This is a genomic window from Methylobacterium sp. P3_A11 (genome assembly GCF_056403155.1).
In genome coordinates this window covers 1-48,673 of record NZ_JBFUGA010000034.1, presented here as the reverse complement: position 1 = coordinate 48,673, position 48,673 = coordinate 1, and the positions used below count along the sequence as shown (strand labels likewise).

General features: G+C 70.8%; 40 protein-coding genes and 1 pseudogene. 18 read left to right on the top strand and 23 right to left on the bottom strand.

Annotated features, from left to right (window positions below; genetic code table 11):
- Nucleotides 1-200 (bottom strand): annotated as a pseudogene (locus AC1DXK_RS13030) (glycosyl transferase family 1); the annotation flags it as partial.
- A gap of 124 nt (nucleotides 201-324) precedes the next feature.
- Between AC1DXK_RS13030 and AC1DXK_RS13025 the strand changes: the two are divergent.
- Complete coding sequence (locus tag AC1DXK_RS13025) at nucleotides 325-1,593, top strand: glycosyltransferase family 4 protein (RefSeq protein WP_457107391.1); 1,269 nt, start codon at nucleotides 325-327, stop codon at nucleotides 1,591-1,593.
- Between the two features lie 272 nt (nucleotides 1,594-1,865).
- Nucleotides 1,866-2,057 carry a hypothetical protein gene (locus AC1DXK_RS13020; protein WP_457107390.1) on the top strand — a complete coding sequence of 64 codons (192 nt, stop codon included), beginning with the start codon at nucleotides 1,866-1,868 and terminating at the stop codon, nucleotides 2,055-2,057.
- Between the two features lie 78 nt (nucleotides 2,058-2,135).
- Here the strand turns inward: AC1DXK_RS13020 and AC1DXK_RS13015 are convergent, their stop codons facing one another.
- The 4 genes from AC1DXK_RS13015 to AC1DXK_RS13000 form a co-directional block, all read right to left on the bottom strand.
- The gene (locus AC1DXK_RS13015; protein ID WP_457107389.1) at nucleotides 2,136-3,818 is read right to left on the bottom strand and encodes an acyl-CoA dehydrogenase family protein; all 1,683 of its coding nucleotides are present in this window, start codon (nucleotides 3,816-3,818) and stop codon (nucleotides 2,136-2,138) included.
- Between the two features lie 219 nt (nucleotides 3,819-4,037).
- Nucleotides 4,038-4,244, bottom strand: coding sequence for a hypothetical protein (locus AC1DXK_RS13010; RefSeq protein WP_457107388.1), 207 nt, complete (start codon nucleotides 4,242-4,244; stop codon nucleotides 4,038-4,040).
- Nucleotides 4,245-4,372: 128 nt separating this feature from the next.
- Nucleotides 4,373-5,938: an FAD-dependent oxidoreductase gene (locus AC1DXK_RS13005; RefSeq protein WP_477297966.1), complete on the bottom strand. Its 1,566-nt coding sequence runs from the start codon at nucleotides 5,936-5,938 to the stop codon at nucleotides 4,373-4,375.
- Between the two features lie 100 nt (nucleotides 5,939-6,038).
- Entirely contained in the window at nucleotides 6,039-6,929 is an 891-nt protein-coding gene (locus AC1DXK_RS13000) for a DMT family transporter (RefSeq protein WP_457107386.1), read from the bottom strand.
- A 181-nt stretch (nucleotides 6,930-7,110) separates the two neighbouring features.
- Here AC1DXK_RS13000 and AC1DXK_RS12995 point away from each other — a divergent pair, with 181 nt between their 5' ends.
- Nucleotides 7,111-8,013 (top strand): YihY/virulence factor BrkB family protein, encoded by a 903-nt coding sequence (locus AC1DXK_RS12995; protein WP_457107385.1) that lies wholly within the window; start codon nucleotides 7,111-7,113, stop codon nucleotides 8,011-8,013.
- Nucleotides 7,992-8,876, top strand: a complete 885-nt coding sequence (locus tag AC1DXK_RS12990) for an alpha/beta fold hydrolase (RefSeq protein WP_457107384.1) — start codon at nucleotides 7,992-7,994, stop codon at nucleotides 8,874-8,876. Before AC1DXK_RS12995 ends, AC1DXK_RS12990 begins: the two co-directional genes overlap by 22 nt.
- A 27-nt stretch (nucleotides 8,877-8,903) precedes the next feature.
- On the opposite strand, the gene AC1DXK_RS12985 is transcribed toward AC1DXK_RS12990, so the two are convergent.
- Entirely contained in the window at nucleotides 8,904-10,679 is a 1,776-nt protein-coding gene (locus AC1DXK_RS12985) for a glucan ABC transporter ATP-binding protein/ permease (RefSeq protein WP_457107383.1), read from the bottom strand.
- 282 nt (nucleotides 10,680-10,961) lie between these two features.
- On the opposite strand from AC1DXK_RS12985, the gene AC1DXK_RS12980 reads away from it, so the two are divergent.
- Together AC1DXK_RS12980 and AC1DXK_RS12975 are read left to right on the top strand one after the other, a co-directional pair.
- Complete coding sequence (locus tag AC1DXK_RS12980; RefSeq protein WP_457107382.1) at nucleotides 10,962-11,735, top strand: motility protein A; 774 nt, start codon at nucleotides 10,962-10,964, stop codon at nucleotides 11,733-11,735.
- 1 nt (nucleotide 11,736) lies between these two features.
- On the top strand, nucleotides 11,737-12,570 hold the full coding sequence (locus AC1DXK_RS12975) for an OmpA/MotB family protein (protein WP_457107381.1): 834 nt from the start codon (nucleotides 11,737-11,739) through the stop codon (nucleotides 12,568-12,570).
- A 148-nt stretch (nucleotides 12,571-12,718) separates the two neighbouring features.
- Here AC1DXK_RS12975 and AC1DXK_RS12970 read toward each other — a convergent pair whose 3' ends face one another.
- Nucleotides 12,719-13,213, bottom strand: a complete 495-nt coding sequence (locus tag AC1DXK_RS12970) for a CAP domain-containing protein (RefSeq protein WP_477297969.1) — start codon at nucleotides 13,211-13,213, stop codon at nucleotides 12,719-12,721.
- Between the two features lie 167 nt (nucleotides 13,214-13,380).
- Between AC1DXK_RS12970 and AC1DXK_RS12965 the strand changes: the two genes are divergently transcribed.
- Complete coding sequence (locus AC1DXK_RS12965; protein WP_477297963.1) at nucleotides 13,381-14,502, top strand: diguanylate cyclase domain-containing protein; 1,122 nt, start codon at nucleotides 13,381-13,383, stop codon at nucleotides 14,500-14,502.
- Here AC1DXK_RS12965 and AC1DXK_RS12960 read toward each other — a convergent pair.
- Complete coding sequence (locus AC1DXK_RS12960; RefSeq protein ID WP_457107379.1) at nucleotides 14,455-17,172, bottom strand: DUF3772 domain-containing protein; 2,718 nt, start codon at nucleotides 17,170-17,172, stop codon at nucleotides 14,455-14,457. The two genes, AC1DXK_RS12965 and AC1DXK_RS12960, sit on opposite strands and share 48 nt — an antisense overlap.
- 509 nt (nucleotides 17,173-17,681) lie before the next feature.
- On the opposite strand from AC1DXK_RS12960, the gene AC1DXK_RS12955 reads away from it, so the two are divergent.
- A complete protein-coding gene (locus AC1DXK_RS12955; protein ID WP_091716345.1) occupies nucleotides 17,682-18,230 on the top strand; it encodes an HNH endonuclease in 549 nt (182 codons plus the stop codon).
- A gap of 16 nt (nucleotides 18,231-18,246) precedes the next feature.
- On the opposite strand, the gene AC1DXK_RS12950 is transcribed toward AC1DXK_RS12955, so the two are convergent.
- The 3 genes from AC1DXK_RS12950 to AC1DXK_RS12940 form a co-directional block, all read right to left on the bottom strand.
- On the bottom strand, nucleotides 18,247-18,498 hold the full coding sequence (locus tag AC1DXK_RS12950) for a hypothetical protein (RefSeq protein WP_457107378.1): 252 nt from the start codon (nucleotides 18,496-18,498) through the stop codon (nucleotides 18,247-18,249).
- A 31-nt stretch (nucleotides 18,499-18,529) separates the two neighbouring features.
- On the bottom strand, nucleotides 18,530-19,474 hold the full coding sequence (locus AC1DXK_RS12945; protein ID WP_457107377.1) for an outer membrane protein: 945 nt from the start codon (nucleotides 19,472-19,474) through the stop codon (nucleotides 18,530-18,532).
- A 266-nt stretch (nucleotides 19,475-19,740) separates the two neighbouring features.
- On the bottom strand, nucleotides 19,741-20,733 hold the full coding sequence (locus tag AC1DXK_RS12940; protein ID WP_457107376.1) for an outer membrane protein: 993 nt from the start codon (nucleotides 20,731-20,733) through the stop codon (nucleotides 19,741-19,743).
- A gap of 290 nt (nucleotides 20,734-21,023) precedes the next feature.
- Here AC1DXK_RS12940 and AC1DXK_RS12935 point away from each other — a divergent pair, with 290 nt between their 5' ends.
- Nucleotides 21,024-21,362: an MmcQ/YjbR family DNA-binding protein gene (locus AC1DXK_RS12935; RefSeq protein WP_457107375.1), complete on the top strand. Its 339-nt coding sequence runs from the start codon at nucleotides 21,024-21,026 to the stop codon at nucleotides 21,360-21,362.
- Nucleotides 21,363-21,366: 4 nt separating this feature from the next.
- Here AC1DXK_RS12935 and glmM read toward each other — a convergent pair whose 3' ends face one another.
- The 6 genes from glmM to pal all read right to left on the bottom strand — a co-directional run bounded on the left by glmM (nucleotide 21,367) and on the right by pal (nucleotide 28,756).
- A complete protein-coding gene (glmM, locus tag AC1DXK_RS12930) occupies nucleotides 21,367-22,707 on the bottom strand; it encodes a phosphoglucosamine mutase (protein WP_457107392.1) in 1,341 nt (446 codons plus the stop codon).
- Between the two features lie 69 nt (nucleotides 22,708-22,776).
- Entirely contained in the window at nucleotides 22,777-23,589 is an 813-nt protein-coding gene (locus AC1DXK_RS12925; RefSeq protein WP_457107374.1) for a sulfite exporter TauE/SafE family protein, read from the bottom strand.
- 482 nt (nucleotides 23,590-24,071) lie between these two features.
- Complete coding sequence (gene ftsH, locus AC1DXK_RS12920) at nucleotides 24,072-25,994, bottom strand: ATP-dependent zinc metalloprotease FtsH (RefSeq protein ID WP_457107373.1); 1,923 nt, start codon at nucleotides 25,992-25,994, stop codon at nucleotides 24,072-24,074.
- Nucleotides 25,995-25,997: 3 nt separating this feature from the next.
- Nucleotides 25,998-27,077, bottom strand: coding sequence for a tRNA lysidine(34) synthetase TilS (gene tilS / locus AC1DXK_RS12915; protein ID WP_457107372.1), 1,080 nt, complete (start codon nucleotides 27,075-27,077; stop codon nucleotides 25,998-26,000).
- A gap of 71 nt (nucleotides 27,078-27,148) precedes the next feature.
- Nucleotides 27,149-28,141: a tol-pal system protein YbgF gene (gene ybgF / locus AC1DXK_RS12910; RefSeq protein ID WP_457107371.1), complete on the bottom strand. Its 993-nt coding sequence runs from the start codon at nucleotides 28,139-28,141 to the stop codon at nucleotides 27,149-27,151.
- Nucleotides 28,142-28,261: 120 nt separating this feature from the next.
- A complete protein-coding gene (pal, locus tag AC1DXK_RS12905; RefSeq protein WP_457107370.1) occupies nucleotides 28,262-28,756 on the bottom strand; it encodes a peptidoglycan-associated lipoprotein Pal in 495 nt (164 codons plus the stop codon).
- A 348-nt stretch (nucleotides 28,757-29,104) separates the two neighbouring features.
- Here pal and AC1DXK_RS12900 point away from each other — a divergent pair, with 348 nt between their 5' ends.
- Entirely contained in the window at nucleotides 29,105-29,494 is a 390-nt protein-coding gene (locus AC1DXK_RS12900) for a response regulator (RefSeq protein ID WP_457107369.1), read from the top strand.
- Between the two features lie 59 nt (nucleotides 29,495-29,553).
- On the opposite strand, the gene AC1DXK_RS12895 is transcribed toward AC1DXK_RS12900, so the two are convergent.
- On the bottom strand, nucleotides 29,554-30,621 hold the full coding sequence (locus tag AC1DXK_RS12895) for a WcbI family polysaccharide biosynthesis putative acetyltransferase (RefSeq protein ID WP_457107368.1): 1,068 nt from the start codon (nucleotides 30,619-30,621) through the stop codon (nucleotides 29,554-29,556).
- Nucleotides 30,622-30,662: 41 nt separating this feature from the next.
- On the opposite strand from AC1DXK_RS12895, the gene AC1DXK_RS12890 reads away from it, so the two are divergent.
- From AC1DXK_RS12890 to AC1DXK_RS12880, 3 genes are all read left to right on the top strand, one after another.
- Nucleotides 30,663-31,730 carry a GSCFA domain-containing protein gene (locus tag AC1DXK_RS12890; protein WP_457107367.1) on the top strand — a complete coding sequence of 356 codons (1,068 nt, stop codon included), beginning with the start codon at nucleotides 30,663-30,665 and terminating at the stop codon, nucleotides 31,728-31,730.
- Between the two features lie 81 nt (nucleotides 31,731-31,811).
- Nucleotides 31,812-32,411 carry a nitroreductase family protein gene (locus AC1DXK_RS12885; RefSeq protein ID WP_457107366.1) on the top strand — a complete coding sequence of 200 codons (600 nt, stop codon included), beginning with the start codon at nucleotides 31,812-31,814 and terminating at the stop codon, nucleotides 32,409-32,411.
- Between the two features lie 156 nt (nucleotides 32,412-32,567).
- On the top strand, nucleotides 32,568-33,359 hold the full coding sequence (locus AC1DXK_RS12880; protein WP_477297956.1) for an SHOCT domain-containing protein: 792 nt from the start codon (nucleotides 32,568-32,570) through the stop codon (nucleotides 33,357-33,359).
- A 171-nt stretch (nucleotides 33,360-33,530) separates the two neighbouring features.
- Here AC1DXK_RS12880 and AC1DXK_RS12875 read toward each other — a convergent pair whose 3' ends face one another.
- Nucleotides 33,531-34,568, bottom strand: a complete 1,038-nt coding sequence (locus AC1DXK_RS12875) for a KpsF/GutQ family sugar-phosphate isomerase (protein ID WP_457107364.1) — start codon at nucleotides 34,566-34,568, stop codon at nucleotides 33,531-33,533.
- A 207-nt stretch (nucleotides 34,569-34,775) separates the two neighbouring features.
- On the opposite strand from AC1DXK_RS12875, the gene AC1DXK_RS12870 reads away from it, so the two are divergent.
- Nucleotides 34,776-36,209, top strand: a complete 1,434-nt coding sequence (locus tag AC1DXK_RS12870) for an FAD-linked oxidase C-terminal domain-containing protein (protein ID WP_457107363.1) — start codon at nucleotides 34,776-34,778, stop codon at nucleotides 36,207-36,209.
- 56 nt (nucleotides 36,210-36,265) lie between these two features.
- Here AC1DXK_RS12870 and AC1DXK_RS12865 read toward each other — a convergent pair whose 3' ends face one another.
- The 4 genes from AC1DXK_RS12865 to AC1DXK_RS12850 form a co-directional block, all read right to left on the bottom strand.
- Nucleotides 36,266-36,808, bottom strand: a complete 543-nt coding sequence (locus AC1DXK_RS12865; protein ID WP_457107362.1) for a Ros/MucR family transcriptional regulator — start codon at nucleotides 36,806-36,808, stop codon at nucleotides 36,266-36,268.
- Nucleotides 36,809-37,200: 392 nt separating this feature from the next.
- Nucleotides 37,201-38,421, bottom strand: a complete 1,221-nt coding sequence (locus AC1DXK_RS12860) for an ABC transporter permease (protein ID WP_457107361.1) — start codon at nucleotides 38,419-38,421, stop codon at nucleotides 37,201-37,203.
- A 97-nt stretch (nucleotides 38,422-38,518) separates the two neighbouring features.
- Nucleotides 38,519-39,013 (bottom strand): DUF4112 domain-containing protein, encoded by a 495-nt coding sequence (locus AC1DXK_RS12855; RefSeq protein ID WP_457107360.1) that lies wholly within the window; start codon nucleotides 39,011-39,013, stop codon nucleotides 38,519-38,521.
- Nucleotides 39,014-39,094: 81 nt separating this feature from the next.
- On the bottom strand, nucleotides 39,095-40,249 hold the full coding sequence (locus AC1DXK_RS12850) for an aminotransferase (RefSeq protein ID WP_457107359.1): 1,155 nt from the start codon (nucleotides 40,247-40,249) through the stop codon (nucleotides 39,095-39,097).
- A 385-nt stretch (nucleotides 40,250-40,634) separates the two neighbouring features.
- Here AC1DXK_RS12850 and AC1DXK_RS12845 point away from each other — a divergent pair, with 385 nt between their 5' ends.
- The 4 genes from AC1DXK_RS12845 to AC1DXK_RS12830 all read left to right on the top strand — a co-directional run.
- Entirely contained in the window at nucleotides 40,635-40,811 is a 177-nt protein-coding gene (locus tag AC1DXK_RS12845; RefSeq protein ID WP_457107358.1) for a hypothetical protein, read from the top strand.
- A gap of 293 nt (nucleotides 40,812-41,104) precedes the next feature.
- Nucleotides 41,105-42,511 carry an MdtA/MuxA family multidrug efflux RND transporter periplasmic adaptor subunit gene (locus AC1DXK_RS12840; protein ID WP_457107357.1) on the top strand — a complete coding sequence of 469 codons (1,407 nt, stop codon included), beginning with the start codon at nucleotides 41,105-41,107 and terminating at the stop codon, nucleotides 42,509-42,511.
- A 274-nt stretch (nucleotides 42,512-42,785) separates the two neighbouring features.
- Nucleotides 42,786-45,908 carry an MdtB/MuxB family multidrug efflux RND transporter permease subunit gene (locus AC1DXK_RS12835; protein ID WP_457107356.1) on the top strand — a complete coding sequence of 1,041 codons (3,123 nt, stop codon included), beginning with the start codon at nucleotides 42,786-42,788 and terminating at the stop codon, nucleotides 45,906-45,908.
- Between the two features lie 370 nt (nucleotides 45,909-46,278).
- Nucleotides 46,279-48,673 (top strand): efflux RND transporter permease subunit (locus AC1DXK_RS12830; protein WP_477297951.1); only part of this gene is annotated, 2,395 nt, incomplete at its 3' end.

The window sequence follows — 48,673 nt, the reverse complement described above, 5'->3', positions numbered from 1 at the left end:
CCGAGGGACCAGATGTCGGGCAGGCCGAGATCGATCCGGCGGATGCCGGCGTGGTCGAGGAGCGGATCGACGGGTCCCGGGATCGCCTGGATGTAGGTCACCGCGAGCCCGGCCTCGGCGAGCCCGCGGGCCGATTCCAGGGCCACCTTCTCGGCCCCGCCGCTGGCGGCCGCGAACTCGGCCAGGATCACGACATGCATGGTGACCCTCTCGGGGCGCGTCTCGGTCTCGGAGGCCGGCAGGATGGCAAAGACCGGTTTACGGGGGATCAACCGCGGCCGTTTACAGATCCCGGTCCCGGATCAGAGCGGCGGAATTCCTGACGTGCACGTCGTCCTCGTCGCAGACCATGCCGCGATCAACGGCGGCCAGGCCAAGGTCGCGATCGAATCCGCCCTGGGCCTCGCCGCCCGCGGGATCCGCGTCAGCCTGTTCGCCGCGGTCGGCCCGGTGGACCCCCGGCTGGAGGCCGCGGGCATCCGCGTGGTCTGCCTGGAGCAGGACGACGTCACCACGGCGCGCAGCAAGCTGGCCTTCGCCGCGCAGGCGATCTGGAACGGGCCGGCGCGCCGCGCCCTCGCGGCGGAACTCGCCGCCTGCGATCCCCGCGACACCGTGGTCCACGTCCACGCGTTCGCCAAGGCGCTCTCGCCGTCGATCGGCCCGGCGCTCCGGGCGTCGGGTCTGCCCTGCCTCTACACGATGCACGAGTTCTTCCTGGTCTGCCCGACGGGTGGATTCTACGCCTATCCGGAACAGCGGATCTGCCACCGCACGCCGATGTCGACCGCCTGCATCGGCGCGAACTGCGACGCGCGAAGCTACCCCCGCAAGGTCGCCCGCCTGATCCGCCACGTCGGCCTCGCCCAGGTGGCCCGCCTGCCGGAGCTATTCGGCCACGTCGTGACGATCAGCGACCTCCAGGAGAGCGTCGTCCGGCCGCTGATGCCGCGCAGGACCGTGTTCCACCGGGTCGACAACCCGATCGCGGTGGCGCAGGCGCCGGTGCACGACGGCCCGCCGGGCGACTTCCTCTTCGTCGGGCGGATCTCCACCGAGAAGGGCGCGCCGATCTTCGCCGAGGCCGCCCGGCGGGCGGGGGTGCGGGCGGTCTTCGTCGGCGACGGCCCCCAGCGGGCCGAACTCGCCGCGCGCTATCCCGAGGCCGCGATGCTCGGCTGGCGCGACGCCGCCGGCGTGCAGGCGCTGATGCGGCAGGCCCGGGCGCTGGTCTTCCCGAGCGTCTGGTACGAGGGCCAGCCGCTCACCGTGTACGAGGCCCTGGCCTGCGGCACGCCGGTGATCGTCAGCGATGCCTGCGCGGGTCGGGAGGCGGTGGTCGACGGCGAGACCGGCTTCTGGTTCCGTTCCGGCGATCCGGAGGCGCTGGCCGCCCCTCTGAGGCGGCTCGCCGATGACGGGCTCGCGGCCCGGATGGGCCGCGCCGCCCATGGCCGCTACTGGACGGCGCCCCTGAGCCTCGACGCGCATCTCGACCGGCTGGCACGGGTCTACGAGACCGTGATGCGCGGCGCCGATGCCCGCGGGCCGGTCGGGGTCCGGGCGGCCGGGCTGCCGCCCGCGACGGCCTGATGCCGCTTTCGGTTGGCGGTCGGGCGCCGCCGTCTTTGCGAGCGCAGCGAAGCAACCCAGGGCAGCGCCACGATGGCCGAGGTCGCGCTGCCCTGGGTCCCTTCGCTACGCTCGTGATGACGGTGTGGCCGCTTCGACGGAGACTCTGACCGGACGCCATCTCGCCTTCCGGCCGATCGATGCTCACACTGGAAAAATCGGAAACACCGGCCGCTGCCCGCGTTGATGCGCACCGGCACCTTGCGTGCCCCCGTCACGGACGAGTGAGCGCCATGGCCGAGGATCAGAAGCAGAACGAGACCAAGCCGGGCTTCCAGCAGGGCAGTGCCAAGCCGGGCAGTGCCAAATCGGGCGACGCCAAGAATCCCGAGAACAGGCAGGAGAAGCTGGACGAGCGCCTCGACGAAGCCCTGGAGGAGACGTTTCCGTCGAGCGATCCCGTCTCGGTGAAGATCACCAAGTAGGTCCCGGCCCGGGCGGCGCGAACCCGCCCGGTCGAAGACGGGTCCGGCGTCGGGGACGAGGCCGGACCCGAGACGCCCCTACGCGGCTTCGAGGAGGCGGCGGGCAATCACCTGGGCCTGGATCTCGGCCGCACCCTCGAAGATCGAGAGGATGCGCGCGTCGCACAGGATCCGGCTGACCGGGTATTCCAGCGCGAAGCCGTTGCCGCCATGGATCTGGAGGGCGTTGTCGGCCGCCGCCCAGGCGACGCGGGCGCCCAGCAGCTTGGCCATCCCGGCCTCCAGATCGCAGCGCTTGTCGGCATCCTTCTCGCGGGCCGAGAAGTAGGTGAGCTGTCGGGCGATGTTGATCTCCACCGCCATCATGGCGAGCTTGTCGGCGACCCGCGGGAAGCTGACCAGGGGCTTGCCGAACTGGACGCGCTCCTCGGCGTAGCGCAGGCCGACATCGAGGGCGGACTGGGCGACGCCGACGGCCCGCGCGGCGGTCTGGATGCGGGCCGATTCGAAGGTCTGCATCAGCTGGGCGAAGCCCTTGCCCTCGACCTCGCCGAGGAGGTTCGCGGCCGGCACCTCGAACCCCTCGAAGGCCAGCTCGTACTCCTTCATGCCGCGGTAGCCGAGCACCTCGATCTCGCCGCCCGACAGGCCCTGGACCGGGAACGGATCCTCGTCCGTCCCGCGGGGCTTCTCGGCGATCAGCATGGAGAGGCCCCTGTGGCCCTTCTCCTCGGGCTTGGTCCGGACCAGCACGGTCATGATGTCGGCGCGGACCGGGTGGGTGATCCAGGTCTTGTTGCCGGTTATTTTCCACGTATCGCCGTCCTTGACGGCCTTGGTGCGCAGGCTCGCGAGGTCCGAGCCCGTATTCGGTTCGGTGAAGACGGCAGTCGGCAAAATATCGCCCGCGGCGATCTTCGGCAGGAAGCGCTGCTTCTGCTCCTCGGTCCCGCCGCACAGGATCAGCTCGGCGGCGATCTCCGAGCGGGTGCCGAGCGAGCCGACGCCGATATAGGCCCGGGACAGTTCCTCCGAGACCACGCACATGGCGGTCTTGGGCAGGCCCATGCCGCCGTATTCCTCGGGGATCGTCAGGCCGAAGACGCCGAGTTCGGCCATCTTCTGCACGATCTCCATCGGGATGTAGGCGTTCTTCAGGTGCCATTCGTGCGCCTGATCCACCACCTCAGCCTTGCCGAAGCGGCGCATCTCGGAGCGGATCGCCTCCATGTCCTCGTCGAGGCCCGAGGCACCGACCGTGGCCGAGCCGCTGCCGTCGCGCATCTGCGCCACGAGGGCGGCACGATTCTCCGGCGTGTTGCCCTCGGCGATCAGGGTCTCGACGGCATCGGAGCGGTAGGACGCCACCTCCTTGGCGGTGAGGCCGAGCGAGCCGGTCGGACGGACCATTTCCGCCTGGCTCATCGGGATGCCGGAGAAGAGCTGGTCGAGATACTCGCCGGCGCCGATCCGGACGAGGAGCGACTCGGTCTCGCCGAACCGGCCCTCGGCCTGGAGGCGCTCGGCATAGCCGCCGAGTTCGCGGATCGCCTCCGCGTAGGTCGCGAGCCAGGCGAGCCCATGGGCGGCGTGCTGCTGCCCTTCGAGCTTGCCCGCATCGATCCGCCCGTCCGTCCCGAGGATCCGCGTGCGGACCCGGCGCGTGGCTTCCGCGACGAGGGCCTTGGCGCTCTCGCCGGCGGCCTTGGTCAGGGCCACGAGATCCTGCGGCTCGGTCTGGATGGCGGGGGATGCGGACATGGTTTTTTGCTCGCGTGGCGTCGTCTTGGATCGGGTCTTTTAACCTGTCGCGGTCCGGAGCCGAAGCAGATTTCGTTTGTGGCGTCTTGAACTGAAGTTGAATACCGGTCCCGCCGGTCCGACGGCCGTCCCACCGAAGTCAAGGGGCGCCCGGGGGGAGGATGCGCGCGGGTCCCGACATTGATGATCCGTGGTCCGGACCGCCGGAACGTGTCCGTCTCAGTGCCGCTGCTCGCAGCGCGTCTTCACGTAGGCGCCGTCCTCGCCCTTGAACCCGGAATTGGCCGCCAGCACCGGTCCCTGCACGAGGCATTCCTGAAGCGTGTGGGCGGGTCCGGTGACCACGTCGAGGGCGGTCTCGCGCGAACAATCCGGGGCCTGGACGGAGGCGGCGCAGATGAGGGCGACGACGATGATCGAGTTCATGGGACCTCCCGGATCGGCCCGGCTTCTCGGACGGCGGGCGCAATGAAGCGCAAGGCGCGGGCCCCCGTCCAGGTTCCAGCGCCGGGCGCTTCGTCACACGTGACGCGTCTCCGGGCCGCGCCGGGCCGTCAGGCCTGCGCGGCGAGATCCGCTCCGCCTTCGATCGCCTCCGGGCTCGGGACCCGGTTCTCACCGAGCCGGTGCAGGAAGGCCGTGAAGGCCGGATTGCGTCCGATGCTGCAGGCGGCCACCGCACGGCCATCCCGGACGTAGTAGGCGATGAAGTCGAGCGCCTCCGGATCGCCCTGCAGGATGATCCGCTCGAAATCCGGGGCGTAGCCGCCGTAATCCAGGCGCTTGTCGCCCTGGTTGCTCCAGAAGAAGGGCGCGCCGGCGAATCCGCCCGTCGCCCCCAGGATCGCCCGCGCGACATGCGTGCCGTGCTGCTGCGCCAGCCGCCAATGCTCGATCCGGGCCGTGAGCCCGCTTCCGCGTTCCGGGAAGGCCGCGATGTCGCCCGCGACCCAGACGCCGTCGGCGAGCTTCAGGTCGGCGCCGACCGGGAGACCGCCATGCGCATCCGGCTCGACCCCGGCGACGATCCCGGTCTCCGGCGCCGCGCCGGCACCGACGAGAACGATGTCGGCCGGCAGCCTCGTCCCGGTCTCGGTCTCCACCGCGGCGACGTGGGCGTCGCCGACGATCCGCGCGACGCTGCCGGTCACGAAGGTCACGCCGTTGCCCGCATGGTAGCGCTTCAGGGCCGCGCCCACGGCCTCGCCGAAGCGCTTGGCGAAGGGGATCTCCTCGCGGGACAGCACCGTCACCGAGAGCCCGCGCTTGGTCAGGAAGGCCGCCGCCTCCAGGCCGATGAAGCCCGCGCCGATGACCACCACGCGCTTGGCGTCCTCCGCCGCGGCGCTGAGCCGCACCGCATCGTCGAGGCTGCGCAGGGTCATGACGCTGTCGAGGTCCTTCCCCTCGAAATCGGGCGTCACGGCCCGGCTGCCGGTGGCGATCAGCAGCGCGTCGCCGGTGAGGACACGGCCGTCGGCCAGGGTGACGCTGCGGGCGGCCGGGTCGATCCGGGTCGCCGTGGCCTCGATGCGCGCGACCTGATGCGCGGCAGCGAAATCGGGCTCCAGCAGGGTCTTCTCCGGCGGCGTGGGCTTGGCCAGGAACTGCTTGGACAGCTTGGTGCGGTCGTAGGGCGGGTGCGCCTCGCGGCCGACCAGGGTTATCGCACCGGAAAAGCCCTCACGGCGCAGGGTCGTCACGCAGGCGGCCGCCGCCGCGCCGGTGCCGACGATCAGGACGTGGGACACGGGCGTCTGCGCGCGCTTGGCCGGGGCGGGCTCTGGGGTGAGCGTCGCCACCGCCTCGCCGCCCTCGATCCGAACCGGATACCGGGTCAGCGAATCCAGGGCCGGCGGCTCCTCCAGGCTGCCGTCGGCGAGGGCGAAGGCCGCCTTGTGCCAGGGGCAGTAGAGCCGGCCGCCGCAGATCTCGCCCTTGGCGAGCGGCGCCCCGAGATGCGGGCACTTGGCCTGGAAGGCGCGCACGCCGGACGCGTCGCGCACGAACAGCACCGCGTCCTCGCCCGCCTTGCCCTCGGCCTTGCCGCCCATCGGGATCGCGTCGAGGGCGAGGCGGATCTCGCGGGGCTTGTCCTGGTCCATGGTCTCCTGGTCCATGATCGCCTCGCTCGGTTGCCGGCAGGGCCGTCATGGCCCGCGCGCACCAAACCGCGAGGCCGCGAAGGGTTTCCGGGCCTTCGGTCGCAGCCCCGGCGGCTCAGCCCCGGCTCGCCACCGCCACGCCGAGGGCGGCGAGCGCCATGCCGGCCCCCTGCACGGGGGTCAGCACCTCGCCGAACAGCAGGTAGCCGAGGATCGCCGCCACCGGCGGCACCAGGAAGAACAGCGCGGCGACGCCCGCCACCGCGCCCCGCCGGATCAGCACCAGCAGCAGCAGGATCCCCGCCACCGAGTTGACCAGGACCGCCCAGGCGAGGCCGAGCCACAGGGGCGCCACCGGCTCGAAGGTCACGCTGCCGAAGGCGAGCGCGAGGGGAATCGCACAGGCCATGCCGCCGACGAACTGGAGCGTCGCGCCGGCCAGGAGATCGACCCGGCCGCCGGTGCGCTTCTGCCAGAGGGTGCCCAGCGTCAGCGCCAGGACCGCCAGGAGGCTGACAGCGAGCGCCCGCGGCGGGATCCCGGACGGGTCCGTGGCGCCGAGCTTCGGGGCGAGCACGAGGGCCGTGCCGGCAAAGCCCAGGAGGATGCCCACCGCCCGCCGCCCGCTGACACGCTCGCCGAGCAGCGGACGCGCCAGGAGGGCGGTGAGCAGCGGCTGGAGGCTGCCGACCAGCGCCGCGATCCCGGCCGGCAGCCCGTGGCTCACCGCCCAGAACACCCCCGACAGGTAGACCCCCTGCATCAGGAATCCCGCGATGACGGGGTCGCGCCAGCCCGCCCGGTCCCCCGGCCAGCGCACCCGGGAGGCCGCGGCGATCCCGGCCAGCACCAGGGCGACGGCCGTGAAGCGGACGGCCGTGAAGGCCAGCGGGTCGACGTGCGGCACCACCGCCCGGGCAGAGATGAAGCCCGTGGCCCAGATCGGGATGAACAGCGCCGGAAGGGCGCCGGACGCGAGACTCGACGGGCGTGCGGGCTTCAGCATGGCGTTATCTTAAGGGGCATCGCGGCGGCGAGGCGCAACAGCGATCCGCATCCGGTACCCCGGCGTGGCGCGGGCGCTTCACCGGTCGGCGATCGGGACCGGATCGGGCCGGCGGCGTTGACGGGCGGGCTCGGGCGCCGTTCATCGGCGGTCCGCTCCGCCCGAGGATCGTTGGACACCCGTGAAATCTCTCCGCAGCCGATTCGAGGTCGCGGGCCTCGCCGCGCAGCGCTTCGTCGCCCATGACGGCTGGGCGATCGCGAGCCACATCGCGCTCTCGACGCTGACGTCGCTGTTCCCGTTCCTGATCCTGCTGGCGGCGCTCGCCGGCCTGTTCGGCACGCAGTCGCTGGCCGACGAGGCCGGAATCCTGATCTTCGATGCGTGGCCGCGGGAGATCGCCAAGCCGATCGTCGGCGAGGTCCACCGGGTGCTCACCGAGCAGCGCAGCGGCGTGCTGACGCTGGGCGCCCTGTTCGCCCTGTACTTCTCCTCCTCGGGGGTCGAGAGCCTGCGGGTCGGGCTGAACCGGGCCTACGGCCTGCGGGAGAGCCGGCCCTGGTGGCTGACCCGGCTCGAATCGATCGGCTACGTGATCTGCGGCGCCTTCGCGATGCTGGCCTTCGCGCTGCTCGTGGTGCTGGGGCCGCTGATCTGGCGCAACGTCGTGCTGGTGGCGCCCGGGCTGGAGCCCCTGAGCCTCACGGTGGCGATCGGGCGGATCGGCGTCACGGCCCTGCTGCTGGCCGTCGTCCTGGTCATCGCCCACAAGTTCGTGGCGGCCGGGCGGCGCTCGATCCTGTCGGTGCTGCCGGGGATCGGGGTGACGCTCATCCTGTGGTTCTTCGCCGGCCTCGGCTTCGGCTACTACCTCGACCGGTTCTCCAACGCCTACGCGTCGACCTACGGCGGTCTGGCCACCGCGATGGTGTTCCTGGTGTTCCTCTACTGGCTCGCCGCCATGTTCCTGTTCGGCGGCGAGATCAACGGCACGGTGATCGCCGCCCGCCGCAGCCGCCTGCAGGCGAAGATGCTGGCCCGGCGGGCCGAGATGGAGGGACGATGGACCGGATCGAGCACCTGACGGTGCGCGCGAACGGCGCCGCTCTGCACGTCGCGCGCTGCGGCACGGGGGCGCCGCTGCTCCTGCTCCACGGCTGGCCGGAATACTGGCTGACCTGGGAGCCCGTGATGCGACGGCTCGCCGCCCGCCACACCCTGATCGCCCCGGATCTGCGTGGCTTCGGTGACAGCGACAAGCCGGAGGGTCCCTTCGGGCCGGCCGATCAGGCCGCCGACATGGTGGCGCTGCTCGACGCCCTCGGGATCGACCGCGCCGGCATCGTCGGCCATGACGTCGGCGGGGCGGTGATCCAGGCGCTGGCACGGGCGAACCCGGAGCGCTGCGCCGGCCTGTTCCTGTTCGACTTCGTCTATCCGGGGATCGGCCCCCGCCTGGGAGCACCGGACCGCCTCAGCGAGATCTGGTACCAGTCCTTCAACCAGATGGACCTGGCGGTGACGCTGGTGGGCGCCGGCCGGGCGAGCTGCGCCGCCTATATCGGCCACTTCCTGCGCCACTGGTCGCACCGGAAGGATGCGTTCGATCCGGTGCTGGACGCCTTCGTGGACACGTTCCTCAAGCCCGGCAACCTCGCGGGCGGCTTCGCGCATTACCGGGCCGCCCATGCCGGGCGGATCGCGATGCTCAAGGGCGAGGCCCCGCCCCTGCTCCCGATCGGCGTGCCGACCTGCGTGCGCTGGGCCGAGCACGATCCGATCTTTCCCTTTGCCTGGACCGACCGCCTGGGCGAGACCTTTTCCGATCTCGATCTGGCGCTCTTTCCGGGGGTGGGGCACTTCCCCCACCGGGAGGATCCCGACCGGGCGGCGGAGGCGATCGCGGGGTTCTTCAGGCGGATCGGGTGGGGGGACGCCGCACCCTGACCACGGCGTGCCCGCGGCAGACCGGCCTCACGCCGCCAGCGCCAGCCCGTCGTCGTCCTCCGCCTCCGCGGCCATGAACTGCGCCCGGGCGAGTTCGGCGAAGCGGCCGCCCTCGGCCACCAGCGCGTCGAAGGTCCCGGCCTCGACGATCCGGCCCTCGTGGAACACCAGGATGCGGTCGGCGTTGCGGATCGTCGCGAGGCGGTGGGCGATCACGAAGGTGGTCCGCCCCGCCATCACGGTCTCCAGCGCGCCCTGGAGCTTGCGCTCGGTGGCGGCGTCCAGCGCCGAGGTGGCCTCGTCGAGGATCAGGATCGGCGGGTTCTTCAGGAGCGCCCGGGCGATCGAGAGCCGCTGGCGCTCGCCGCCCGACAGCGACCGGCCGCGCTCGCCGATGACCGTGTCGAGCCCGGCGGGCTGGCGCGCCATGAAGGCGCTGGCCTGCGCCCGCTCCAGGGCATCGAGCATCTCGGCGTCGGTGGCGTCCGGGCAGCCGACCTGCAGGTTCTCGCGGATCGAGCGGGCGAACAGCATCGGCTCCTGGAACACCACGCCGATGTTGTGGCGCAGGGAGGCGAGGCCGACGTCGCGGATGTCCATCCCGTCGATGCGGATCGCACCGGCGGCCGGGTCGAAGCTGCGGTGCAGGAGCCCCAGCGTCGTCGACTTGCCCGAGCCGGTGGTGCCCACCAGGGCGATCGTCTCGCCGGGCCGCGCCGAGAACGAGACGCCGTCGAGGGCGCTGCGGCGGCCATCGTACGAGAAGGCGACGTCCTCGAAGGTGACTTCGCCCTCGAAGCGCGCGACCTGCCGGGCATGCGGCCGGTCGGCCACCGACGGGACGGTGTCGTAGATCTCGAAGAACTCGGCGATCTTGGGCGCCTGCTGGAACAGGCCGTTCACGAAGCCGACCACGTGGTCGAGGCGCGCCACGAAGGCGGTGGCGAGGCTCATGAAGGCCACGACCTCGCCCACCGTGGTGGTGCCGGCCTGGTAGAGCCAGATGCCGGTGACGAAGATCGCCGTCATGGTGATGGTCGCCGAGGCGCGGGTCGCCACGTTGGCGAGCGCCCACCAGGACAGGACCGGGATCTGCGCGGCCAGCAGGTTGGTGATGATGCCGCGCATCGCCTCCTTCTCGGCCTTGGCGCGGGTGAAGGACTGGATCACCGCGACGTTGCCGAGCGCGTCCGAGGCGTGGGCGGCGAGCCCCGAATTGAATTCCTCGACCTGCCCCTGGAGCGCCTCGGTCCGGCGCATCACGAACGTGGTGAGCGCCGTGAAGGCGAGCACCAGCACCACCAGGATCGAGCCGAGCTGCCAGTTGATGAACAGGGTCATCGGCAGGAGCACGCCGAGCGAGACCAGGGCGACGAGGTGGTCGCGGAAGAAGCCGAGCCACAGCCACGCCATGCCGTTCGTGCCCTCCAGCATCGCCTTCAGGACGCGGCCGGAATGGTTGGCCGAGTGGAAGGCGAGCGGCAGGTCGAGGACGTGCTCGAAGTAGCTCGCCATCGACGACAGGCGGTTGCGGTGGGCGAGCCGGTCGGCGTGGAGGGCGATGAACACGCCCGCCGCGATGGTGAAGAAGCCGAACGCCACCCAGGCGGCGAGCAGGGGCAGCATCGTGCCCATGGCGTCGCCGCCGCGCTGGAGATGGGTCAGCTGGTCGATGATCCGGCCCATCAGCAGGGGCTCGGCGAAGGCCGCGATCGCCAGCACGACGTTGGTCGCGGCCAAGCCTATGGCCAGCCGCCGCTCCGCCTTCAGGAATCCCAGGACCCGCCCGTACAGACGAACCATCTTACCGCTCCGCCACCCCTGGCGCGGCCCGTGTGACCCGGGTCTCACGCCGTCTCCGACGGGTCCCGCCCGGCCGGCATCCGTGCCGTATCCAGGTCAAACCCCTCTTGGGAAACGGGTATGCCGTCCCGCGCCTGAACGGGCGATGACGGACTGATACAGGTTGGAAACGGTCGTCTTTACGGTTCGTTCAGCAAGATTTCCTAATCCTGTGGGCAGCCCGGCCGTCTTCCGCCCCCGGGATCCGACTTTCCTGAACGAATCGGCATCGGGCTTCGCCTCATGGATCTCGCAACCGCACTCGGCCTGCTTTCGGGCCTCGGCGTCGTGGTCGGGCTGATCATGCTCGATGGCGGGCATTTCGGCGCCTACGCGTCGGAGCACGCGGTGGTGGTGGTGTTCGGCGGCGCGACCGCGGCCACGATGATCCGCTTCCCCTTCTCGGTGATCCTGCACGGCCTGCCCATGGGCCTGCGCTTCGCCTTCATGATGCGCTCGGTGAAGCCCCAGGAGCTGATCGAGGAGATCACCAAGATCGCCGACGTGGTGCGGAAGTCCGGCCCGATGGCGCTGGAGAACATGGAGATCTCCGACCCGTTCCTGGCCCAGGGCGCGCGCTACATCGCCGACGGCTACGACCGCGAGTTCATCCGCGACACGATGGAGCGGGACCGCGACAACTTCCTGATGCATCTCGACGAGGGCTCGAAGGTCTACCGCGCCTACGGCGACTGCGCCCCGGCCTGGGGCATGATCGGCACGATTCTCGGCATGGTGGCGATGTTCGCCAACATGTCCGACCCCTCGAAGCTCGGTCCCGCCATGGCGACCGCGCTGCTCGCCACCCTGTACGGCGCCGTGATCGCCAACCTGGTCACCCTGCCGCTGGCCGACAAGCTGCACGTGAAGCTCGAGGAGGAGGACGTGTCGCGCTCGCTGATCATCGACGGCATCCTGATGATCCGCGACCAGAAGAGCCCGACGCTGGTGCGCGAGATGCTGGTCGCCTACCTGCCGCACAACCATCGCGAGGCCCTGATGGAGCAGGCCGCGTAACATGGCCAAGAAGAAGCGCGGCGGCGCCCATGGCGGCCACGGCTGGTTCGTCACCTTCGCCGACCTGATGGCGCTGCTGATGAGCTTCTTCGTGATGGTCGCGGCCTATTCCACGCAGGACCAGAAGAAGATGCAGATGGTCGCGGGCTCGATGCGCGACGCCTTCGGCGTCAACAAGGAATCGAAGTTCGCCGGCATCATCGAGTCCGACGGCCTGCCGGCGGCCGACCACGTGAAGTACCTGCGCGACATCCCCCCCGAGCAGGCCACCGACCGCACGACCCCGTCGCGGCTCAACAAGAGCAGCGAGTTCGGCCTCACCGACACCGGGGAGCCCGAGAATTTCGGCCTCGCGGCCGCCTCCCTGCGGCAGGCCCTGCAGAGCCTGCCGGACTTCGCAGAGCTGTCCAAGAACGTCGTGATCGCCAAGACCGAACACGGGCTCGACGTGTCGATCGTCGACCAGGACGGGCGCTCGATGTTTCCGGAGGGCTCGACCCGGCCCAACGACCGCACCCGCCAGCTCCTGGAGAAGCTCGGGCCGGCCCTGCGGCAGTTGCCCAACCGCATCGCCGTCACGGGTTACACCGCCTCGGACCGGCCCGGCCGGCGTCCGGCCGCGCCCCCCTGGGAGCTGTCGGCGGGCCGCGCGGTCAGCGTCCGAGAGATCCTGGCGGGGGCGGGCGTCCCGGACGACCGGTTCGCGTCGGTCGCCGGCAAGGCCGACACCGAGCCGATGTTCCCCGACAATCCCTACATCCCGGCCAACCGCCGCGTGACCGTGACCCTGCTCAAGGAGGCGCCGCCGGTGCCGAACGTGAAGGGGCTGCCGTAGGGACCTCCGCGGCGGCCGCAGCGTCCAGGAGCGCGATCGCGATCCGACCGCGCCGTCCGGATGGGGCGCGGGTCCCCGCTCCCGCGCGGCAGCGCGTCGCGCCCCGCCCGGGCTGAAGCGGGACCATCATCGCCCCGGTCGCGCACGCCTACTTGGCCGTGAGCAGCGCCCAGTAGACCTTGTACTTCGAGCCCGGCGCGTAGGCGGTGGCGATCCCCATCTTGGTCGCCCGGGGCGCCAGCATGGTGGCGTCGTGCGGGGGGCTCTCGCGCCAGCCGGAGAAGGCCTCGGCCAGGGTGTGGTAGCCCGCCGAGAGGTTGGCGTTCACGTCCGCGTAGCCGAGCCGCTCCACGGCGCCCTTGACGGTCTGTGCCCGGCTCGGCCGGTCGGCCAGCGCCATCGCGGCCGCCTCGGCCTCGGCGAGCCGCTGCAATTCGGGATCGACCGTCAGCGGCGGCGCGCCGCGATTGCGGCGATAGGACGAGATCATGTCGCGGGCCGCCTCGACGTCGACATGCGCGCTGTTGCTGGCCAGCGGCAGGTAGATGCTCGGCAGCGCCGCGCTGGTCGGCGCCTKGCTGGCGCAGCCGCCGAGCACCGCCGCGGCGGCCAGCGCGACCGCGCCCGTCCCCCGCCGCAGCATCCGGCCGAGCCCGCGTCCAGCCTGTCGACCGTCCCGATCGCGTCTCTTCACGTCTCACCCGCCTCCGCGACGGCCCCGCCGCCCGGACAGCATATAGGCGCGCGCCGGCCGACGCGCACGGCCGGTTAGGGCTTCCTCAAAGGCCTTGCGCCTAATCTCGCCCGGACATGACCACCGAGCGTTCCCCTGCCCTGGCGGAAACGGCCCCCGATCCAGCTATCGGCGGGAGCGCCGCGGCGTCGGCGCTGCTCGGGCCGGCCCCCGCCCCTGACTCCCACGCCGGGCCGGAGCGCGCGTTGCAGCAGGCGGTCATCCGGCAGCAGGCCGGTCTGCTGGCGCGCCAAGAGTATGCTCTGGCGCATCAAGCGTGCGTGCTGGCGCATCAGGAGCGCGTGCTGGCGGCGACCGGGACAGGCCTGTGGTCCTGCAGACTGGCCGACGGCGCCCTCGAATGGTCCGGGGGCGTCCACGACCTGTTCGGCATCCCCTGGGGCAGCGCGCTGCACCGCGAAAAAATCCTGGACTTCTACGAGCCGGCCTCGCGGCGCCTGCTGGAGACGATCCGCCAGCGGGCGATCACCGGGCAGGCGAGCTTTCGGCTCGATGCCGAGATCCGCACCGCCGGGGGCCGGCCGCGCTGGATCCGGATCCGCGCGTCGGTCGAGACCGAAGGCGGTCGGGCCGCCCGGCTCTTCGGGACCAAGCAGGACATCACGGAGGAGATCGCCCGGCTGTCCGAGCTGAGCCGGCGCGCCGACCGCGACCCCCTCACCGGGCTGGCGAACCGCCGCGCCTTCGAGGCGCAGTTCGACGCCGGGACGGCCGGCTCCGCCCCGGATCCCCTCGGCGCCCTGATCCTCATCGACCTCGACGGGTTCAAGCCGGTCAACGACGTCTACGGCCACGCGGCCGGTGACCTGTGCATCCAGCGGTCCGCCGCGCGGCTCGCCGCCGTCTGCGGGGATGCGGCGCTGGTGGCGCGCATCGGCGGCGACGAATTCGCCGTGCTCGTGCGGGCGCCCGTGGACCCCTGCGCCCTGGCCCAGAGCGGCCGGCACATCGTCGCCGCGCTGAGCCGGCCGATCCCGTATCGCGGCCACGTCCTGCGGATCGGCGCCTCCGTGGGGATCGCGACGGGCGGCGGCTCCCGGACCCGGCTGTTCGGCCGGGCGGACGCGGCGCTCTATGCCGCCAAGGCTGCGGGCGGGAACGCCGTCCGGCTCGCGGCCGGCGGCGGCCGGTCAGCCGCCGGCGCTGCGCAGGCCGCGGTCACGCTGGGCGCGGGCTGAATCGCCGCCCTCGGGCGCCGCCGCCGGCAGGATGAAGCGGCTGGCGATCTCGCCCATGGCGCTCTGCATCGTGTCGAGGCCCTGCACGGTCACGATGCTGGAGCCGGGGCCGAGGGGCGGGATGAAGGACGCCTCCGACAGGGTCGCGAAGACGGAGAAGTTCAGGTCGGTCAGCACCTTCTGGCCGAGGCTGACGTCGACGATCCAGACCAGCAGCTCGAATTCCAGGAACGGGTCGCCGATCTTCTTGAACACCACCCGGGGCGCGGGATCCTTGAGCACGTCGGCATGGGCCTGCGCGCAGCCGACGATCATCTCGGCGGCCCGTACCGGATCCTGGTTGCGCAGCACGCTGACCGTGATGCTGACCCGGCCCGAGCGGTCGCCCCGCACCCGGTTCTTGACGACCCCGGAGATCAGATTGGAGTTCGGCACGATCACGGCCGAGCGGTCGAAGGTCTGGATCTCGGTGGAGCGCACCGAGATCCGCTTCACGATGCCCTCCTGGTCGCCGATCACCACCTGGTCGCCGACCCGGATCGGGCGCTCCCAGAGGAGCAGCAGGCCGGAGACGAAGTTGTTGACGATCGACTGCAGACCGAAGCCGATACCGACCGACAGGGCGCCGGCCACGATGGTGAGCTTCTCCAGGCTCAGGCCCAGATACGAGAAGGCGAGCGCCAGCGCGATCAGGAAGCCGCAATAGCCCGCCACCGTGGTGATGGAGTTGCGCAGGCCCGCGTCGAGGTCGGTGGCCGGCAGGTAGGTGTTCTCCAGCCAGCGCTGCACCCCGCGGGTGATGAACACGCCGACCATCAGGATGCCGATCCCGAAGGCGATGCTCGAGAGCGAGATCGTGACGTCGCCGACCTTGAAGCCGAAGAAGGCCTGCCGGACCGACGAGACGATGTCGGTGGAGTCGAGCCCCCAGGGCGCCAGCACGAGGACCGCGGCCGCCAGGAACAGGACGAGCCGGGTGGCGCCGGTCGTCAGGACCGAGATCTGGTTGAGCGAGCGCTTGCGCAGGCCGGTATTGGCCTGGAGCGTGGTGGCGAGCCGGGTCTCGTCGCTGAGCGCGCGGCCGACGAAGATGTCGACGCTCTGGACCAGCAGGTAGAGCAGCACGAGGACGGCCGCGTCCCAGATCAGCTGGTCGATCAGGAAGGCCGCGAAGGCGACGTAGCCCACCAGCGCGCCGAGCCCGATCAGCGCCACCGCGGCCCAGCCGAGCAGCCGCGCCGGCCCGCCGATGCCCGTGGTGGTCTTGGTCGGCACGTAGGGGCCGAAGCAGGCCTCCTCCTCCTGCTCGGTATCGGCGAACCGGTGCAGGCCGACCGCCAGGATCAGGGCCGTAGCCACGGCGCCCAGGCCCCGCGTGGCGATGGAGATCGGCAGGGCCGCCGAGATCCCGGAATTCAGGGCCTCCACGGACTTCACCACGGTGATCACCGTGGCGATGCCGACCGCGAGGCGGGTCAGGCGCGTGGCCGCCGCGTCGCTCACCGGGGCGGGCCGCCACGCCGGTTTCTCGGGGCTGAGCAGCCCGTCGCAGAGGGCCTCCACGAAGGCGATGAAGGCGAGCCCCCCGAGGATCGCGGCCGCCACCGGCAGGAGCCGGGACGGCAGCAGGTTGGTGGCGTCCAGGGCGTAGTAGACCGCGTAGGAGCCGGCCACCGCCGGCACCGTGCCGAGCAGGATCACCCGCCAGGCGGCGAGCATCACGGCGCGCCGCGACGGATCGGTCCGGGCCGCGTCCCGGCGGGCGCCCCGGGGGGCGATGTTGCGCCGGCCGAAATACAGCGCGATCGAGATCCCGAAGGCGAGCCCCAGGAGCAGCAGATTGCCGATGCTGCCGTTGCGGGTGAACAGCAGCCCGATATCGGAGACCGCGCTCTGGAGGGCGCGCGTGTCCCGGGGCACGTCGCTCATCACCTTGGTCCAGAGGCCCGGGCCGGCCAGGGGCTGGGAGCGCTGGAACAGGTCGCGGGTGAAGGATTCGCGGCGCCGGTTCGAGACCCGGTCGACGATCTGGTCGCCCTGCACCACCAGGGATCGGGCGAGGCGCTGGGTCTCGTCGATGCGGGTGACCGCGGCCTCGCGCTCCACGCGCTGCTGGGCCACGTCGGCGCTCTCCTGGGTATCCTTCGGCTTCGGGCCGAGCTGGGCGAGCCGCTCGCGCGCGGCCTCGAGCGGCGCGTCGAGCCGGGTGACCAGGGTGCGGATCTCCTCGGTGACGGTGGCGGCGCTGTCGCGGATGGCGGTGAGGTCGACCACCGTCAGGTCCGTATGACCGAGCTGCTTCTCGCGGGCGTCGAGTTCGGCCTTGGCGGCGTCGAGCTTGGCCCGGACCACCTTGAACTGCTCGGGGACCTCGACTGGGGCGGCGGCGGGCGGGGCGGCGGGCTTCGCCGCGGGCGACTTGGTCTCCTGGGATTTGGCGTCCGTGGCCTTGGCGTCCGTGGCCTTGGCGTCCGTGGCCTTGGCGTCCGTGGCCTTGGCATCGGCGGGCTTGTCGCCCGCGGACTTGCCGGCGGCCGCCGGATCCTGGGCGCGGGCCGGCAGGGGCAGGGCCGCCGGGGTTCCGAACACCAGCGCGGCGAGCAGGGCAAGCACGAGGGACGGGCGCGGGGCGCCCTGCGGCGGCCGGGTCCGCGCTGGGATACGATGCATGAGCAACCTCTCGTCGGGCGCGCGGCGGCCGGTCGGAATCCGGCCTCGGCGAATCGGCGGCGATCGGGGACCGGGCAGGCCTCCTGGCGGCCCGCCGCTCTGGGCGAGCAATAGGGCGAAACCGTGCCCCTGCCCGCCCCGGGCCGGATTCGGCGCCGGCCGGCCGGCTGTGGGTGCGTCCCCGCGGCCCATCCGGAAAAGCTTCACAAGGGTGTCACGCTGGGATTAGATGAACACCTGATGGACAGGGCCTTTTCGTTGCTACGCGAAAGGGCGCGGCTGGTGGCGATACCGGCCCGGCCCGGCCGCGTTCCGGATGCTACCGCCTCGACCGGCGCCCCCGCGCGCCGGCCCGCCGCCCTGTTGTTCCCTCCGCCTCTCCCGTCAAGCCGTCGTCCCGCGCGCCGGCTCGTCCTGCATCGGCCCCCGGCCGGTTCGGACGGGCCGGCGGGGCGCAGGCGTGGTCCCGCGCGTTCCCCGCGCCAGAGCCAGTCCGAAGAGTCCCGCCGATGATGGATCTCCAAACCCTCGTCCTGAATGCGGATTACCGGCCGCTCTCGTACAATCCGCTCTCCCTCTGGTCGTGGAAGGACGCCTTCACGGCCCTGTTCCTCGATCGCGTCACCCTGGTGGCGAGCTACGACGTCGAGGCGCGCTCGCCCTCGCGGTCCCTGCGCGTGCCGAGCGTGGTGGCCCTGAAGAACTACGTGGCGCTCGCCCGCAGCCCGGCCTTCACCCGCTACAACATCTACCTGCGCGACGGGTTCAGCTGCCAGTATTGCGGCCTGCGGCTGCCCTCGGGGGGCCTGACCTTCGACCACGTGGTGCCGCGCTCGAGGGGCGGCCTGTCGAGCTGGGAGAACGTCGTGGCGGCCTGCTCGCCCTGCAACCTGCGCAAGGCCAACCGCACGCCGGCCGAGGCGGACATGCCGCTGATGACCGAGCCGCGCCGGCCGACGCGCTACGAGCTGCACCACCGGCAGCCCGAGTTCGACCACCGCCAGTACCACCACACCTGGCTCGACTACCTGTACTGGGACAGCGAGCTGGAGAGCTGAGGCCGACCCGCGGCCGTCACCACGCCGGCTCGCGGCGGGGCGGCTCGTTGTACATCGGGACGTTGTGGTTGCGCGGCAGGTAGCCACGCACCAGCACGGTCGGCGGGACGGCCGGCACAGGCCGCACCCGCAGAACGTGCGGGGCCGGGGAACGGACCGTAATGCGCCGCCCGGATCCGGCGGAGGCCGGTCCATGGGCGAGCACGAGACCGACGAGGAGTGCCGTGCGGGCCGTCAGGGACCGCGGTGCGAGGAGACGGTCTGTCATGGTCGGGATCCGGCCGGTGCGGGAGGCGTGATCAGAACTTCACGGCCGCGCCGCCCCGGACGGTGTTCAACTCGGCCTTGTGGCCGTTGAAGTCCTGGAACCGCACGTACTGGTACTCGCCGCGCACCAGGATGTTGGGCGTGATGGCGTATTCCAGGCCGAAGCCGAGCGCGACGCCGCCGATGGTCTTGGTCCGCGCATTGGCCGTCAGGGTCGTCGGCGCGTACGGGATGGTCTGGACACCCTGTCCGGCCGGCGTCGAGCGGTTGAGGGGGAAATTCGGATTGAAGCTCGCGTAGCCGTGATTGTAGACCGCCGCGGGAAGCCCGGTCGTTAGGGCCTGGTTCGCCGCGTAGGTGGTGGCGCTGTAACCGTAATTCTGGACCGCCACGGTGTCGTTGATCGTCACCTGGCCGATCGCCGCGCCGGCGGTGACGTAGGGGAGCAGGTTGCCGAACGCGTAGCCGGCCCGGGCTCTGATGCTGCCGTAATCGTCGATGCGCGTGTTCGACGTTCCGGACAGATACACGGTCTCGGAGTTGCCTCCGGATGTCGTCACGATGCGGCTGATACTGTTGGTCGACCAGCTGTTCTGGTCCGTGTGCGTGTAGTCGGCCTCGATACCGAGGACGATGTCGTCGAACTGCACGTTGAACCCGGCGAAGGCGCCGAAGCTGGCTCCATGCGTCCGGGTCCCGGGGAGCGACAGGAATTTCGAGACGCTGAACTCGCTCTCGATATCGCGATAGCTGAAGTAGTTCGCCAGCGTGGACTGCATCGCGTCGCGCTGCGCGAGGCCACCCGAGGTATACCCCCCGTGGCCGCCCAGATACACGCCGCTCCAGTCGACCACCGGAGCCGGGACCGGGTCGTACTCGGCGCCGCGCAGGTAATCGTAATCCAGATCGGCGGCCCGGGCGGTGTTCATGCCGCAGAGACCGAGAACCGCCAGCAGCGGGAAGGTGACGGTACGCATCGGGATCGCCCTGGGACTGGAAGAGACGGTCGGCGGATCGGGCCTCGATACGGTGATAAGCCGGTAACCTTAATTCTCCGTTGCTCGATCCCAATATCTGTATCCCGATTCGGTCTGTCCGTGACTTCGCGGGCCATGAATCCGAACTGTCCCCGTGGGCCGCGAGGCGGTTCGGAAACGCGAAACGGCGCGGAGACCCTCCGCGCCGTCATCGCTGGCCGGTCCGATCGCGCGCGGTGCGCGACCGGGATGTGATCCGCCCGTTCTCAGTACTTGCGCACCAGCGGGCCGGGGACCGGCTCCGGCATCAGCGGCGGCAGCGGCGCTGCGACGAGGCCGCCGAGGTAGTAGCGCAGGCCGATCTTCACGTCGTGCGCCTCGATGTCCTTGACCTTGATCGCCTGCAGGCTGCCGGTGCAGCACGGCACGAAGCCCGGTCCGGTCTCGGCCTTGCCGAGGTTCAGGTAGCGGTAGGCCAGCTCGATCTTCAGCGCGTCGGTCACGTTGTAGGCGAGACCGGCATGGAGCGCCCAGGCGAAGCTGCCGCTGGTCTTGTCCTTGTAGAACTTGCTGCCGCTGTTGGTGTTGTAGACCGCGTTGCCGTTCGCGTCGTAGACCGGGGCGTAGTTGTAGGACGGTTGTCCGCAGCCGCAGCCGTAGATCGGGTTCCCATAATCGTAGCCGTAGGTCGGGCTGGTGAACTGCTGGTTGGTCGAGTAGCTCGAGACATGGTTGAAGGCGTAGCCGACGCCGCCGCCGATGAACGGCGTGATGCCGTACCAAGTGCCGAGGTCGAAATAGGCGTTGGCGAGGACCACCGCGGAATCGAAGTGCCCGCTCGACTTGTTCACCCCGTACGAGCCGAGGCCGTTGTCGAAATCCGGACCCTTGTAATACTCGCTGCCGCGCAGGCCGGTGGAGTAGCGGTACTCGCCGGTGATGTCGCCGCGCAGGAACGGGGTGAACTGGTAGCCGACGCCGACGCCCGCGAAGCCGCCGCCGCCGACCGCGTTGCCGAAGGCGCGGTTGGACTCGGCATAGCCGGTGTAGTCGTAGGCGTCGCTGTAGCGCGGACGGGTGTAGATGCTCGCGCCGACGTCGCCGCGCAGGTACCAGCCGCCGCCGACCTCGATCGGCGGGGGCGGAGGCGGCGGGGGCGGCGGAAGCATCAGATCCGCGGCCGCGGCGAGGCAGGGCGCGCCGACGCTCGCCGCGAGCGTCAGGCTACGCACCAAAGCGTTCAGCTTGGAGCGGGCCATAGGGATTCCTTCACTGGACTCGTGAGCCGGACGCGCGGCGTGCGGTCTCGGGGTACGGCGTGAAGGATGCGAGCAACGTCTTAAATCCGGCTTAACGTTAAATGTTAGGCTTGCACATCCGTTGCCGACCTGTCGAAGCGGTCATTCGGGCGCGCGTTGCTTGTCTCCGTGGCATCAGCTCGCCACATCGCCTCTTCACGTCGGTCCGGTTCATCTGTCGTGGAAGGAATCCATGAGCGATCCGATCACCGCCGCCCGGGCGCCCGGGCCTCGAACGGGCTGAGACCGGCATGGGTCCCGAGGACGTGCGCATCCTGGCGCTGATGCTGCCCGAGGCGGTGGCCGGCGCCCACAGCGGCAACCCGGATGTCCGGGTCGGCGGCCGGGTCTTCGCGACCCTGTGGGTCGAGGAGGCGCGGGTGGTGCTGCGCCTCGCGCCCGCGGATCAGGCCGCCCTGTGCGAGGCCGAGCCGGACCTGTTCACGCCCCTGGACGGCGCCTGGGGGCGCCGGGGCTGGACCAATCTCGACCTCGACCCCTGCGCGGAGGAGATCCTGCGGGCGGCGCTGCTGGCGGCGTGGCGGACGACCGCACCCGCGGAGCTGCGCGCCGCCTACGAACCGGCCTGACCGGTCAGGCCGCGGCCCGGGCGACGGCGTCGACCACCTCGTCGACCACCGCGGTGACGAGGCCGCGGTCGTCGCCCTCGGCCATGACGCGGATCACCGGCTCAGTGCCCGAGGGGCGGATCACCAGGCGGCCGGCATTGCCGAGCCGCTCGCGGGCGTGCTCGATGGCGCTGACCACGCTGTCCTGGCGCAGGGGCTCGCCGCTGCCGTAGCGGACGTTCTTGAGGATCTGCGGCAGCGGATCGAAACAGTGGCAGACCTCGCTCACCGGCCGGCCCTGGCGCTGCACCACGCTCAGGAGTTGCAGCGCCGCCACGAGGCCGTCGCCGGTGGTCGTGTAGTCCGACATGATGATGTGGCCGGACTGCTCGCCGCCGAGATTGTAGCCGTGCGCGCGCATGTGCTCGAGGACGTAGCGATCGCCCACGGCGGTGCGGGCCAGCGTCAGCCCGAGGCCGCCGAGATAGCGCTCCAGGCCGAGATTCGACATGATCGTGGCGACCACGCCTGGCTGCGTGAGGCGCTCGTCCTCCTGCCAGGAGCGCGCCACGACGGCCATGAGCTGGTCGCCATCGACCACCTGCCCCTTCTCGTCGACGATCAGCACCCGGTCGGCGTCGCCGTCCAGGGCGATGCCGATATCGGCCCGGCGCTCGCGGACCATGTCGACCAGCGCGGCCGGGGCGGTCGAGCCGACATCCCGGTTGATGTTGAACCCGTCCGGCTCGGTGCCGATGGCGATGACCTCGGCACCGAGTTCCCACAGGGTCTCGGGGGCGACCCGGTAGGCCGCGCCGTTGGCGCAGTCGACCACCACCCGCAGCCCGTCCAGGGTCACCTGCCGCGGCAGGGTCCGCTTGGCGAACTCGATGTAGCGGGCATGCACGCTCTCGATGCGCTTGGCCCGGCCGAGGTTGTTCGAGCCGGAGAGGCGCTTGTGCATGTCGGCGTCGATCAGCCCCTCGATCTCGTGCTCGATCGCGTCGTTGAGCTTGAACCCGTCGGGGCCGAACAGCTTGATGCCGTTGTCCTCGAACGGGTTGTGCGAGGCCGAGATCATCACGCCGAGATCGGCCCGCATGGAGCGGGTCAGCATCGCCACGGCCGGCGTCGGCACAGGCCCGAGCAGCAGCACGTCCATGCCCACCGAGGTGAAGCCCGCCACAAGGGCGGTCTCGATCATGTAGCCGGAGAGGCGCGTGTCCTTGCCGATCACCACCCGGTGCCGGTGGTCGCCGCGCTGGAACACGAGCCCGGCGGCCTGCCCGACCTTGAGGGCGAGCTCCGGGGTGATCACCCCGTTGGCCCGGCCCCGGATGCCGTCGGTTCCGAAATACTTGCGCACCATCACGTCTCCGGCGCCCGGTTTCGCTGACCGGGCACAGCTTAGCAGATTATCGCGCCCGCAGGCGGCTCACCGGCCGGCAGAGTCAATGGGGTGGTCCCCGACAAAGGCGGTCGAAATGGGGCGCCCGGCGCGCTGCAGGAGCCGCGGCGCCGAGGCAGAGACCAGCGCGAGGCCCGCGACGGTCAGCAGGCCGAGCACGAGCCGGCGGAAGGCGACCTCGCTGATGCCGAGATAGATCCGGGTGCCGAGCAGGGTCGGGACCAGCATCGCCGGCAGGATCACCGCCAGCATCGGCAGCGTCGCCCGGGTGACGAGCCCCGCGGCGAGGTAGGTCGCCAGGGTCACGCTGAGCATCGCGAGGTTGAAGTTCTGGATCACCGAGCGCTGCACGTCGCGCTCGTAGCGGCGCAGGGTGCACCAGAGGGTCGGCAGCACGCCCGTGAAGCCGCCGAGCCCGCCCATCATCCCGCCGCCGAGGCCCACCGCGGCGTCGGCGAGCCGGCCGCCGGCCGTGATCCGCGGCAGGTTCCGGGCGAGCAGCATGGTCGGGCACCAGACCATGAGCAGGAGGCCGAGGACCATCTTGAACCCGTCGGCGTCGAGCCGCGGCAGCAGGAGGACGCCGAGGGGGATGCCGGCGAGGCCGCCGAGGATGAAGGGCGCAAGGCGCCTGGGCTCGAACCCGCGCCGGACCGAGACCGCCGCGATGACCTGGCCCGTGAAGGCACCGGAGACGGCGAGCACGGCGGCGAGCTGCGGGTCGATCACCCAGGCCCAGAACGACAGGGCGGTGAGCCCGAACGCGAAGCCCGACAGACCCTGCACGAAGCCGGCGACGACGGCGCCCAGGGCGACGACGAGATAGGTCGAGACCGGCATCGGGATCTCGCTACGGCCTGTGGAACGGGTTCTGTGTTCCCGATTCGTCGGACGACGCCGAGCCTCCGGCCAAGCTGACGGCGTCGATCCGCCGACAGGAGGGCCGGTTTGTCACGGGCGATGCGCCGATGATCACGCGTTGCGGGCGGACACCGCCGCTGATGAGAGAGTGCAACGCGCCCCCACTCCCGTGCGGGAGAGGGTCGGGGTGAGGGATACGACGGACCAGGATCGGGCGGACCATCCCCGCGTAGCCGCGTCGAGGCACGCTCGGACCGGCCTGATCCCTCACCCTGTCCCTCTCCCGCCCGGGAGAGGGAACCTGCGCCCGATCCTGAGAGCGCACCGCCGACGGAGGCATCGGCGCTGCAGGCCCGCTGCGGGCGGCTGCAAGGACCGCGGCAGCGACGCCTGAAATCGCCGCACGGCACGAAAAAGGGCGCCTCGCGGCGCCCCTTCCGATGGTCGTCAACGCCAGTGCCTCAGGCCTGCGGCTGCGGCTCCAGGCCACCGTCGCTCTCCTTCGGCCGTCCCCGCCCCGCCGAGGGGACCGAGGAGCCCCGGGCCGGGGTCGGCGGCACGTCACCGCCGTCGCGGATCGGCGGCTGGCCGCGGAGGAGGTTGCGGATCTCGTCGCCCGAGAGCGTCTCGTATTCGAGCAGCCCCTGCGCCAGGGCCTCCAGGTCGTCCTTGTGCTCGGCCAGGATGCGGCGCGCTTCCTCCAGACCGGTCTCGACGAGACGGCGCACCTCGGCATCGATCTTCTGGGCGGTCGACTCGGAGACCGATTGCTGCCGGCCCATCGACATGCCGAGGAAGACCTCGTCGTTGTTGTCGCCGTACGCCACGGTGCCGAGCTCGGGCGAGAAGCCCCAGCGGGTCACCATCATCTTGGCGAGCCGGGTCGCCTGCTCGATGTCCGACTGGGCGCCGGAGGTCACCTTGTCGGGGCCGAAGGTCATCTCCTCGGCGATGCGGCCGCCCATCATGATCGCCAGCCGCGAGGTCATCTGCTCGAAGCTCATGGAGAGCTTGTCGCGCTCCGGCAGCTGCATGACCATGCCGAGCGCCCGGCCACGCGGGATGATGGTCGCCTTGTGCACCGGGTCGGTCGCCGGGACGTTGAACGCCACGATGGCGTGGCCGCCCTCGTGATAGGCGGTCAGCCGCTTCTCGTCCTCGGTCATCACCAGGGTGCGCCGCTCCGCGCCCATCATGACCTTGTCCTTGGCGTCCTCGAACTCGTGCATCGTGACGATGCGCTTGCCCCGGCGGGCCGCCAGCAGGGCCGATTCGTTGACGAGGTTCATCAGGTCGGCGCCCGAGAAGCCGGGGGTGCCGCGGGCGATGACCTTGAGATCGACATCGGGGGCCAGCGGCACCTTGCGGACGTGGACCCGCAGGATGCGCTCGCGGCCGGTGACGTCCGGGTTCGGCACCATGATCTGGCGGTCGAACCGGCCGGGCCGCAGCAGGGCCGGGTCGAGCACGTCGGGGCGGTTGGTCGCCGCGATGATGATCACGCCCTCGTTGGCCTCGAACCCGTCCATCTCCACGAGGAGCTGGTTCAGGGTCTGCTCGCGCTCGTCGTTGCCGCCGCCGAGGCCGGCGCCGCGGTGGCGGCCGACCGCGTCGATCTCGTCGATGAAGATGATGCAGGGCGCGTTCTTCTTGGCCTGCTCGAACATGTCGCGCACGCGGCTGGCGCCGACACCCACGAACATCTCGACGAAGTCGGAGCCCGAGATCGTGAAGAACGGCACGTTGGCCTCGCCCGCGACCGCCCGGGCGATCAGGGTCTTACCGGTGCCGGGCGGGCCGACGAGCAGCACGCCGCGGGGGATCCGGCCGCCGAGCCGCTGGAACTTCTGGGGGTCGCGGAGGAATTCCACGATCTCCTGGAGATCTTCCTTCGCTTCTTCGACGCCCGCGACGTCGTCGAAGCTGACGCGCCCGTGGGCCTCGTTCAGGAGCTTCGCCTTCGATTTGCCGAAGCCCATGGCGCGGCCGGCGCCGGACTGCATCTGGCGCGAGAGGAAGATCCAAGCGCCGATGAAGACCAGGATCGGCAGCCAGCTCACCAGCAGCTGGATGAACCAGGGGGTGTTGTCGGACGGGGGACGGGCGGTGATCTGGACGCCCTTGCCCTGGAGCTTGGAGACCAGGCTCGGGTCGTTGGGCGCGTAGCTCGTGAAGTTGCCGCCCCCGACATAGGTGCCGGACACATCCTGCCCGGAGATCACCACCGACTGGATCTTGCCGGAATCGGCATCGTTGAGCAGCTGGCTGTAGGCGATCTCGCTGCCGCCGCCCCGGTGCCCCGGGTTCTGGAACAGGGTGACGAGGGCCAGCACCAGCAGGAAGATGACGACCCACAAGGCAAAGTTGCGAAAATTCGGGTTCATCGATCAATCCTTGGCGCGTGCGACCCCCGGGACGGACACGCCACGCGGCTGTTCCTGTCCATCCGTGCACACTTCACCAATGTAGGCGGGGGGCTCCCCCTTGCCAAGTAATTCGGGGACCCCTGCGGCGAGGGCAGCAGGGGCGCCCCCCTGCTTGCGCTGCGGAGCGGGGGTGAGACGGACGATCCCGGCGGCGTCGGCGGAGACCAGATACCCCGCCAGGGAGCGCCGGATCGGCGCGCCGCGGCGCAGGGCCGGCAGCAGCGATTCGAGGACCAGGGTTTCGAGGCGCTCGAGTCGGCGCGGCGCAGCGCCGACCCGAGTCAGGGCGAGATCGAGGCAGCGCAGGGCCACGGCATCCGGCAGCGCCGCCAGGGCGGTCCCGTCGAGGCATAGGGCCGCCTCCGTCTCCGGCCCCGACCGCATCCCGTCGAGGGCCTGCTCCGCCGCGCTCCGGAGGGCGGCCTCGTCGCGGGCGGCGCGCTCGGCGAGCCGGGCGAGGCGCGCCGGGGTCAGGCCCTCGCGGTGCAGGACCGGCCAGGCCGCGCGCAGGCGACCGCGGGCGAAGCGCGGATCCGCGTTGGCGGGATCGCGCACATACGGGAGGCCGCGCGCCTCGCACCACGCCACCAGGGCCGCCTTCGGCAGGTGCAGGAACGGACGCCCAAGCACGATGCCGGGGCCGAGAACCCGCTCGGCGCGCATGCCGGCGAGCCCCGCGGGGCCGCTGCCGGCCGCGAGCCGCATCAGCACCGTCTCGGCTTGGTCATCCTGCGTATGGCCCGTCAGCACGAGGCCGGCGCCGACCGCCTCGGCGTGGGCGGCGAGCAGGGCGTATCGGGCGGTTCGAGCCGCTTCCTGCAGGCCGGTGCCGGGCTTCGCGCCGACCCAGGGCAGGATCGCGTGGGGGAGGCCGTGTGCCCGCGCGGCGTGGCCGACGGCCTCGGCCTCCGCGGCGGAGCCCGGGCGCAGACCATGATTCACGGTGGCGACCTGCACGGACGCGCCGGTCGCGTCGCGCAGGCTCGCGGCGGCGTGCATCAGGGCGCTCGAATCGGGGCCGCCCGAGACGGCGAGGAGCACGATCCGCCCGCCGCGCGCGGCCGGGTCGAGCCAGGGGTGAAGGGCGCCGAGGACCGGGTCGCCCGGGTCGCTCAGGCGCCGCAGCGGGCGCGCTTCTGCTCGCGGGCGACGCCCTGGCGGACGCCGCTGCCTGCATTCGGGAATTTCCGGTCGAGTTCGGCCAGCGTCGCGCAGGCCTGCTCGCGGGCGCCCAGCGCGTTGAGCGTGACGCCGAGCTTCAGCATGGCGTCGGGGGCCTGGGAGGAGCGGGCGTAGTCGGTGGAGACCTTCAGGAACTGCTCGGCGGCCTCGCGGTTGCGGCCGCGGGCGAGGTAGCTCTCGCCGAGCCAGTAGGTCGCGCCTGAGACGCGGTTGTCGCGCGGATGCGACTGGATGAATTGGCGCAGGCCCATCTCGGCCTGCTCGTACTGCTTGGCGCGGTACAGCTCGACCGCGGCGTCGTAATCCGCGGCCGGATCGCCCGTCCGGGTCGCCGCGACGCTCTCGGGGGGACGCGCCGGGATCGCGCCGGTCCGGGCGGGCGGGCGCAGGTCCACCGGCTCGTCGTAGCCGGGAGCCCCGGCATCCGCATCCTCCTCGTCGATCGCACCCTGGGGCAGGCGCTGCGCCCGGGGGGGAGCCTCGGCGGCCTCGACGGCCTCCCGGGGCGGCAGCGGTGCGGAGGGCTGCGTGCTGCCGAGCTGCATCGGCGCGCCCGGGGCGCCGGGGGCTTGCCCCGGATCGAAGGCGTCGCCGCGCTTGCCGGGACGCCCGGACCCCGGATTGCCGCCGTTGACGGTGCCGGCCGGGCTGGAGGAAGGGGCGGCCGAGGGGGCGGCCTTGCCGCCCTTGCCCTCGTTCAGGCGGAACTCGACGTCCTCCTGGAACTTGCGCAGCTGCTCCTTGAGCTGCCGGTTCTCGTACTGGAGGGTCTCGATCTGGCCGGCCATGAGCCGGGACTGGTTCTCGATGCGGCCGAGGCGCACCACCAGCTCGGAGGCATCCTGCGCGACGGCCGGGTGGCCGAGGAGCAGGGCGCCGAGGGCGGTGGCGAACGCGAGGCGGGTGCGAAGGCGGGCGGGCATGGGGCGGCTGCGATCCGGTGTCGGCGCGAGGGCCTATCAGATGCGCCGCACCGCGGCAAAACTGCGGCGCGGTGCGGCGGCGGTGGTCGGCACCGCCTCCGTGACGCGGGGGCCGCGCCGTTACGCGCCGGCGCCGCGATCGAGGACGATCACCGCGCGGCGGTTCTGCGACCAGCACGAGATGTCGTTGCACACCGCCACCGGCCGCTCCTTGCCGTACGAGACGGTCCGCATCCGGCTCGCCCCGATGCCGCGGGTGGCGAGGTAGTCGTTCACCGCCTGGGCTCGGCGGGCACCCAGGGAGAAGTTGTACTCGCGGGTGCCGCGCTCGTCGGCATGGCCCTCGATGATGAAGGTGTAGCGCGGGTAGCGCTGCAGCCACGCGGCCTGCTTGTCGAGAGTTGCGGTCGCGGTGGGTGTCAGGTCGGTGGAATCCGACTCGAAGAACACCCGGTCGCCGATATTGACGACGAAGTCCTGCGCGCTGCCCGGGGTCGCGGCGCCCGCCCCGAACGCGGAGGCGTCGGCGAGGTCCTTGTCGTTGCTGCAGGCGCCGAGGCCGAGGCCGGCGACGAGCGCGAAGCCGAGGGCGGCGGCGCGGAAACGCTGGGGCATGGTGTATCACTCCTCGAGCGGTGCCGAAGGCCGGCTGCGGGTCTTCGAGGCGGGTCCGCGTAGTCCTGGGGCCGTTAGGTAGGCGTCGATGGTTAAGCGACGGTTCCGCCGAGCGGCGCGGGGGCGTGGTGGCGTTCCGCACCGGTCGGTGGCGTGCGCTGACGCACCCGGAACGCACCCGGAATGCGGCAGCGGCGGGGCCGACGGGCCGGAAAGGCCATTTCCGCCGCCTCGGTTGCGGCGCTGCAACAGGCGTGGCGCCGGCCGGCGGTAACGGATCCAGCGGCGCCTTAAGAGATCGTCAACCCTGTCGATAGCTAATCCGGGGGCTGAACATCGGACCCCGTCATGCGCCCCGCTCAGAGCGTTCTCATCGTCGAGGACAGCTATCTGCTCCTCGAGATCATCGCGAGCCTGTGCGAGACGCACGGCATCCGGGTGATCGAGGCCTCGACGGGCGAGGCCGCGCTGACCATCCTGCGCGACCGGGGCGCCGCGATCGACTGGCTGTTCACCGACATCCACCTGCCCGGCCTGATCGACGGCTGGACGGTGGCCCACGCCTTCCGGGCGATCCATCCCGACCGGCCGGTGGTCTATACCTCCACCGACGCGAACGGCCGCATCGGCGTCCCCGGCAGCCTGTTCCTGCGCAAGCCGTTCCAGGTGCAGGAGGTCAACCGGCTGGTGCGGACAATGGTCGAGGGCCTGGGCGCGCCCCTCCGCGCCGCCGGCTGAGACCGCATCCCCGAGGCCTCGACCGATCCGGCGGACCCGAATCGCGATCCGCCGTGGCCTCAGCCGCCCCGGAACAGCGCCACGATCTCCGGCGCGGCGAGCCACGCCTCAACCCGCGGGCAGGCGAGGTCGCCCGGCGCCGCCGCGTCGTAGATGGCAAAGCTCGCCGCGATGAAGCCCGGCAGGTCGTAGAGCACCGGGAAGTCGTCGCCCCGGGGCTTCGCCTTGAACAAGTACGAGCCGGTCAGACCGAAATGCTCGGCGACCGGCGGGTAGATCGGCCAGACCACGTCCTGGGCCAGTTCGTCGCCGAGGTAATCCTCGATCGTCACGGGCTCGGGCGTCAGCCCGCTCTCCTGCAGCAACCGCCCGGCGATGTCGCCGAGGACATGGACCTTGGGATGGTTCATCAGGTGCATGAAGGCGCCGCGGCGCGCCCAGCGGGTCACCTCGCGCTCCAGCCCGAAGCCGAGGGCGGCGGCCGCGCCGACGAGTTCGCGGACCGCCGGATCCCAGTGGTCGAGATAGCCCAGGCGGGCGAATACCGCCTCGCGGAACAGGCCGACGGTACGCTTCGGCTCGAGACCGAGCCGGTGGGCGGTCAGCGCGATCGCCGAGTGGTACTGCCCCATCGGCGACGGTGTCAGCCTGAGGGCGGCGAGGTCGGAGGCCTGGCCGACATAGACCATGTCCGGGTGGTAGGCCGAGAACACGATCGACGGGAACAGCTTGAGCCGCGGATCGGCGGCGCGCAGCGTGGCGACGTCGCCGCCCGGGATCAGCCCGGCCGGGAAGGCCTGCGAGAAGACGTGGTCGTGGGCGCGCAGGGTCCGGATCAGGCCGTCGACATGGCCGTGGTCGCGCTTCAGAGAGCCCATGGGCAGGTAGCGCACCGGGCTCCGCGGCGCGAGCAGGCGCATGGCCCGGGCGATGCCCCGCGCCTGGCAATTGCCCAGAACCGCGATCGACGGGCCGTCACGGGTCGTAGCGGCGCGGGCGCGGTTCCGCCATGGTGTCGCCCAGGTGGGCGCCCAACTGGGTGTCGGGAACGTGAACGCGCTGCGGGCGCGCCGGGGCAGGTCGTTCAGGGCCACGTCGCGTGCCGGTGTCAGCGGACGGAACAGCACCCCCGAGGGCCTGTCGCCGTCGTGAAGAAGAGGGTTCGAAGATGGCGTTGAATCCGTATACGGGTCTACCGGCCGAGCGATTCTGGCGCAAGGTCGTCACCAACGTGCCGCCCTTCGCGGTCAATCCGCACCCGAAGGACACGTTCGTGATCGGGCCGACCGACAAGGTCGCCACTGGCGGGTCCTGCTTCGCCCAGCGGGTGGCCGAGGCAGTGCGCGGCGCCGGCTTCAACTACTACCTGACCGAGCCGCCGACCCCCGGCATGAGCGCCGAGGAGGCCAATGCCCGCCAATTCGGCACGTTCTCGGCGCGGTACGGCAACCTCTACTACACGCGCCAGTTCGTGCAGCTTTTCGACCGGGCCTACGGCAAGTTCGAGCCGGAGCTGAAGGCGTGGCTGCGCGACGACGGCCGCTACGTCGACCCGTTCCGTCCCACGGTCGAGCCGGCGGGCTTCGCCAGCGAGGCCGAGGTTGTCGCGGCGCGCGACGCGCACCTCGCCGAGGTGCGCCGCCTGTTCGAGACGCTCGACGTGTTCGTGCTGACGCTCGGCCTCACCGAGGGCTGGCGCTGGCGGGCCGACGGCGCGGCGCTGCCGCTGGCTCCGGGCGTCGCGGGCGGCACCTTCGATCCGGACCTCTACGAGTGCGTCAACGCGGGCGCGGGTGAGGTTCTGGGCGACCTCAACGGCTTCCTCGACCGGCTCTGGAGCGTGAACCCGAAGGCGCGGGTGATCTTCACGGTCTCGCCGGTGCCGATGATCGCCACCTACATGGACCGGCACGTGATGGAGTCGAACAGCTACTCCAAGTCGGTGCTGCGGGTGGCGGCCGGCGAGGTGGTCGGCCGCGGCGACCCGCGGGCGGTCTACTTCCCCGCTTACGACATCGTCACGAGCAACGTGAATGCCGGGCGCTACTACAACGAGGACCAGCGCACCATCAACGACGCGGGCGTCCGCCACGTCATGCGCCTGTTCCTGGCGACCTTCGCCCGCGACCGGGTCTCGCCGGCGCCGACCCACGCCCCCGTCGACCTCGCGGCCGAGTTCGAGGGCAATGCCGGCGTGATCTGCGACGAAGAGGAGATCGAGCGCAGCGTGGCGTAGGCCCAGGGTTTGCCTCCGGCCGGCCCTTTCGGGCAAGCTCGGCCTTGCCCGGGGCGCCCCGCCCCTCCGGAGACGAATGCCTTGAGCCTGCCCCCGTCCCGCCGCGCCGACCACGACATCGATCCGGTCTTCGTGAAGCGGCACTCGCCCCGCGCCTTCACGGGCGAGGCCGTGCCCCAATCCGAGCTGATGCGGATGATCGAGGCGGCGCGCTGGTCGCCCTCCGCCTACAACTCGCAGCCCTGGCGGTTCCTCTACGCGATCCGGGACGACGCCAACTGGGAGACCTTCCTGGGCCTGCTGGTGCCCGGCAATCAGAAATGGGTGTCCGGCACCGGCGCGATCCTGTTCCTGGTCTCGAACGGGCTCATGAAGGTCGGCGACGAGCTGAAGCCGTCCTACAGCCACTCCTTCGACGCCGGCACCGCCTCGCTGGCCTTCCAGCTCCAGGCGATCCACCAGGGCTGGCACGCCCACGGCATGGTCGGCTTCGACCATGTCCGCGCCCCCGAGGTCCTGCGCCTGCCCGAGAACCACCGGATCGAGGCCGCCTTCGCGGTCGGCCGCAAGACGCCCGAGGCGGACCTCACCGAGGAGCAGCGGCCCCGCGAGACGCCGAACGGCCGCCGGCCGATCACGGACTTCACCATCGCGGGCGCGTTCCCGTCCGACGCGGGCTGAGGCGGGCTGGAACCGGGGCCTTCGACCAGGGATTGTGTCCGCATCGCACCGGCGTCGCCGGCCTGGGGCTCACCGCCACAGGCCTGGCAGGGAGAGCGGCGGAGCGCCGGGCCTGCACCGATCCGGTCCGCCCTGCGACGAATCGGGAGCTGGCTCATGAACCCGTCCGACCGCGCCCCGCGCGACGTTTTCCTCGATGACGGACCGTTCGACCACGTCTCGGGACTGCAGAGCGTGGCCGAGCGTCATGGCGTCAGCCTCGATGCCGTGCGCCATCTCGTGCAGGCGCTGGAGCGCGGCCACGGCACGATGGCACAGTTCGACCATCCGGATCTCGGGGGGATGGGCCAGTGGTTCGCCGGCGGCATGGTGATGGTCGGCCGGATGTTCGACGATGCCCTGAAGGCGCGGGTCGGTGCGCTCTGCACCGAGCTGGCCGGCTCCCTGCCGGCGGGCGGTTTCTCGGACGCCGCGCCCGCGGCGCGGCGCGGCGGCGGCGAGTGGTGGCCGGCCGGTCTGGGATCGCCGGCCAGCACCGGCGCGCAGGACGGGATGCGCTACGCCTATTTTCCGGAGCGTCGGCGGCTCGCCGTCGAGTCGGGCTCGGGCATCGCCCTCTACGATACCGGCGATCACCGCATCACCGGCGTGTCGCAGGCGAACGGCAACCTCGGTTTCACCGGGCCGGCCGGCGCCGTTGCCCTCGACAGGCTGCGCCGGATCGAGGCGGAGGTCGCCGCCCCGCGGCAGGTGGATCCGCAGCAGGTGGATCCGCGCCAAGCCGACCCGGCGGAGATCCGAGCCTTCACCGGCGCCGCGGCGCCGGACCGGTCGTCTCCGGGCGACGTGCTCGCGACGCTCGAGCGGCTGGCCGATCTGCACGCACGCGGCGTGCTCACCGACCGGGAGTTCTCGGACAAGAAGGCGGAGCTGCTGGCTCGGCTTTAGCGGACGGTCAGGTCATCCATYGGCCGGGGTCCGACGCAGGCATGCGGTCGGCCGGCGATGGCGCCCGTTCCCGTCTCGCCTTGGGGCGTATGATCCTGACCAGTCGGGATATGCCCCTCCGGCCGCAGCCCATGCCGGTGCCGCCGATCCCGGGGGGAACCGGACCGGACGTCAGGCGATGCCGGCGCGCAGCAGGTCGTGGACGTGCACGATGCCGACCGGCCGGCCGTCCGTGACCGCAAAGACCGCCGTGATCAGCCGGCGATTCATCAGTTCCAGCGCGGCCTGGGCGAGCTTGTGCGGCTCGACGGTGATCGGGTCGCGGGTCATGACCGTCGAGACCGGCGTGTCGAGGATCGCCGGGCCCATGTGACGGCGCAGGTCGCCGTCCGTGACGATGCCGACCAGCCGTCCGGCCCCGTCGGTGACGCCGACGCAGCCGTAGCGCCGCGCCGCGATCTCGATCAGCACCTCGGACATCAGTGCGGTCTCATGCACCAGCGGCATGTCCTGGGGGCCGTGCATCACCTGCTGCACGGTCTTGAGGCGGGCCGCCAGGGTGCCGCCGGGATGCAGGGTGTGGAAGCGCGCCGAGGTGAAGCCGCGCCGCTCCAGCAGGGCGACCGCCAGGGCATCGCCCAGCGCCAGCTGGATCAGACTGGAGGAGGTCGGTGCGAGGTCGTGCGGGCAGGCCTCCCGCACCCGCGGCAGTTCGAGAAGCACGTCGGCGGCCTTGCCCAGCGTGCTCTCGCCGTTGCGGGTGATGGCGACGAGCGGAATCGAGAAGCGGCGGCTGAAGCCCACGAGATCGGACAGTTCCGCGGTCTCCCCGGACCACGACAACGCGATGATCACGTCGTCCCGGGCGATCATCCCGAGATCGCCGTGGCTCGCCTCGGTGGGGTGGACGAAGAAGGCGTGGGTGCCGGTGGAGGCCAGCGTCGCGGCGATCTTGCGCCCGATATGCCCGCTCTTGCCGATGCCGCTGACGATGACCCGGCCCTTGCTCTGCAGGATCGTCTGCACCGCCTCCTCGAAGGCCACGCCGAGCCGCCCCTGGAACGCCGCACCCGTCTCCTGCAGGGCCGCGATGCCCAGCTGGAGGCTGCGCATTCCGAGGTCGCGGGTGGTGGCGAGGTGCGCGGACGGCGCTTCGAAGGGGTCGTCGCGGCGGTCGTCGCGCAGGGCGCTGGAGGCGGGAGCGTTCATCGTATCCGTTCTGGACCCGTCCGGCCGGGTCCGCGGGCCCGAGGGGCCGGCGGTGCGAAGCGTGTGCGGTGACGCTAGGCAGTCGTCGTGGTTGAAATGTGACGCGGGGACGACGCAGCGCCGCAGCCCGGTTGAAGCCCCGTGCCGGCGGGTCCATGCTGCGGCAGCGCCATCCCGCCACGCGGGCCGAAGGAGGGCACAAGCCCCATGACCATCCGCTTCCCCGATCCCGACCCCGCGATCCTCGCCCGCCGCGACGCGATCCTGGCGGGCCTCGCGCCCCTGGTGGCGCCGGAGGCCCTGGTGGTGAGCGAGGACGAGCGCCGGGCCTTCGAGACCGACGGGCTGACCGCCTACCGGCAGATGCCGCTGGCCGTGGTGCTGCCGTCCACGACGGAAGAAGTCGCCGCCGTGATGGCCTATTGCCACGCCAACAACGTGCGGGTCGTGCCCCGCGGGGCCGGCACCTCGCTGGCGGGCGGGGCCATCGCGCAGGCCGACGCGATCATCCTGGGCGTCGGCAAGATGACCAAGGTCCTCGACCTCGACTTCGCCAACCGCACCGCCCGGGTGCAGAGCGGTATCACCAACCTGGCGATCTCCGGCGCGGTCAGCCACGAGGGCTTCTTCTACGCCCCCGACCCGTCGAGCCAGCTCGCCTGCACCATCGCGGGCAACATTGCGATGAATTCCGGCGGCGCCCACTGCCTCAAATACGGCGTGACCACCAACAACCTGCTGGGCGTCACCCTGGTGCTCAACGACGGCACCGTCGTGGAGATCGGTGGCCCGCACCTCGACAGCGGCGGCTACGACCTGCTCGGCCTCGTCTGCGGCTCGGAGGGGCAGCTCGGGATCGTCACCGAGGCCACCGTGCGGATCCTGCGCGCGGCGGAAGGGGCGCGGCCGGTCCTCGTGGGCTTCTCGAAGGTCGAGGATGCCGGCGACTGCGTGGCGGCGATCATCGCGGCCGGCATCATCCCGGTGGCGATCGAGTACATGGACCGGGAGGCGATCCTCATCACCGAGGATTTCGCCCAGGCCGGCTATCCCCGCGACGCCGAGGCGATGCTGATCATCGAGGTCGAGGGCTCGGACACCGAGTGCGACGCGATGCTGGCGCGGATCGAGCGGATCGCGAAGGACTTCCGCCCGACCAGCGTGCGGGTCTCGCGCTCGGAGGCCGAATCCGCGGCGATCTGGAAGGGCCGCAAGTCGGCCTTCGGCGCCACCGGCCGGATCTCCGACTACATCTGCATGGACGGCACGATTCCCACCGGCCAGCTCGGGCCGGTGCTGGAACGGATCGGCGCGATCTGCGCCGAGAAAGGGTTGCGGGTCGCCAACGTGTTCCACGCGGGCGACGGCAACCTGCACCCGCTGATCCTGTTCGACATCAACCGGCCCGGCGAGTTGCAGAAGGCCGAGGCCGCCGGCGACGAGATCCTGAAACTCTGCGTCGCGGTCGGCGGCTGCCTCACCGGCGAGCACGGGGTCGGTATCGAGAAGCGCGACCTGATGCGCTTCCAGTACGATCAGGTCGATCTCGAGCAGCAGATGCGGGTCAAGGCGGTGTTCGATCCCGACTGGATGCTGAACCCCGCCAAGGTCTTTCCGCTGGACGGGCGGCTCGCAGCCTGATCAGGGCCGCCTTGGCCTGAACCGGGTCCCGGTTCCGACCGCGGCGTCCCGGACGATCAGGCAGCCTCGACCTTGCGGCTCGCGCCGCGGCCCTTGCCGGCGGTGGCCCCGCCCTTGCGGCGGCCCTGCGCGGGGCCGGATGCTTCTTCGGCGTGCTCGGACTCGTCCTTGTCGGCGGACTGGGCGCGTCCGGGCTGGCCGAGCCCCAGGCTCTTGGCGAGGGCCGAGCGTTGCGCCGAGTAATTCGCCGAGGTGGTCGGGTAATCGGTCGGCAGACCGTAGCGCTCGCGGTAGCTCTGCGGATCAAGCCCGTGCTTGGTCAGGTGACGCTTGAGCGTCTTGTACGGCTTGCCGTCGATGAAGCTGACCAGTCCGTCGGGACGAATCGACTTGCGGATCTGCGCGGGCGTCGGCCGCTCGACGCTCTCGGCGGTCGCGGCGGCGGGGCCGGATCCGATCGTGTTGAGCGCCTCGTGGATGCTGGCGATCAGCGCCGGCAGATCGGCCGACGGCAGCGAGTTGTTGGAAACGTAGGCCGCGACGACGTCCACGGTCCGCTCGATGTAGTCCAATTGCGATGTCGGCGCAGCTTCTGACATTCTCACTTTCCTGGGCACAAAGCCTGTTGGGACCCTCACTTTTCGCGAGTTAAGATAGCGTCTGAAAAATGCAAGACGCTCCATACAATTATCTGTGATCTGTCGAAAGTCTAAGTCTGCAACACCCTGCGCAGCTTACAGGGTATGGTTGCATTGGCGGTACTTCGGGCACACTTCTGAGGCGTTTTGTCCCCGCCGGACCCGCGAATGCTAGTCGGATCCTGTGGCCGGGTTTTCGTTGCCGGCAGAGACCGTTACCCTCGGGTTCGGGTCCGATCCCGGACGGTGCCGCACCGTCGCCGTCCGACCGGGCCGGAACGACCGTCAATCGTCGCACCGTTGTGTGGACGCATGACGGCCGCCTGCGTCATTTTCGCCCGCCGGTCTGGGCCTCAGACGAACGTCTTGCGCGGGTCGAAGGCGTCGCGCACCGCCTCGCCGGCGAAGACGAGCAGGCTCAACATCACGGCGATGACTAGGAAGCCTGTCAATCCGAGCCACGGGGCCGTCAGATTGTCCTTCCCCTGTGCCAGGAGCTCGCCGAGTGACGGCGACCCCGGCGGCAGCCCGAATCCCAGGAAGTCCAGCGATGTGAGGGTGGTGATCGAGCCGTTGAGGATGAACGGTAGGAAGGTCAGCGTCGCCACCATGGCGTTCGGCAGCAGATGGACCGTCATGATCCGGATGTTCGACAGGCCCAGCGCCCGCGCGGCCCGGACGTATTCGAAGTTGCGCGCCCGCAGGAACTCGGCGCGCACGACGCTGACCAGCGACACCCAGGAGAACAACAGCATGATCCCGAGCAGCACGAAGAAGCCCGGGGCGATGAAGGCCGAGATGATGATGATCAGGTAGAGGGTCGGGATTCCGCCCCAGACCTCGATGAAGCGTTGGAAGGCAAGATCGACCCAGCCGCCGAAATAGCCTTGCACGGCCCCGGCCACCACGCCGATCGCCGAGGAGATGGCCGCCAGGATCAGGCCGAACAGCACCGAGATGCGGAAGCCGTAGATCACCCGCGCGAGCACGTCCCGCGTGGTGTTGTCGGTGCCGAGCCAGTGCCAGGGGATGTCCGCGCAGGTCGTCCCGCCGAGTTTCTCCGCCACGGGCCGGCACTGCGCGTCCGTGAGCATCCAAGTCGGCGGCGACGGCGAGGGCGTCGGCAGATCCTCGTTGATCGTGTCGTACGAAAACGGGATCGGCGGCCACAGCGCCCAGCCGTTCGCCGCGATCTCCTTGCGGATCTCGGAGGACCGGTAATCGGTCGTGGCGAGAAATCCGCCGAACTTCTCCTCGGGATAGTCGACCAGCACCGGGACGAGCCACTCGCCCTTGTAGGACAGCAGGATCGGGCGGTCGTTGGCGATGAATTCCGCGAACAGGCTCGCGACGAACAGGACCGCGAAGATCAGGAACGACCCGTAGCCGAGCCGGTTGCGGCGAAAATTGTCGACGCGGCGCCGGTTGAGCGGCGACAGGCGCAGACGTCGGCCGGCGGCCTCGGTCGGGACCGGGGGCGGTGCGCCCTCGTCCGGGCGCAGGACCAGCGGCTGGGCGCCGGGCATCGGCGCCGGCACGACCTCGCCGCCACCGGGACGGGTGACTTCGTTCATCCGTGCTGCCTCCCGCACCACGCCGCGCGCGATCCCACCGCCGGGGGACCCGGCCGGGCGGGCGCTGAACCGCCTGCGGAGCGGATGCCGGACGCGCTCAGCCGTCGAGCCGGGTCGCGGTGCCGTCGATCTCGGTGGGACGCACGTCGCCGCTGCGCTCCATCCAGCGGCGCAGCAGGCGGACGTTGCGGCGGTTGGCCTTGAAGGCGGCATCGAACAGGTCGCCCGCCAGCGGCACTGCGCCGATCAGCCCGTCGAAGGCGACGTTCAGCCCCATCCGGGCGAGCATCCAGCGCGGCGCCCCGAGGCGCTTGGCCTCGTAGACGATGAAGGACGAGATCACCATGCCGGCCACGTCGCCGATCACCGGCACGAGGCCGATCAGCGCGTCGAACCCGACCCGCCGGTTGAGGCCCGGGATGACGAAGGCCGTGTCCATCAGGTGAGCCAGCGTCTCGAGCCGGGCGAGGCTCGCCTCGCGGCCGAGATCCGCCGACAGGAAGGCGGGCCGGGGGCCGGAGCGGGTCTCGCCGCCGGACAAGGTCTCGGCACGGGCGAAGCGCCCGGCCTGGGCAGCCTGGGTGAAGTCCATGGTCGGGATCCGTGGGGAAGCCATCGTGCCCAACGATGTGGCCCCCCGGTCGGATCCCCGCAAGGACGGCGCCCCCGCGGCTCACGCCGCCCTCCCGGCGAGGCCGCGCATGCGGTCGAGAGCCGCATCCAGGGTGGCGTCCTCCTTGGCGAAGCACAGCCGGACGATATTGCGCACCGCGGCATCCGGGTAGAAGGCGCTCACGGGAATCGCCGCGACGCCGTGCCGGGTGACAAGCGCCTCGCAGAACGCCGCATCGTCGGCGTAGCCGAGGTCCGCGATGTCGATGTTGAGGAACCACGTGGCCTGGGCCGGCAGCACGGTGAAGCCGAGGTCGCGCAGGCCGCCGGCCAGCCGGTCGCGGGAGCGGGCGTAGCCGGCCCGCATCGTCTCGAACCACGGGACCGGCTTCCCGAGGCCGTAGGCCACCGCCTCCTGGAGGTTCGGGGGCGTGGTGAAGGTGAGGAACTGGTGCGCCTTGGCGAGCCCGCGCATCAGCCGGGCATCGGCCATGACGAACCCGACCTTCCAACCGGTGAGGGAGAAGATCTTGCCCGCCGAGCCGATCTTCACGGTCCGCTCCCGCATCCCGGGCAGCGCCATCAGCGGCCGGTGGCGGGCACCGTCGAACACCACGTGTTCCCATACCTCGTCGCAGAGGGCGGTCACGTCGAAGCGTCGGCAGTAGCGGGCGAGCAGGTCGAGGTCGTCGGGCGCGAACAGCGTCGCGCTCGGATTGAGGGGATTGTTCAGCACCACGACCCGGGTGCGCGCCCCGAACGCCTCCGCCAGGGCCGCCTCGTCGAGGCGGAAGGCCGGAGGCTGCAGGGCCACGATCCGCGGCACGCCGCCGGCACGCCGGACGAGGGGCAGGTACGCGTCGTACATGGGCGCGAACAGCACGACCTCGTCGCCGGGCTCGATCAGCGCCAGGAGCGCCCCGGCCAGCGCCTCGGTGGCCCCGGAGGTCACCATCACCTCGGTCTCGGGATCGAGGTCGAGACCCTGGTGCGCGGCGTAATGGGCGGCGACCGCCTCCCGCAGGGCCGGCAGCCCCATCATCGGCGGATACTGGTTCCAGCCCTCGCGGAGCGCCCGGGCTCCGTGCGCGCGGACATCCTCGGGGCCCGGATCGTCGGGGAAGCCCTGGCCGAGGTTGATCGCGCCGTGGACGCGCGCGAGCCGCGACATGGTTTCGAACACCGTCGTCGGGAGCGCGGCGAAGAGGGGATTCATGCGGCGCGGAACGCGATGCCGGACATCGGTGGGCTCGATCCGAAGGGGATTTGCGGGCGGGATTTGCGGGCAGGACCTGTTGACGGAACTCGGCTCCGCCGCGGCCTCTACCATGGGTGCCGCACGTTGCGGAATGTGCGCGCTCGCACAGACCCCGATTCCAGCTCGCACCGATCGACTGACGAATGTTGACATTCATCACTCGTACCGTACGTTGCGGTCACGGCCGGAGCGGCGCAACCGCCGGCGGGGCTTCGCCCCCTCGCCCCGTCAGCGGGGTGCCGCTCCGGTCCTCACGAAGGGCCATCGACTTGCGGGTCGGTGGCCCTTTCGGCATGTCCGGGGGCGTCCGCTCCGATCGCCGGACCGGCACCGGAACCCGACGATGCGGTCCCCCTCGCACGCCCTCCTCGTCTGCCTGGCCCTGGCTCTGCTGATCGGCGGCCTCGGGATCGGCCTGCGCCGCGCCGTGGCGGTCAGGCCCGTGGACGCGGCCTTCCATGCGGTGCTGCGGGCCTACGCGGCGCCGGATCCATCCGGCGGAAGCCAGCAACACGAGTGAAACCTCGTCGCCCTAGTGACGGCGCATTGAACGGGCACCTCTGGACCCGCACGGCGACGCGGTTCGGTGAACATGTCGCCGCGGCAGGGAGCCGTTCGGAGCCCGGACAACGTTATGGGCTTACGCTCCCGCCCGCGGGATCGGAATCGTCGACCCGGACGGGAGGGCCGCTCCAACGCGGCTCTCCGGGGTGCGGCAGGATGCGACGCCGCGGAGGCCGGAATGGGGGCTTGGACAGCGAGGGATAGGGTGCCGACGGTCGCGCAGGCGGCCGGCCTGTGCTCTAGTCAGGCATGAACGAGAGTTCTCCGATCCGGACCGACACGGCCCGGGCCTATCAGCCCGGTGAGGCGCCCGTGCGCGACGTCCGGAGGCGGCGGTTCCGGCCGATCCGCTGGCTCGTGATCCTGGTGCTGCTCGCCGGCGCCGGTGCGATCGGCCATCGCTGGTACGAGGCGCGCACCGACAAGGGCGCGGAGCCCGCCACCGCTCAACGGACCGGCGGCCGCGGCGGCCGGCACGGCGGCGCCGACATGCCGCAGGCGGTGGGCATCGCGGCGGTCACGACCGGCGACATGCCGGTGGTGCTCCAGGGCCTCGGCACGGTGACGCCGCTGGCCACCGTGACGGTGAAGTCGCAGATCAGCGGCTACCTCACCCAGGTGAAGTTCCGCGAGGGCCAGACCGTGAAGGCGGGCGACGAACTCGCGCAGATCGATTCACGGCCCTACGAGGCGCTGCTCGCCCAGTACCAGGGCCAGCTCGCCCGCGACCAGGCGCTGCTCCAGAACTCCAAGCTCGACCTGCAGCGCTATCAGACCCTGAACCGGCAGGACTCGATCTCGAAGCAGAACGTCGACACGCAAGGCGCCCTGGTGAAGCAGAACGAGGGCACGGTCGCGGCCGACCAGGCACTCGTCGACCAGCAGAAGCTCAACATCGCCTACACCCACATCACGTCGCCGGTGGACGGCCGGGTGGGCCTGCGGCAGGTCGACCAGGGCAACTACATCTCGGCCGCCTCCACGGCGATCGTGGTGGTGACCCAGCTGCACCCGATCTCGGTGATCTTCACCCTGCCGGAGGACGACGTCGCGCGGGTGATGCGGCAGGTGCGGGCGGGCGCCAAGCTCACCGTGCGGGCCTATGACCGCGGCGACGCCCACGAGATCGCCACCGGGCGGCTCGACACAGTCGACAACCAGATCGACACGACCACCGGCACGGTGAAGCTGCGCGCGCTGTTCGACAATTCCGACGAGGAGCTGTTCCCGAACCAGTTCGTCAACGCCAAGCTGACCGTCGACACGGTGCGGGGCGCGACCCTGGTGCCGAATTCCAGCCTGCTCCAGGGCACGCCCGGCACCTACGTCTACCTGATGGACGGGGACAGCAAGGTCACGGTCCGGCCGATCAAGACCGGCGAGACCGACGGGACCACCACCGTGGTGGTCTCCGGCCTGAACCCCGGCGACCGTGTCGTCACCGACGGCACCGACCGGCTGAAGGACGGCGCGCCGGTGCGGATCACCGAGGGCGCGCAAGCGGCCGCGGGCGACGGCAAGGCCGCGGCGGCGAAAACGGACGGCAGGACGGACGGCAAGACTGAGGTGAAGCCCGGCACGTCGGCCGGCGGCGCCGGGGATGCGCAGGGCGCAGCGGAGGGCGGTCGTCGGCACCGGCGCCGTCAGGCGCAGTGAGCGGGGCAGCGCGCAGGACGCGCGGCCTCACCGCCCCTGTTCGCGGGAATCCTTCGGGAGGCCGGTCCCAATCGCACCCTCATCCTGAGGTGCTGCGCAGCAGCCTCGAAGGAAGGCTCCAGGGATCGCAGCGCTGTCTGGAGGGCTCCTTCGAGGCCTCCGCTCCGCTTCGGCGCCTCAGGATGAGGGCGAGCCCGGGAGACCCGTCCCTCGCGATCCCGAGGCCCGGACGTGTCACCCTCCCCGGCCCGGGGATGGATAGCGGGCGCCGGCGATGAACCCGTCCCGCCTGTTCATCCTCCGCCCGGTGGCCACGACGCTGCTGATGCTGGCGATCCTGATCGTCGGCGGCGTGTCGTACCTGAACCTGCCGGTCTCGGCGCTGCCGGCCGTCGACTACCCGACCATCCAGGTCCAGACCTTTTATCCGGGCGCCAGCCCCGAGGTGATGACCTCCTCGGTCACGGCGCCCCTGGAGCGGCAGTTCGGCCAGCTCGCCAACCTCAACCAGATGACCTCGCAGTCCTCCGCGGGCGCCTCGGTCATCACCCTGCAGTTCAGCCTGGACCTGTCCCTCGACATCGCCGAGCAGCAGGTCCAGGCGGCGATCAATGCCGCCGGCAACCTGCTGCCCTCGGATCTGCCGGCGCCACCGGTCTACGCCAAGGTCAACCCGGCCGACGCGCCGGTCCTGACGCTGGCGCTGACCTCCAAGACCCTGCCGCTCACCCAGGTCCGGGACCTCGCCGAGTCGCGCCTGGCCCAGAAGATCAGCCAGGTGGCGGGCGTCGGCCTCGTGAGCATCTCGGGCGGGCAGCGCCCATCCGTGCGGGTGCGGTTCAACGCGCGGGCGCTCGCCGCCTACGGCCTCAACATCGACGACCTGCGCACCACGATCACCAACCTCAACGTCAACACGCCGAAAGGCACGATCGACGGGCCGACGCAGTCCTACGCGATCAACGCCAACGACCAGATCCGCGACCCGAAGGCCTACAACTCCGCGATCATCGCCTACCGCAACGGCGCCCCGGTGATGCTCTCGGAGGTGGCCGACGTGGTCGAGGGGCCCGAGAACACCAAGCTCGGCGCCTGGGCCGACGCGACGCCGGCCGTGATCCTCAACATCCAGCGCCAGCCGGGCGCCAACGTCATCGCCACGGTCGACAAGATCAAGTCGCTGCTGCCGCAGCTCCAGGCGAGCCTGCCGGCCGCCGTGGCGGTGGCGCCGCTCACCGACCGGACCACCACGATCCGCGCCTCCGTGGAGGACGTGCAGTTCGAGCTCGGCCTCGCCATCGCCCTGGTGGTGCTGGTGATCTTCTTGTTCCTGCGCAGCCTGTCGGCGACCCTGATCCCGAGCCTGTCGGTGCCCCTGTCGCTGGTCGGCGCCCTGTCGGTGATGGACCTCTACGGCTTCTCCCTCGACAACCTGTCGCTGATGGCGCTCACCATCGCCACCGGCTTCGTGGTCGACGACGCCATCGTGGTGATCGAGAACATCGCCCGCCACGTGGAGGCCGGCGACTCGCCCCTGGAGGCGGCGCTCAAGGGCTCGCGCGAGATCGGCTTCACCATCATCTCGCTGACCGTCTCGCTGATCGCGGTGCTGATCCCGCTCCTGTTCATGGGCGACGTGGTCGGGCGGCTGTTCCACGAATTCGCCATCACCCTGGCGGCGACCATCATCATCTCGGCGGTGGTGTCGCTGACTTTGGTGCCGATGCTGTGCGCGCGGCTCCTGAAGCACGTGCCCGAGGCCGCGCCCCGCCGGCGGGAGGGCGCTCTGTCCCGCCTCGGCCGACGCGCCATCGACGGCACGATCGCGTCGTACGGGCGCTCCCTGCGGGTGGTCCTCGACCACCAGGGCCTGACGCTGCTGGTGGCTCTGGGCACGCTGGGACTCACCGTCTACCTGTTCGTGGTGATCCCCAAGGGCTTCTTCCCGGTGCAGGACACCGGCGTGATCCAGGGCATCACCCAGGCCGACCAGTCGGTCTCCTACGCGGCCATGGCCGAGCGCCAGCAGCGGATGGCCGAGATCGTCCTGAAGGATCCGGACGTGGCGAGCCTGTCCTCGTTCATCGGGGTCGACGGCCAGAACGTCACGCTGAATTCCGGCCGGATGCTGATCAACCTGAAACCCCAGGCGGCGCGCACGGCCTCCGCCAGCGCGATCATCCGGCGGATCTCGGCGGCCGCCGCCCATCAGCCCGGCATGCGGCTCTACATGCAGCCGGTCCAGGACCTGACCATCGACACCGCGGTCTCGGCGACCCAGTACCAGGTCATCCTCGAGAGCCCGAACATCGACGATTTCGAGACCTGGGTGCCGCGCTTCACCGAGGCGTTGGCGAAGTCGCCCGTGGTGGCCGACGTGGCGAGCGACCACCAGGGCCAGGGACTCGCCGCCTACGTGACCATCGACCGGCCCACCGCCGGCCGCTACGGCATCACCCCGGCCACGATCGACAACGCCCTCTACGACGCCTTCGGCCAGCGCATCATCTCGACGATCTTCACCCAGTCCAACCAGTACCGGGTGATCCTGGAGGCCGATCCGAAGCTGCACACGACCCTGCGCAGCCTTGACGCGATCTACCTGCCCTCGTCGACGGCGACCAACGGGCAGGTGCCGCTCTCCGCGGTGGCGCGGATCAGCGAGCGGCGGGCGCCGCTCCTGATCTCGCATCTCGGCCAGTTCCCGGCCACCACCGTGTCGTTCAACCTCGCCCCGGGCGCGGCCCTGGGCCAGGCCGTGGAGGCGATCGACGGGGTCAGGGCCGCGATCGGGCTGCCGCCCTCGTTCCGCGTGGTGCCGCAGGGCTCGGTCTTCGCCTTCCAGTCGGCGCTCGGCAACGAGCTGTTCCTGGTGCTCGCGGCGATCGTCACGGTCTACATCGTGCTGGGCGTGCTCTACGAGAGCTTCATCCACCCGATCACGATCCTCTCGACCCTGCCGTCGGCGGGGATCGGGGCGCTGCTCGGCCTGATGCTGTTCGGGTTGTCGCTCGACATCATCGCGGTGATCGGCATCGTGCTGCTGATCGGCATCGTGAAGAAGAACGCGATCATGATGATCGACTTCGCGCTCCAGGCGGAGCGCGAGGACGGGCTCGAGCCCCGCGAGGCGATCTTCCAGGCCTGCCTCCTGCGCTTCCGGCCGATCCTGATGACGACGCTGGCGGCGCTCTTCGCCGCGGTGCCGCTGATCCTCGGCACCGGCGTCGGCTCGGAGCTGCGCCAGCCGCTGGGCATCTGCATCGCCGGCGGCCTGATCGTCAGCCAAGTGCTGACCCTGTTCACGACGCCGGTGATTTATTTGGCTTTTGACCGGCTGGAGCGGCGGATTTCCGGGCGGCGCCCGGAGATTGAAGGCGGCGAGGTGTTGCCGTGACGGGGCGGGACGATCCCGCGGCTCTCCCTCCCCCCTCGGCGGGCTTGCGGTGTCAGCCGTCGCAGGCGGCCCTAAAGCTGCTGTCTGGAGCGCGGGTCCCCGCTCCCGTTCGGGAGAGGGACAGGGTGAGGGGTGTGCGGCATCCGGAGAAGTCGCGACGGCTCCGTACGTCGATGGCGTGCTCCATCCTGAACGTTCTCGCCCCTCACCCCAACCCTCTCTCGCACGGGAGAGGGGGCAGGTCGCGCTTTGCCACCGACACCGGTCACCGACCGATTGGGGCGAACACCCCTGCCGCGACGAAGGTCGGTGGCCCGACACCGTCTCTCACGCAGCTGGCGTCCTGGCCTGAAGCCGGGAGCCCCCACCCGTGAACATCTCCGAGCCGTTCATCCGGCGGCCGGTGGCGACCACGCTGCTCACGATCGGCGTGCTGCTCGCCGGGCTGTTCGCCTTCCTGAAGCTGCCGGTGGCGCCGCTGCCGCAGATCGACTTCCCGGTCATCCTCGTCCAGGCGCAGATGGCCGGGGCCTCGCCCGAGACCATGGCCACCACCGTGGCGGCGCCCCTCGAACGGCGGCTCGGCGCCATCGCGGACGTCAACGAGATGACGTCCACAAACGCGCTGGGCTCCACCCGGATCGTCCTGCTGTTCGGCCTGAATCGCGACATCGACGGCGCGGCCCGCGACGTGCAGGCCGCCATCAACGCCGCCCGCGCCGACCTGCCGACGGCCCTCCGGCAGAACCCGACCTACCGGAAGTTCAACCCCGCCGACACGCCGATCATCATCCTCGGCATGACCTCGGAGACGCTGACCCGCGGCCAGGTCTACGATTCCGCCGCCACCGTCGTGCAGCAGAAGCTCTCGCAGCTCCCCGGTGTCGGCAACGTCGATATCGGCGGCTCGTCCCTGCCGGCCGTGCGGGTCGAACTCGATCCGACGGCCCTGTTCAACTACGGCATCGGCCTGGAGGGCATCCGGGCGGCGCTCGCCTCCGCCAACGCCAACTCGCCCAAGGGCGAGATCGATGCCGGGGACCGCCGTTACCAGCTCTACGCCAACGACCAGGGCCGCAAGGCCGCCGATTACCGCGACATCATCGTGGCCTACCGCAACGGCGCGGCGGTGAAGCTCACCGATGTCGGCCAGGTGCTCGACGGCGTCGAGGACAAGCGCAACCTCGGCATCGTCAACGGCAAGTCCGGCGTGCTGCTGTTCGTCTACAAGCAGCCCGGCGCCAACGTGGTCGAGACCATCAACGCCGTGAAGGAGGCCCTGCCGCAGATCACCGCGGCGCTCCCCGGCGGCATCGACATCAAGCTCACCGGCGACCGCAGCGCCACGATCCGCGCCTCGCTCTCGGCCACCGAGGAGACGCTGCTGGTGGCGGTCGGCCTCGTCATCCTGGTGGTGTTCGGGTTTCTGCGCTCCTGGCGGGCCACCCTGGTTCCGGCGGTCGCCGTGCCGATCTCGATCATCGGCACCTTCTCGGCGATGTACCTGCTCGGCTACTCGCTCAACATCCTGTCGCTCACCGCCCTGATCATCGGCACCGGCTTCGTCGTCGACGACGCCATCGTGGTGCTGGAGAACGTCCAGCGGCACATCGAGGAGGGCAAGCCCCGGCTCCAGGCGGCGCTGATCGGCGCCCGGGAGGTCGGCTTCACGGTGATCTCGATGAGCCTGTCGCTCATCGCGGTATTCCTGCCGATCCTGTTGATGGGCGGCCTCGTCGGTCGGATCTTCCAGGAATTCTCCGTCACCCTGTCCCTGTCGATCCTGATTTCCTTGGTGTTGTCGCTCACCACGACCCCCATGATGTGTGCCCGGTTGCTCCGGGCCGAGGGGCACGGCCCGAACGGCGAACCCCCGGCGGGGCGGCGACCGAACTGGCTGATCCGGATCCTGGAGGGCGGCTTCACCTGGCTGCTCGGCGCCTACGCGCGGACGCTCGCGGTGGCGCTCGCGCATCCCCGCCTCGTCCTGCTGAGCCTGCTCGCCACGGTGGGTCTCAACGTCTACCTCTACGTGATCGTCCCGAAGGGCTTCTTCCCCGAGCAGGATACCGGGCAGATGATGGGCGGCATCCAGGCCGACCAGCGCATCTCGTTCCAGTCGATGGAGAAGAAGCTCAAGCAGGCGACCGCGATCGTCGGCGCGGACCCGGCGGTGGAAAGCGTCGTCGGCTTCACGGGCGGCCGCGGCACTAACTCGGCCAATGTGTTCGTCGGCTTGAAGCCCCTCAACGAGCGGGCGCCGATCTCGGCCGTGATGGCGCGGCTGCGGCCGAAGCTCGCGCAGGTCGCGGGCGCGCGGCTCTACGTCTTCCCGCGCCAGGACCTGCAGATGGGCGGGCGCCAGAGCTTCGCCCAGTACCAGTACACCCTCCAGGGGGATACCGCCGAGGAGCTGTTCGCCGCCGCCCCGAAGCTGGTGGCCGCCCTCCAGAAGGATCCCACCTTCGCGGACGTGACGTCCGACCAGCAGGAAGGCGGGCTGGAGAGCCGGGTCGTGATCGACCGGGCGACCGCGTTCCGCTACGGCATCACGCCGAACAAGATCGACAACACCCTCTATGACGCCTTCGGCCAGCGCCAGGTCTCGACGATCTACAATCCGCTGAACCAGTACCACGTCGTGATGGAGATCGCGCCGCGCTACCTGGAGACGCCGGAGACGCTCAAGCAGATCTACGTCTCGACCTCGGGCGGCAACGCGCCGGGTGCGGCCACCACCAACGCGGTGGCCGGCACGGTGGCGG

Coding starts and splice junctions, on each gene's coding strand:
- AC1DXK_RS13020 (WP_457107390.1), top strand. CDS start 1,866: ATGGCCGAGGATCAGAAGCAGAACGAGACCAAGCCGGGCTTCCAGCAG.
- AC1DXK_RS13015 (WP_457107389.1), bottom strand. CDS start 3,818: ATGTCCGCATCCCCCGCCATCCAGACCGAGCCGCAGGATCTCGTGGCC.
- AC1DXK_RS13010 (WP_457107388.1), bottom strand. CDS start 4,244: ATGAACTCGATCATCGTCGTCGCCCTCATCTGCGCCGCCTCCGTCCAG.
- AC1DXK_RS13005 (WP_477297966.1), bottom strand. CDS start 5,938: ATGGACCAGGAGACCATGGACCAGGACAAGCCCCGCGAGATCCGCCTC.
- AC1DXK_RS13000 (WP_457107386.1), bottom strand. CDS start 6,929: ATGCTGAAGCCCGCACGCCCGTCGAGTCTCGCGTCCGGCGCCCTTCCG.
- AC1DXK_RS12990 (WP_457107384.1), top strand. CDS start 7,992: ATGGACCGGATCGAGCACCTGACGGTGCGCGCGAACGGCGCCGCTCTG.
- AC1DXK_RS12985 (WP_457107383.1), bottom strand. CDS start 10,679: ATGGTTCGTCTGTACGGGCGGGTCCTGGGATTCCTGAAGGCGGAGCGG.
- AC1DXK_RS12980 (WP_457107382.1), top strand. CDS start 10,962: ATGGATCTCGCAACCGCACTCGGCCTGCTTTCGGGCCTCGGCGTCGTG.
- AC1DXK_RS12975 (WP_457107381.1), top strand. CDS start 11,737: ATGGCCAAGAAGAAGCGCGGCGGCGCCCATGGCGGCCACGGCTGGTTC.
- AC1DXK_RS12965 (WP_477297963.1), top strand. CDS start 13,381: ATGACCACCGAGCGTTCCCCTGCCCTGGCGGAAACGGCCCCCGATCCA.
- AC1DXK_RS12960 (WP_457107379.1), bottom strand. CDS start 17,172: ATGCATCGTATCCCAGCGCGGACCCGGCCGCCGCAGGGCGCCCCGCGC.
- AC1DXK_RS12955 (WP_091716345.1), top strand. CDS start 17,682: ATGATGGATCTCCAAACCCTCGTCCTGAATGCGGATTACCGGCCGCTC.
- AC1DXK_RS12950 (WP_457107378.1), bottom strand. CDS start 18,498: ATGACAGACCGTCTCCTCGCACCGCGGTCCCTGACGGCCCGCACGGCA.
- AC1DXK_RS12945 (WP_457107377.1), bottom strand. CDS start 19,474: ATGCGTACCGTCACCTTCCCGCTGCTGGCGGTTCTCGGTCTCTGCGGC.
- AC1DXK_RS12940 (WP_457107376.1), bottom strand. CDS start 20,733: ATGGCCCGCTCCAAGCTGAACGCTTTGGTGCGTAGCCTGACGCTCGCG.
- AC1DXK_RS12935 (WP_457107375.1), top strand. CDS start 21,024: ATGGGTCCCGAGGACGTGCGCATCCTGGCGCTGATGCTGCCCGAGGCG.
- AC1DXK_RS12925 (WP_457107374.1), bottom strand. CDS start 23,589: ATGCCGGTCTCGACCTATCTCGTCGTCGCCCTGGGCGCCGTCGTCGCC.
- ftsH (WP_457107373.1), bottom strand. CDS start 25,994: ATGAACCCGAATTTTCGCAACTTTGCCTTGTGGGTCGTCATCTTCCTG.
- ybgF (WP_457107371.1), bottom strand. CDS start 28,141: ATGCCCGCCCGCCTTCGCACCCGCCTCGCGTTCGCCACCGCCCTCGGC.
- pal (WP_457107370.1), bottom strand. CDS start 28,756: ATGCCCCAGCGTTTCCGCGCCGCCGCCCTCGGCTTCGCGCTCGTCGCC.
- AC1DXK_RS12900 (WP_457107369.1), top strand. CDS start 29,105: ATGCGCCCCGCTCAGAGCGTTCTCATCGTCGAGGACAGCTATCTGCTC.
- AC1DXK_RS12890 (WP_457107367.1), top strand. CDS start 30,663: ATGGCGTTGAATCCGTATACGGGTCTACCGGCCGAGCGATTCTGGCGC.
- AC1DXK_RS12880 (WP_477297956.1), top strand. CDS start 32,568: ATGAACCCGTCCGACCGCGCCCCGCGCGACGTTTTCCTCGATGACGGA.
- AC1DXK_RS12875 (WP_457107364.1), bottom strand. CDS start 34,568: ATGAACGCTCCCGCCTCCAGCGCCCTGCGCGACGACCGCCGCGACGAC.
- AC1DXK_RS12870 (WP_457107363.1), top strand. CDS start 34,776: ATGACCATCCGCTTCCCCGATCCCGACCCCGCGATCCTCGCCCGCCGC.
- AC1DXK_RS12865 (WP_457107362.1), bottom strand. CDS start 36,808: ATGTCAGAAGCTGCGCCGACATCGCAATTGGACTACATCGAGCGGACC.
- AC1DXK_RS12860 (WP_457107361.1), bottom strand. CDS start 38,421: ATGAACGAAGTCACCCGTCCCGGTGGCGGCGAGGTCGTGCCGGCGCCG.
- AC1DXK_RS12855 (WP_457107360.1), bottom strand. CDS start 39,013: ATGGACTTCACCCAGGCTGCCCAGGCCGGGCGCTTCGCCCGTGCCGAG.
- AC1DXK_RS12850 (WP_457107359.1), bottom strand. CDS start 40,249: ATGAATCCCCTCTTCGCCGCGCTCCCGACGACGGTGTTCGAAACCATG.
- AC1DXK_RS12845 (WP_457107358.1), top strand. CDS start 40,635: ATGCGGTCCCCCTCGCACGCCCTCCTCGTCTGCCTGGCCCTGGCTCTG.
- AC1DXK_RS12840 (WP_457107357.1), top strand. CDS start 41,105: ATGAACGAGAGTTCTCCGATCCGGACCGACACGGCCCGGGCCTATCAG.
- AC1DXK_RS12835 (WP_457107356.1), top strand. CDS start 42,786: ATGAACCCGTCCCGCCTGTTCATCCTCCGCCCGGTGGCCACGACGCTG.